At 57.8% G+C, this 57,450-nt stretch carries 52 protein-coding genes and 1 pseudogene (2 of these 53 running past the window's edge); 17 read left to right on the top strand and 36 right to left on the bottom strand.

From position 1 onward, the window contains the following. Together QC816_RS04970 and QC816_RS04965 are read right to left on the bottom strand one after the other, a co-directional pair. On the bottom strand, nucleotides 1–220 hold the start of the coding sequence (locus tag QC816_RS04970) for an ABC transporter ATP-binding protein (protein WP_217808014.1). Its footprint begins 539 nt before the window's first position; the window shows 220 of its 759 coding nt (coding positions 1–220); the start codon lies at nucleotides 218–220; its stop codon lies beyond the left edge, outside the window. Then, nucleotides 217–1,008 carry an ABC transporter ATP-binding protein gene (locus tag QC816_RS04965; protein ID WP_085918762.1) on the bottom strand — a complete coding sequence of 264 codons (792 nt, stop codon included), beginning with the start codon at nucleotides 1,006–1,008 and terminating at the stop codon, nucleotides 217–219. The genes QC816_RS04970 and QC816_RS04965 overlap by 4 nt, the downstream gene beginning before the upstream one ends. A gap of 416 nt (nucleotides 1,009–1,424) precedes the next feature. On the opposite strand from QC816_RS04965, the gene QC816_RS04960 reads away from it, so the two are divergent. The 9 genes from QC816_RS04960 (at nucleotide 1,425) to QC816_RS04920 (ending at nucleotide 11,803) form a co-directional block, all read left to right on the top strand. Further along, the gene (locus QC816_RS04960) at nucleotides 1,425–1,874 is read left to right on the top strand and encodes a MerR family transcriptional regulator (protein ID WP_085918763.1); all 450 of its coding nucleotides are present in this window, start codon (nucleotides 1,425–1,427) and stop codon (nucleotides 1,872–1,874) included. 64 nt (nucleotides 1,875–1,938) lie between these two features. Then, nucleotides 1,939–3,108 carry an isovaleryl-CoA dehydrogenase gene (locus tag QC816_RS04955; RefSeq protein WP_309781254.1) on the top strand — a complete coding sequence of 390 codons (1,170 nt, stop codon included), beginning with the start codon at nucleotides 1,939–1,941 and terminating at the stop codon, nucleotides 3,106–3,108. A 22-nt stretch (nucleotides 3,109–3,130) separates the two neighbouring features. Continuing rightward, nucleotides 3,131–4,738, top strand: coding sequence for a carboxyl transferase domain-containing protein (locus QC816_RS04950; RefSeq protein WP_309781253.1), 1,608 nt, complete (start codon nucleotides 3,131–3,133; stop codon nucleotides 4,736–4,738). 12 nt (nucleotides 4,739–4,750) lie between these two features. Further along, nucleotides 4,751–5,575: an enoyl-CoA hydratase/isomerase family protein gene (locus tag QC816_RS04945; protein ID WP_309781252.1), complete on the top strand. Its 825-nt coding sequence runs from the start codon at nucleotides 4,751–4,753 to the stop codon at nucleotides 5,573–5,575. Then, nucleotides 5,572–7,653, top strand: coding sequence for an acetyl/propionyl/methylcrotonyl-CoA carboxylase subunit alpha (locus QC816_RS04940; RefSeq protein WP_309781250.1), 2,082 nt, complete (start codon nucleotides 5,572–5,574; stop codon nucleotides 7,651–7,653). The genes QC816_RS04945 and QC816_RS04940 overlap by 4 nt, the downstream gene beginning before the upstream one ends. A gap of 11 nt (nucleotides 7,654–7,664) precedes the next feature. Beyond that, on the top strand, nucleotides 7,665–8,573 hold the full coding sequence (locus tag QC816_RS04935) for a hydroxymethylglutaryl-CoA lyase (protein ID WP_309781249.1): 909 nt from the start codon (nucleotides 7,665–7,667) through the stop codon (nucleotides 8,571–8,573). 59 nt (nucleotides 8,574–8,632) lie between these two features. Next, nucleotides 8,633–10,330, top strand: coding sequence for an AMP-binding protein (locus tag QC816_RS04930; RefSeq protein WP_309781248.1), 1,698 nt, complete (start codon nucleotides 8,633–8,635; stop codon nucleotides 10,328–10,330). A gap of 42 nt (nucleotides 10,331–10,372) precedes the next feature. Next, complete coding sequence (locus tag QC816_RS04925) at nucleotides 10,373–11,194, top strand: class I SAM-dependent methyltransferase (protein WP_309781247.1); 822 nt, start codon at nucleotides 10,373–10,375, stop codon at nucleotides 11,192–11,194. A gap of 39 nt (nucleotides 11,195–11,233) precedes the next feature. Then, entirely contained in the window at nucleotides 11,234–11,803 is a 570-nt protein-coding gene (locus QC816_RS04920) for a hypothetical protein (protein ID WP_085918771.1), read from the top strand. Here QC816_RS04920 and QC816_RS04915 read toward each other — a convergent pair. After that, nucleotides 11,800–13,704 carry a monovalent cation:proton antiporter-2 (CPA2) family protein gene (locus tag QC816_RS04915; RefSeq protein ID WP_309781246.1) on the bottom strand — a complete coding sequence of 635 codons (1,905 nt, stop codon included), beginning with the start codon at nucleotides 13,702–13,704 and terminating at the stop codon, nucleotides 11,800–11,802. The two genes, QC816_RS04920 and QC816_RS04915, sit on opposite strands and share 4 nt — an antisense overlap. 110 nt (nucleotides 13,705–13,814) lie before the next feature. Here QC816_RS04915 and QC816_RS04910 point away from each other — a divergent pair, with 110 nt between their 5' ends. The 3 genes from QC816_RS04910 to QC816_RS04900 are packed head-to-tail and all read left to right on the top strand — an operon-like array spanning nucleotide 13,815 to nucleotide 16,194. After that, the gene (locus tag QC816_RS04910) at nucleotides 13,815–14,105 is read left to right on the top strand and encodes a Trp family transcriptional regulator (protein ID WP_309781244.1); all 291 of its coding nucleotides are present in this window, start codon (nucleotides 13,815–13,817) and stop codon (nucleotides 14,103–14,105) included. Nucleotides 14,106–14,107: 2 nt separating this feature from the next. After that, nucleotides 14,108–15,529, top strand: coding sequence for an anthranilate synthase component I family protein (locus QC816_RS04905; protein ID WP_309781242.1), 1,422 nt, complete (start codon nucleotides 14,108–14,110; stop codon nucleotides 15,527–15,529). Next, a complete protein-coding gene (locus tag QC816_RS04900; protein WP_085918775.1) occupies nucleotides 15,526–16,194 on the top strand; it encodes an anthranilate synthase component II in 669 nt (222 codons plus the stop codon). Before QC816_RS04905 ends, QC816_RS04900 begins: the two co-directional genes overlap by 4 nt. Nucleotides 16,195–16,205: 11 nt before the next feature. Here the strand turns inward: QC816_RS04900 and rluF are convergent, their stop codons facing one another. Genes rluF through cysM form a run of 7 tightly spaced genes read right to left on the bottom strand, consistent with a single transcriptional unit; the run spans nucleotide 16,206 to nucleotide 26,019 of the window. Further along, a complete protein-coding gene (rluF, locus tag QC816_RS04895; protein ID WP_309781241.1) occupies nucleotides 16,206–17,222 on the bottom strand; it encodes a 23S rRNA pseudouridine(2604) synthase RluF in 1,017 nt (338 codons plus the stop codon). A 35-nt stretch (nucleotides 17,223–17,257) separates the two neighbouring features. Beyond that, complete coding sequence (locus QC816_RS04890; RefSeq protein WP_085918777.1) at nucleotides 17,258–17,803, bottom strand: DUF924 family protein; 546 nt, start codon at nucleotides 17,801–17,803, stop codon at nucleotides 17,258–17,260. 43 nt (nucleotides 17,804–17,846) lie between these two features. Then, a complete protein-coding gene (ppc, locus tag QC816_RS04885; protein ID WP_085918778.1) occupies nucleotides 17,847–20,495 on the bottom strand; it encodes a phosphoenolpyruvate carboxylase in 2,649 nt (882 codons plus the stop codon). A gap of 47 nt (nucleotides 20,496–20,542) precedes the next feature. Next, complete coding sequence (gene mazG, locus QC816_RS04880; RefSeq protein ID WP_309781239.1) at nucleotides 20,543–21,385, bottom strand: nucleoside triphosphate pyrophosphohydrolase; 843 nt, start codon at nucleotides 21,383–21,385, stop codon at nucleotides 20,543–20,545. Beyond that, entirely contained in the window at nucleotides 21,385–23,661 is a 2,277-nt protein-coding gene (gene relA, locus QC816_RS04875) for a GTP diphosphokinase (RefSeq protein ID WP_309781238.1), read from the bottom strand. The genes mazG and relA overlap by 1 nt, the downstream gene beginning before the upstream one ends. A gap of 60 nt (nucleotides 23,662–23,721) precedes the next feature. Next, on the bottom strand, nucleotides 23,722–25,122 hold the full coding sequence (locus QC816_RS04870) for a TRAM domain-containing protein (protein WP_264823254.1): 1,401 nt from the start codon (nucleotides 25,120–25,122) through the stop codon (nucleotides 23,722–23,724). After that, nucleotides 25,123–26,019: a cysteine synthase CysM gene (gene cysM / locus QC816_RS04865; protein WP_186255542.1), complete on the bottom strand. Its 897-nt coding sequence runs from the start codon at nucleotides 26,017–26,019 to the stop codon at nucleotides 25,123–25,125. Between the two features lie 92 nt (nucleotides 26,020–26,111). On the opposite strand from cysM, the gene QC816_RS04860 reads away from it, so the two are divergent. Beyond that, the gene (locus QC816_RS04860) at nucleotides 26,112–28,808 is read left to right on the top strand and encodes an ATP-binding protein (protein WP_309781237.1); all 2,697 of its coding nucleotides are present in this window, start codon (nucleotides 26,112–26,114) and stop codon (nucleotides 28,806–28,808) included. A gap of 24 nt (nucleotides 28,809–28,832) precedes the next feature. Here the strand turns inward: QC816_RS04860 and acpS are convergent, their stop codons facing one another. From acpS to rpoE, 11 genes are all read right to left on the bottom strand, one after another. Continuing rightward, nucleotides 28,833–29,210, bottom strand: a complete 378-nt coding sequence (gene acpS, locus QC816_RS04855) for a holo-ACP synthase (RefSeq protein ID WP_085918784.1) — start codon at nucleotides 29,208–29,210, stop codon at nucleotides 28,833–28,835. Between the two features lie 3 nt (nucleotides 29,211–29,213). After that, complete coding sequence (gene pdxJ / locus QC816_RS04850; protein ID WP_309781235.1) at nucleotides 29,214–30,038, bottom strand: pyridoxine 5'-phosphate synthase; 825 nt, start codon at nucleotides 30,036–30,038, stop codon at nucleotides 29,214–29,216. Nucleotides 30,039–30,070: 32 nt separating this feature from the next. Beyond that, nucleotides 30,071–30,763, bottom strand: a complete 693-nt coding sequence (gene recO / locus QC816_RS04845; protein WP_085918786.1) for a DNA repair protein RecO — start codon at nucleotides 30,761–30,763, stop codon at nucleotides 30,071–30,073. An 8-nt stretch (nucleotides 30,764–30,771) separates the two neighbouring features. Further along, complete coding sequence (gene era / locus QC816_RS04840) at nucleotides 30,772–31,671, bottom strand: GTPase Era (protein WP_085918787.1); 900 nt, start codon at nucleotides 31,669–31,671, stop codon at nucleotides 30,772–30,774. Beyond that, entirely contained in the window at nucleotides 31,668–32,360 is a 693-nt protein-coding gene (gene rnc, locus QC816_RS04835; protein ID WP_066320021.1) for a ribonuclease III, read from the bottom strand. Before rnc ends, era begins: the two co-directional genes overlap by 4 nt. Before the next feature lie 61 nt (nucleotides 32,361–32,421). Then, a complete protein-coding gene (lepB, locus tag QC816_RS04830) occupies nucleotides 32,422–33,216 on the bottom strand; it encodes a signal peptidase I (RefSeq protein WP_199283440.1) in 795 nt (264 codons plus the stop codon). A 15-nt stretch (nucleotides 33,217–33,231) separates the two neighbouring features. Then, complete coding sequence (gene lepA, locus QC816_RS04825; protein ID WP_085918789.1) at nucleotides 33,232–35,046, bottom strand: translation elongation factor 4; 1,815 nt, start codon at nucleotides 35,044–35,046, stop codon at nucleotides 33,232–33,234. Between the two features lie 186 nt (nucleotides 35,047–35,232). Beyond that, on the bottom strand, nucleotides 35,233–36,657 hold the full coding sequence (locus tag QC816_RS04820; protein WP_309781233.1) for a DegQ family serine endoprotease: 1,425 nt from the start codon (nucleotides 36,655–36,657) through the stop codon (nucleotides 35,233–35,235). Nucleotides 36,658–36,719: 62 nt separating this feature from the next. Beyond that, the gene (locus tag QC816_RS04815) at nucleotides 36,720–37,175 is read right to left on the bottom strand and encodes a SoxR reducing system RseC family protein (RefSeq protein WP_199283442.1); all 456 of its coding nucleotides are present in this window, start codon (nucleotides 37,173–37,175) and stop codon (nucleotides 36,720–36,722) included. A gap of 131 nt (nucleotides 37,176–37,306) precedes the next feature. Next, nucleotides 37,307–38,059, bottom strand: coding sequence for a sigma-E factor negative regulatory protein (locus tag QC816_RS04810; protein ID WP_085918792.1), 753 nt, complete (start codon nucleotides 38,057–38,059; stop codon nucleotides 37,307–37,309). A gap of 191 nt (nucleotides 38,060–38,250) precedes the next feature. Further along, nucleotides 38,251–38,850: an RNA polymerase sigma factor RpoE gene (gene rpoE / locus QC816_RS04805; protein ID WP_309781232.1), complete on the bottom strand. Its 600-nt coding sequence runs from the start codon at nucleotides 38,848–38,850 to the stop codon at nucleotides 38,251–38,253. Between the two features lie 326 nt (nucleotides 38,851–39,176). Here rpoE and QC816_RS04800 point away from each other — a divergent pair, with 326 nt between their 5' ends. Further along, nucleotides 39,177–40,253, top strand: a complete 1,077-nt coding sequence (locus QC816_RS04800) for a 3-deoxy-7-phosphoheptulonate synthase (protein ID WP_085918793.1) — start codon at nucleotides 39,177–39,179, stop codon at nucleotides 40,251–40,253. A gap of 42 nt (nucleotides 40,254–40,295) precedes the next feature. On the opposite strand, the gene dinG is transcribed toward QC816_RS04800, so the two are convergent. Beyond that, complete coding sequence (gene dinG, locus QC816_RS04795; RefSeq protein ID WP_309781229.1) at nucleotides 40,296–42,425, bottom strand: ATP-dependent DNA helicase DinG; 2,130 nt, start codon at nucleotides 42,423–42,425, stop codon at nucleotides 40,296–40,298. Between the two features lie 5 nt (nucleotides 42,426–42,430). After that, nucleotides 42,431–43,705, bottom strand: a complete 1,275-nt coding sequence (gene rhlB, locus QC816_RS04790) for an ATP-dependent RNA helicase RhlB (RefSeq protein WP_085918795.1) — start codon at nucleotides 43,703–43,705, stop codon at nucleotides 42,431–42,433. A 145-nt stretch (nucleotides 43,706–43,850) separates the two neighbouring features. Here rhlB and QC816_RS04785 point away from each other — a divergent pair, with 145 nt between their 5' ends. Continuing rightward, nucleotides 43,851–44,099 carry a hypothetical protein gene (locus QC816_RS04785; RefSeq protein ID WP_085918796.1) on the top strand — a complete coding sequence of 83 codons (249 nt, stop codon included), beginning with the start codon at nucleotides 43,851–43,853 and terminating at the stop codon, nucleotides 44,097–44,099. Then, nucleotides 44,099–44,932 carry an exodeoxyribonuclease III gene (xthA, locus tag QC816_RS04780; RefSeq protein WP_309781227.1) on the top strand — a complete coding sequence of 278 codons (834 nt, stop codon included), beginning with the start codon at nucleotides 44,099–44,101 and terminating at the stop codon, nucleotides 44,930–44,932. Before QC816_RS04785 ends, xthA begins: the two co-directional genes overlap by 1 nt. A 15-nt stretch (nucleotides 44,933–44,947) precedes the next feature. On the opposite strand, the gene QC816_RS04775 is transcribed toward xthA, so the two are convergent. From QC816_RS04775 to QC816_RS04715, 13 genes and pseudogenes are all read right to left on the bottom strand, one after another. Then, the gene (locus QC816_RS04775; protein ID WP_254902913.1) at nucleotides 44,948–46,048 is read right to left on the bottom strand and encodes a tetratricopeptide repeat protein; all 1,101 of its coding nucleotides are present in this window, start codon (nucleotides 46,046–46,048) and stop codon (nucleotides 44,948–44,950) included. Nucleotides 46,049–46,063: 15 nt separating this feature from the next. Further along, nucleotides 46,064–46,828, bottom strand: coding sequence for an energy transducer TonB (locus tag QC816_RS04770; protein ID WP_085918799.1), 765 nt, complete (start codon nucleotides 46,826–46,828; stop codon nucleotides 46,064–46,066). Next, the gene (locus tag QC816_RS04765) at nucleotides 46,825–47,232 is read right to left on the bottom strand and encodes an ExbD/TolR family protein (RefSeq protein WP_085918800.1); all 408 of its coding nucleotides are present in this window, start codon (nucleotides 47,230–47,232) and stop codon (nucleotides 46,825–46,827) included. The genes QC816_RS04770 and QC816_RS04765 overlap by 4 nt, the downstream gene beginning before the upstream one ends. After that, nucleotides 47,225–47,767, bottom strand: a complete 543-nt coding sequence (locus QC816_RS04760; protein ID WP_085918801.1) for a MotA/TolQ/ExbB proton channel family protein — start codon at nucleotides 47,765–47,767, stop codon at nucleotides 47,225–47,227. Before QC816_RS04760 ends, QC816_RS04765 begins: the two co-directional genes overlap by 8 nt. Before the next feature lies 1 nt (nucleotide 47,768). Continuing rightward, nucleotides 47,769–49,130, bottom strand: coding sequence for a MotA/TolQ/ExbB proton channel family protein (locus tag QC816_RS04755; protein ID WP_309781223.1), 1,362 nt, complete (start codon nucleotides 49,128–49,130; stop codon nucleotides 47,769–47,771). Continuing rightward, nucleotides 49,127–49,912 (bottom strand): DUF3450 domain-containing protein, encoded by a 786-nt coding sequence (locus QC816_RS04750; protein WP_309781221.1) that lies wholly within the window; start codon nucleotides 49,910–49,912, stop codon nucleotides 49,127–49,129. The genes QC816_RS04755 and QC816_RS04750 overlap by 4 nt, the downstream gene beginning before the upstream one ends. A gap of 224 nt (nucleotides 49,913–50,136) precedes the next feature. Continuing rightward, a pseudogene (nrdF, locus tag QC816_RS04745) lies at nucleotides 50,137–51,111 on the bottom strand (class 1b ribonucleoside-diphosphate reductase subunit beta); the annotation flags it as partial. A gap of 27 nt (nucleotides 51,112–51,138) precedes the next feature. Further along, a complete protein-coding gene (gene nrdE, locus QC816_RS04740; protein WP_479694315.1) occupies nucleotides 51,139–53,319 on the bottom strand; it encodes a class 1b ribonucleoside-diphosphate reductase subunit alpha in 2,181 nt (726 codons plus the stop codon). Next, nucleotides 53,301–53,735, bottom strand: a complete 435-nt coding sequence (gene nrdI / locus QC816_RS04735) for a class Ib ribonucleoside-diphosphate reductase assembly flavoprotein NrdI (RefSeq protein WP_254902915.1) — start codon at nucleotides 53,733–53,735, stop codon at nucleotides 53,301–53,303. The genes nrdE and nrdI overlap by 19 nt, the downstream gene beginning before the upstream one ends. A 7-nt stretch (nucleotides 53,736–53,742) precedes the next feature. Next, entirely contained in the window at nucleotides 53,743–53,964 is a 222-nt protein-coding gene (gene nrdH, locus QC816_RS04730; protein ID WP_066320999.1) for a glutaredoxin-like protein NrdH, read from the bottom strand. 253 nt (nucleotides 53,965–54,217) lie between these two features. Further along, a complete protein-coding gene (locus QC816_RS04725; RefSeq protein WP_085918820.1) occupies nucleotides 54,218–54,829 on the bottom strand; it encodes a superoxide dismutase in 612 nt (203 codons plus the stop codon). Between the two features lie 214 nt (nucleotides 54,830–55,043). After that, entirely contained in the window at nucleotides 55,044–55,970 is a 927-nt protein-coding gene (locus QC816_RS04720; protein WP_199283446.1) for an electron transfer flavoprotein subunit alpha/FixB family protein, read from the bottom strand. A gap of 71 nt (nucleotides 55,971–56,041) precedes the next feature. After that, nucleotides 56,042–56,791, bottom strand: a complete 750-nt coding sequence (locus QC816_RS04715; RefSeq protein ID WP_309781218.1) for an electron transfer flavoprotein subunit beta/FixA family protein — start codon at nucleotides 56,789–56,791, stop codon at nucleotides 56,042–56,044. Nucleotides 56,792–57,218: 427 nt separating this feature from the next. Between QC816_RS04715 and QC816_RS04710 the strand changes: the two genes are divergently transcribed. Beyond that, nucleotides 57,219–57,450, top strand: the 5' end (the start) of a protein-coding gene (locus QC816_RS04710; protein WP_309781215.1) for an electron transfer flavoprotein-ubiquinone oxidoreductase. 1,433 nt of this gene lie beyond the right edge of the window; the window shows 232 of its 1,665 coding nt (coding positions 1–232); the start codon lies at nucleotides 57,219–57,221; the stop codon falls past the right edge of the window.

Genomic DNA, 57,450 nt, shown 5'->3' with positions numbered 1-57,450 from the left:
CCACCATGTTCATGATGGCTTTCAGGGTAGTGCTTCGCCCGGCGCCGTTGCGGCCCAGCAAGGTCACCAGCTCACCGCGCTTTACGTCGAAATCGATCCCGTGGAGGATATGCGACTCGCCATAAAAGGCATGCAAATCCTGTACGCGCAGCATTTCCAGGCCCTGAACATTATCGCCAGGTGCCTGGTCGATAGGTGCCTGCGCTTCAACGGTATTCATACGGCAGCTCCTTCCTCTTCGGCGGCGTCGCTGCCCATATAGGCTTCGCGCACTAGCGGGTTACGGGACACATTGTCGTAATCGCCCTCGGCCAACACGGCACCACGCGCCAGAACGGTAATACGATCGCACAGGCGGCTCACCACGCTCAGATTATGCTCCACCATCAAAACCGTACGGCCTTTCGATACCCGCTTGATCAACGCCACGATGCGGTCGACGTCTTCCGCGCCCATGCCTTGTGTGGGTTCATCCAGCAGCATCATGGTCGGATCAAGCGCCAGCGTAGTAGCGACTTCCAATGCCCGCTTGCGCCCGTAGGGCATCTCAACGGTTAGCGTATCGGCATACTCGCCAAGCCCCACTTCTTCCAGTAATTCAAGGGCACGCTCATTGAGGTGATCCAGGGATTTCTCTGACTTCCAGAAGTGGAACGAGGTACCCAACTTACGCTGGAGCGCCACCCGCACGTTTTCCAGCGCGGTCATATGGGCAAATACGGCTGAAATCTGGAAGGAGCGCACCATACCCAGTCGCGCGATCTCATTGGATTTCATCGAGGTAATGGCGTTACCCCGATAGAGAATCTCCCCGCGCGTAGGGGGTAGAAACTTGGTCAGCAGATTGAACACCGTGGTTTTGCCAGCGCCATTAGGCCCTATCAAGGCGTGGATATGCCCTTCCTGTACCTGGAGATTGACATCGTCCACCGCTGTAAAACCGCGAAACTCTTTGGTCAGCCCGCGCGTTTCGAGAACGGGCACTTTCCGAACATCGTCTGCACACATGAAGTGGTAAGCCTCTTGTTGTTCTTGTGCTGACTTAGAACCCTCTGACTCACGATGACATGTTGATGCATGCCTCATGTTCCAGTGACTTCTTTACACCAGCCTGTACTTACTAGAAGCAAAATTCGTTAGCTGGCAACATATTCTTACCTTAACGTAAGGTGTAGGTGCAAACTAGCAACCTCTGTCAGGTAATTACAATTACAACTTTGGTCTACGCAAGGGAAAGATACTGACCTTGTTTTGTAAAAAAGACTTCTTATTCAGAAGATTGGCAACGTCTATCAGCAAAACAAAGAAAACAAGATATGCTTTACGTTAACGTAAACTTGTTTTAGCCTCACTGGCAGTGTTCCATAGAAGGTATGCCTTAAGAATGATTCTTGGGAACAATGCCCTTTTGAGAGAACGTCACCATGAGCAAAACCTACTCGATCAGCGAATTGGCCAACGAATTTGATTTGACCACCCGCAGCATCCGTTTCTACGAAGACCAAGAGTTGCTTCACCCCACCCGCCGCGGGCAAACCCGCGTCTACAGCAGTAAGGATCGGGTGCGACTCAAGCTGACCATTCGTGGTAAGCGACTGGGGTTTTCACTCGCCGAGATTCGCGAGCTGTTCGAGCTCTGGGACGAGACCCGCAGCGGCAGTAAAAAACAGCTGAATTTAATGCTCAGCAAGATAGCCGAGCGCCGCTCTGCACTGGACCAGCAGATGAAAGATATCACCATGGTCCAGCTTGAGCTCGAAAGCGCAGAAATTCGCTGCCGTCAGGCGCTGGAGGAACTGAATCAAAAACAACGCGAAGAAGAGCAGACGGAACCCGATACAACATCGCCCTCTTCATCCGCGACTACGCATTGAATAGATAACGGCTCTACATGCCGCCAGCGCGCTTACCAACACAATGAACAACAGGTGATTGACCATGTTTTCACACTACTCAGAACTCAATTTTGGCCTGGATGACGAGCTGAATATGCTGCGCGAGCAGGTCAACGCCTTCGCTGCTAGCGAGATTGCCCCACGCGCTGCCGAAATCGACCAGAGCAATGAATTTCCCAACGACCTATGGAAGAAGTTCGGCGATATGGGCTTATTGGGTATTACCGTTTCTGAAGAAGATGGTGGCAGCGGTATGGGCTATCTCGCCCACTGTATCGCCATGGAAGAGATTTCGCGGGCCAGCGCCTCGGTGGCACTCTCCTACGGCGCCCACTCCAACCTGTGCGTCAATCAGATCAAGATCAACGCCACCGCCGAACAGAAAGCCAAGTACCTGCCCAAACTGATCAGCGGTGACCATGTGGGTGCCCTGGCCATGTCGGAACCCGGCGCCGGTTCCGATGTGGTTTCCATGCAGCTGCGTGCTAAACGCGATGGCGACCACTACATCCTTAACGGCAACAAGATGTGGATCACCAATGGCCCGGACGCGGATGTGCTGGTGGTCTACGCCAAGACCGACCCGGACGCCGGTTCCAAAGGCATCACTGCCTTTATTATCGAAAAAGGCATGCCCGGTTTCTCGACCGCCCAGAAGCTCGACAAGCTGGGCATGCGCGGCTCCAACACCTGCGAACTGGTGTTCCAGGACTGCGCCGTTCCCGTCGAGAATATTCTGGGGGATGAGGGCAAAGGCGTTCGCGTACTGATGAGCGGCCTGGATTACGAGCGCACCGTGCTCGCGGCCGGCCCCATCGGCATCATGCAGGCCGCCATGGATGTGGTGCTGCCCTATATCCACGAGCGCAAGCAGTTCAACCAGTCGATTGGCGAATTCCAACTGGTGCAGGGCAAGGTAGCGGATATGTACACCACCCTGAACGCCTGCCGGGCCTATCTTTATGCCGTGGCGGGTGCCTGCGACCGCGGCAAGACCTCCCGCAAAGACGCTGCCGGGGTGATTCTCTACTGCGCGGAAAAAGCCACCCAGGTAGCGCTTGATGCGATTCAGCTACTCGGCGGCAACGGCTATATCAACGAGTACCCCACTGGCCGCCTGCTGCGCGACGCCAAGCTTTACGAAATTGGCGCGGGCACCAGCGAGATTCGGCGGATGCTGATTGGCCGCGAACTCTTCACGGAAACCCTTTAACGAAAATCAGCAGGGCCGCGCCATGAGTACCATCAATAGCCAAATCAATCCGCGCAGCGATGTGTTCCAAGCCAACGAAGCCGCAATGCTCGGTGAAGTTAGCAAGCTACGTGAGCTTACGGCCGCCATTGCCGAGGGCGGCGGTGCCAAAGCCCGCGAGCGCCATGAAAGCCGCGGCAAACTGTTTGTTCGTGACCGTATCGATCACTTGATCGATGAGGGGTCACCATTTCTAGAATTCTCCGCCCTGGCAGCTCACCATATTTACGACAGTGAGATTCCGGCGGCAGGCGTTGTGACCGGTATTGGCCGGGTTTCCGGCGTCGAGTGCGTCATCGTGGCCAACGACGCCACGGTCAAAGGCGGCACCTATTTTCCGCTGACGGTTAAAAAGCATATTCGCGCCCAGGAGATCGCCCGCAAGCATCGCCTGCCGTGTATTTATCTGGTCGATTCCGGCGGTGCTTTCCTGCCCCTCCAGGATGAAGTCTTCCCTGACCGCGACCATTTCGGTCGCATCTTCTACAACCAGGCGACAATGTCCGCCGAAGGTATCCCCCAAATTGCCGTGGTGATGGGCTCCTGTACCGCAGGCGGCGCTTATGTGCCCGCCATGGCGGATGAGTCGATCATCGTTAAAGAACAGGGCACGATTTTCCTCGGCGGACCGCCCTTGGTAAAAGCCGCCACCGGTGAAAGCATCAGCGCTGAAGATCTGGGCGGCGCGGATGTGCATGCCAAAGTCAGCGGCGTGGCCGACCACTACGCCGAAAACGATGCCCACGCGCTGCAGCTTGCCCGCGCCTGTGTCTCGCGGCTCAACTGGCAGAAACGCGGCCAGCTTGCCATGCAGGCGCCCAAGCCACCCAGGCTCGACCCCACCGAGCTGTATGGCATTGTCGGCACCGACCTTAAAAAGCCCTATGACGTGCGGGAAGTCATTGGCCGCATCGTCGATGACTCCGACTTTGACGAGTTCAAGCGCTACTACGGCGATACGCTGGTCACCGGCTTTGCGCACATCCACGGCTATCCGGTGGGTATCGTGGCCAACAACGGCGTGCTGTTTTCTGAGAGTGCCGTCAAGGGGGCGCACTTTATTGAGCTCTGTGCCCAGCGCAAGATTCCGCTGATCTTCCTGCAGAACATCACCGGCTTTATGGTCGGTTCAAAGTACGAACACGAAGGTATTGCCAAGCACGGCGCCAAGCTGGTCACCGCCGTGGCCTGCGCCAAGGTGCCCAAATACACCGTCCTGATTGGCGGCAGCTTCGGCGCTGGTAACTACGGCATGTGCGGGCGGGCTTATGATCCCAACCTGCTGTTTATGTGGCCCAACGCGCGTATTTCCGTGATGGGGGGTGAACAGGCGGCGGGCGTGCTGGCCCAGGTCAAGCGCGAACAGCACGAGCGCGATGGTCGCGAGTGGAGCAAGGAGGAAGAAGAAGCCTTCAAACAGCCCACGCGCGAACAGTATGAGCATCAGGGCCATCCCTACTACGCCAGCGCCCGCCTTTGGGATGACGGCGTGATTGACCCCCTGCAAACCCGCGATGTGCTGGGACTTTCACTGGCCGCCGCGATGAATGCTGAAGTCGAAGAGACACGCTTTGGCGTGTTCCGGATGTAAGGGGCAATCACCATGGCTTACTCAACACTGATGATTGAAAAGGGCGTGGCGCGCCTGACATTGAACCGCCCAGAGGTGCATAACGCCTTCGACGATAGCCTGATCGCCGAGCTGAATGAACACCTCAACCGGCTACATGTGCTTGCTGAAGCGGGCGAAGTGCGCGCGGTCGTACTGGGCTCAGAAGGCAAGAGCTTTTCGGCAGGTGCTGACTTGAACTGGATGAAGCGCATGGTCGATTACGACCTGAAGGACAACCTTGCTGATTCCCGCAAGCTCGCCACGCTGATGCACGGTTTGGATACGTTGCCCTGCCCCACGCTATGTCGTGTGCAAGGCGCTGCCTTTGGCGGTGCCGTAGGCCTTGCCGCCTGCTGCGATGTGGTGGTTGCCTCCGTGAAAGCCAAGTTCTGCCTCTCGGAAGTCAAGATTGGGCTTTCGCCTGCCGTCATCAGCCCCTACGTGCAGCGTGCATTAGGCGAGCGCCAGATGCGTCGCTATGCGTTAACAGCGGAAGTGATGGATGCCCCAACGGCGCTCGCGCTCGGTTTGGCCCACCAAGTGGTTGAGCTTGATGCGTTGGATGACGCTGTCGATGCCATGCTGGCAACGCTATTGGCTGGCTCACCCCAGGCCCAGCTTGCCACCAAAGCGTTGTTGGCTAGCGTCGTCCAGTCCCCGGATAGCGACGCCACTCGAGAACACACCTGCCAGGTCATCGCCAGATTGCGGGTAAGCCAGGAAGGCCAGGAGGGATTATCCAGCTTCTTTGAAAAGCGCCGCCCCGTTTGGGCCGAATCTAATAACACATCTAACGCTTCGGAGCGTCGCTCATGAGTCACTCATCTACCATCGCAAAAGACGAAAAAGCTGACAACGCCGCTCGCACGACACCTTTTGACACCCTACTGGTCGCCAACCGCGGCGAAATCGCCTGCCGAGTGATGCGCACGGCGCGCCGCATGGGATTAAAAACCGTCGCCGTCTATTCAGACGCCGATGCCAGCGCCCGCCATGTACGTGAAGCCGACGAGGCCGTGCGCTTGGGCCCTGCCGCCGCGCGGGAAAGCTACCTCAATATTGACGCGGTGATTGACGCTGCCAAGCGCACCGGTACCGGTGCGATTCACCCCGGCTACGGCTTTCTTTCCGAGAACGGCAGCTTCGTTAAAGCGCTTGAAGAAGCGGGCATTACCTTTGTGGGGCCGCCCGCCTCGGCCATTGCAGCCATGGGCGATAAATCCGCCGCCAAAGCGCGCATGGCCAATGCCGGCGTTCCGCTGGTGCCTGGCTACCATAGTGATGACCAGGACGACACCCTGCTACGTACCGAGGCTGACAAGATCGGCTACCCGGTCATGCTCAAAGCCAGCGCGGGTGGCGGTGGCAAAGGCATGCGCGTTGTTGAATCGGGCGATGGTTTCCAGGCTGCATTGGATGGCTGTCGCCGTGAATCCAAAGCTGCCTTCGGCGACGACCGCATGCTGATCGAGAAGTACCTGGTGCAGCCACGCCATGTGGAAGTGCAGGTATTCTGCGACCGCCATGGCAACGGGGTTTACCTGTTCGAGCGTGACTGCAGCGTTCAGCGTCGTCATCAAAAGGTGATCGAAGAAGCCCCTGCTCCCGGCATGACGGCGGAACTGCGCAGTGCCATGGGCGATGCCGCAGTGCGTGCCGCAAAAGAGATCGGCTACGTGGGTGCGGGCACCGTGGAGTTCCTTTTAGACGCGGACGGTTCCTTCTACTTCATGGAAATGAACACCCGCCTCCAGGTCGAGCACCCGGTGACCGAAAAGATCACCGGTCAGGATCTGGTCGAGTGGCAACTGCGTGTTGCCATGGGGGAACGGCTCCCGTGTCAACAAGATGAACTAACCATCACTGGCCACAGTTTTGAAGCACGACTTTACGCCGAGGACCCGGACCAGGATTTCATACCCGCCACCGGTCTGCTTACCCGCTTTGCACTGGATCTGGAAGGCGCAGGCTTGAACGCCGACCAGGTTCGCTTGGATAGCGGTGTGGAGAGCGGCGATACAGTGTCGATGCACTATGACCCCATGCTCGCCAAGCTGATTGTGCACGGCCCCGACCGCGATGCGGCGCTGGCGACGCTTAACCGCGCCCTTGCTGCGCTGGACGTTCAAGGGGTGGTTACCAACCGTGCCTTCCTGATGCGCCTGGCGACCCACCCTGGTTTCAAGAACGTGGAGCTGGATACGCGCTTTATCGAGCGCAACGAAGCCACGCTTTTCGCACCGCGCCACCACAGCATTGAGGCCTACGCCAGTGCGGCGCTGATTGGTCTGCACCAACTCGCCCAGGAGTGTGAAAGCGACTCCCCCTGGGATCGCCACGACGGCTTCCGCCTTAACGCACCCCACACTATTCGTATTGCCCTGTGTGACCCGGCAGATATCAAAGCCGCTGACAGCGATGAGTCAGTGGTGATTGTGGAAGGCAAACGCAACGCAGGCGAAGCGTTATGGAACCTGACCATTGGCGATGACACCCTCACCGCCAGCCTGCAGCCGCTGGCCGGCGATGCGGTCGCCGTCACCCTTAACGGCCACCGCCGCCGCCTGCAGGCGCGCCGGGATGGGCATGTCGTGGTGATGGCTGACCCTAACGGAGAAACCCGGCTGTTCTGGCGGCGTATTGATGCCATCGATCATGGTCACCACGAAGCGGAATCCACTCTCACTGCACCGATGAACGGCACCGTCGTTGCCCTGCTGGTGGAGTCCGGTATTGCCGTTGAAAAAGGCATGCCGCTGATGGTCATGGAAGCCATGAAGATGGAGCACACCATGACCGCACCTGCAGACGGCAGCGTGGAGGCCTTCCACTTCCAGGCAGGTGATACCGTCAACCAGGGCGATGTGCTGCTCGACTTTGCAGCCAACGAATAAAGGAGCTCTCAATGGCATTGCCAACCTCCGTCAAGCTGTTTGAAATGGCCCCCAGGGACGGCCTGCAAAACGAGCCCGGGGCCATCGTGCCTGCTGCGACCAAAATCGCCCTGATCGAACGCCTCGCCAACGCGGGTATGACGCATATCGAAGCCGCCAGCTTTGTGTCACCCAAGTGGGTGCCGCAAATGGGCGATGCAACTGAGGTAATGACCGGCATCCATCGTCAGCCAGGCGTGGTCTATTCTGCATTGACGCCCAACCTGAAAGGCCTGGAGAACGCGCTGGAAACGGGCGTTGACGAAGTGGCCGTCTTTGGCGCCGCATCAGAAGCGTTTTCGCAAAAAAATATCAATTGCTCGATTGCCGAATCACTGGCGCGCTTTGAACCGGTACTGAAACGCGCCCGGGAGGCCGGTATTCGAGTTCGCGGCTATGTGTCTTGCGTGTTGGGCTGTCCTTACGAAGGCGAGATAGCGCCTGGCAAGGTAGCCGAGGTAGCCAAGGCACTTTACGACATGGGCTGCTACGAAATTTCACTGGGCGACACCATTGGCGTGGGCACCCCATTGGCTGCCAAGCGAATGATTGAGGCGACACGCCAGCAGGTGCCCGTTGAGTTCCTGGCAGCTCATTTCCACGATACCTACGGCATGGCGCTGGCGAACCTGTACGTGGTAATGGAAGAAGGCATCAGCGTGATCGATGCGGCCACGGCTGGCCTCGGTGGCTGCCCCTACGCCAAGGGCGCCTCCGGTAATGTCGCCACCGAAGACGTACTCTACCTGCTTGAAGGGCTAGACATAGAAACAGGCATCGACCTGCAGGCCGTGATCGATACCGGCTACTGGATTACCGGCGAGTTAGGCCGCAAGCCCAGCTCTAAAGTCGCCCTGGCAAAAGGTCGCGCCAGCTCATAACAAACAACAAACAGTCGCGGCCTTCGCTCGGACAAGACAATAATATTTGGAGAGATACCATGGCATCACCTGCACTCACGCTGCCAAGCTACACCAGCAGCACCGCCGACAAGCCACTGCTGGGCATGACCATTGGCGATAAATTCGACCAGATCGCCGCGCAGTACCCGGATAACGACGCCTTGATTGCATTACACCAGAATATTCACTGGTGCTACCGCGAGCTTCAGGATGAAGTGAATCGCTGTGCCCGTGCCCTGCTGGCTATCGGCGTCAAAAAGGGCGATCGCGTGGGCATCTGGGCGCCTAACTGCAGCGAATGGACCGTCACCCAGTTCGCCACGGCCAAAATTGGCGCCATTCTGGTCAATATTAACCCCTCCTACCGCACCCATGAGCTGGAGTACGCGCTGAATCAATCCGGCGCACGCTTTCTGGTGACGGCGAACCGTTTCAAAACATCTGACTACAGCGCCATGCTGTATGAACTGGCGCCAGAACTGAACACCTGTGCCGAAGGCCAGTTGACGTCACAAAAGCTGCCCGAGCTTGAGTGCGTGATTAATTTAAGTGCCGATAAACACCCCGGTATGTGGCGTTGGGCCGACATGATGGAAGCGTCTCGCCACGTCAGCCAAACCGACGTTGACGACCTGCAGGCCACGCTCCAGTTCGACGACGCGATCAATATTCAGTACACCTCCGGTACCACGGGCTTCCCCAAAGGGGCGACGCTCTCCCACCACAACATTCTCAACAATGGTTTCTTCGTTGCTGAAAGCATGGGCTTTACCAGCGAAGACCGCCTGGTGATCCCGGTGCCGCTTTATCACTGCTTTGGCATGGTGATGGGCAACCTGGGCTGCATGACCCATGGTGCGGCCATGATCTACCCGGATGAAGGCTTTGACCCCGGCACTGTTCTCAAGGCAGTACACGAACAGAAAGCCACCGCACTGTACGGCGTGCCCACCATGTTTATCGCCGAGCTTGACCATCCGGACTTTGCAAGCACCGACCTTTCGTCGCTGCGCACCGGTATCATGGCGGGTTCCATCTGCCCTGCCGAGATCATGAAGCAGGTCATCAGCAAGATGAACATGAAGGGCGTGCAAATCGCCTACGGCATGACCGAAACCAGCCCGGTATCCACCCAGACCGGCGCCGATGACAGCATTGACAAGCGCGTTTCGACCGTCGGACGTACCCAGCCGCACCTGGAAACCAAAATCGTTGACCCCGGCAACGGCGGCATTCTGCCCCGTGGCGAAATCGGCGAGTTGTGTACTCGCGGCTACAGCGTCATGTTGAAGTACTGGAACAACGACAAAGCCACCGCTGAAGCGATTGACGAAGCGGGCTGGATGCATACCGGCGACTTAGCCACCATGGATGAAGAGGGCTATGTCCAGATCGTCGGTCGCATCAAGGACATGGTGATTCGCGGCGGCGAGAATGTTTACCCCAAGGAGATCGAAGAGTTTCTTTACGCCCACCCGGCCATATCAGAAGTGCAGGTGACCGGTGTGCCGGACAAGAAGTATGGGGAAGAGCTGATTGCCTGGGTCAAGCTCAACAGCACCGCCGATGAGGTCACTGGGGAAGAACTGCGCGAGTACTGCAAGGGCAAGATCACCCACTTCAAGATTCCGCGCTACTTCAAATTCGTCGATGAATTCCCGATGACCGTCACCGGCAAGATCCAGAAATTCAAAATGCGCGAGATTTCCATTCAAGAGCTCGGGTTAGACGACTAGCGGCACGCGCTGGCAGCTCTTCGGCTAGCGAAGGAGCATCAAATGGCTTTCCACTCGCCCCTGGTGACGCATTACCATCAAGCACTTCGTGACCGCGAAGTGCTTGAACAAATCCGGGCCCATTACCCTGACGGACCGACGCTGCCCCAGCTTGCTCCCCTGGACCAACTGCATATTGGCGGTATGGCGGCGTCCGCCAGGTTGCTGAACCTGATTGATCCCGTTGCCCCCACACGCGTGCTGGATATAGGCGCTGGTCTGGGCGGGCTAATGCGCCAGGGAGCGGCGCTGGGTTATCACATGGTCGGCCTTGATATTACCCATCGGTTTAACGTTCTCAACCAATCCCTTAGCGCACTGGCAGGCAGCCCGCCGCTTGTCTCGATCACTGCTGACGCCTGTGCATTGCCGTTTGAGTCGGGGTGTTTCAATGCAGTGGTCTTCCAGCACAGCCTGCTCAACATGCCTGACGCGGCCAGGGTGATGGATGAATGTCACCGCGTGCTGAGCGCTAACGGTCAACTGGTGATGCACGAAGTGATCAGCGGTCCCAACGTGGAAGACCTTGTCTACCCCGTACCCTGGGCGGATTCGACAGCGCATTCCCATTTGCTTACCCAGGACGCACTAGTCCATCTGCTCGAATCAAAGGGCTTTCACATTCAACACCTCGATGACTGGAGCGATACAGCCCTGGAATGGCGCCAGCGCCAACGACATAAAGAGCAGATTCCACGGACGGCGGTACTCTCCCCAGCCTGGGTGTTCGGCGACCGCTTTACCCAGATGGGCAAGCACCTGGTCGAAAACCTGGTCAATGGCGCAATTAAATTGGTAGAAATCAAGGCCCGTTGCTACGCTTAAAAGGTCTGCCTTCACTTTACGCTTCTAGGTGTAAGAAAAATGCCAATGAAACGCTTGGCAAGCACCCTCCTCTTTTGCGCCGTGCCATATGCTGGCGCCCATGCTGACGAGCTCGCGCCCGCCACTTCGTATGCCTTGCCGCAAAGTGAGTTAATGCAACTGGACAATGGCGTCATCCTCGAAGGCAGCGACCTGAGCAGTATCGACAGTTACACCAGCGGCTTCCGGTTAACCGCCGGCTTCAGCCCATGGCAGTTGCCCCAGTTGGATATCGGCGCTGAACTGGCCTACCGCGAGAGCGAAGAAGTGCCTATCTCATCAAGTATTAAGCCGTTGATCATGGACACCCTCAGCCTAGGTGGCGCTGTGGTGGCAGGTTTGCGTATGGGAGCATTCAGCATCTACGCCAAATCAGGGCTTACCGAGTGGCGCGGTGAAAGCTACCGGCCAATGCAAGGCATTGATGAAAGCGGCACCGCCCTACTGCAAGGGTTTGGCGCCACTCTCACCGTCGACCGTCTCGTCAGCCGCCTGGAATACGAGCGGGTCGATGACCCCACTCTTGATCATCTCAATATGCTCAGCGCTTCATTGCATCTGCCGTTCTAGCGTTTTTCATCACTATCCTCCGTCGGCACAGGCGGCGTCCAGATCGGTACATCTTCACGCTGAGGCTCTGGCCAATCCTGCTGCATGGCGCTGTTCAGGGCTTCTTCCAGCTTCATGAAAAGCTCGCCGTAGCGAGGGCTGAAGTTGATGCCTTCCTCGATCTCTTTCCAGGCATCGAACAGTTCGTCCTCGTGGGCCTCCTCGTTCTGCACAAATGCCCAGGTCATCTGCTTGGCGCGCATCGGGTGGACCCCCATGGCCGTCAGTGCATGACCGCCCATCTCCAGCGCGGAATGGTAGGTTTCGCTGACGATGTCGTCGGCACCGGCCTCGCGCAATTGATAACCATGGCCACGGTCAAATGCCCGGGCCAGCACCCACACATGGGGGTAATAATGCTTGACGTAGTTGACCATATCAACAGCACGCTTGCGGTCATCAATGGCCACGACCAGCAGGCGCGCCTGTTCGATACCGGCGGTTTCCAGTAGATCTGAGCGACTGGCATCGCCGAAATAGCTTTTGATACGGATTCGCCGCAGGTTCTCGATCTGCTCGAGCTCGTGATCGAGTGCGACGATGGGCATATTGTTGGCGCGCAGCAGGCGGCAAATGATCTGCCCGAAGCGTCCCACGCCCGCGACGATTACCGGCGCCTGCTCGTCGATGGCATCGGGCTGGCGCCCGTCGTTCTTGACCCGGCGATAGCGTGGCAGCACCAAGCGGTCGTAGGCGATGAACAGCAGCGGCGTCAGGAACATCGACAGCGCAATGACCAACGACAGCACCTGGGAAATCTCGACGGGAATCACGCTATTCTGCACGCTGTAGGTCAACAGCACGAACCCGAATTCACCGGCCTGGGCAAGGCTCAGGGTAAACAGCCAACCGTTGCTGCCACGCACTCGAAACAGTAACGCCAAAACGAGCAGAATGGTTGCCTTGACGGCAATCACCACGACGCCAAGTACCAGCACCGTGTCCCACTGCGAGGCCAGTACCTGAAAGTCGATCCCCGCGCCGACGGTGATAAAGAACAGGCCCAGCAGAAGCCCCTTGAACGGATCGATATTGGCTTCGATCTCATGCTTGAATTCGCTGTTGGCCAGTACGATACCGCCCAGAAACGCCCCCAGTGCCGGGGAAAGGTTCACCAGGCTCATGAGGGCAGCGATACCGATGACGAGCATCAGCGCCGTCGCCGTGAACACTTCACGCAAGCCGGAGCTCACCACGTAACGAAATAGTTTCGGTACCAGGTAGTAACCCCCGGCAATCACGCTGCCGATCGCCGCGACCACCACCAGGGCGTACGCCCAGCCCGGCAAGTGCGCCACCAGGCTTATGCCCGCATGACTGGCGCGATCATCACCTGCCCCCATCAACGCTGGCAGCGCCAGCAGGGGAATCAGCGCCAGCATCGGAATGACCGCGATGTCCTGGAACAGCAACACGGAGAAGGCGCTGCGGCCTCCCTCGGTTTTTTCCAGGCCCTTTTCACTCAGGGTTTGCAGCACAATCGCTGTCGAGGACAATGCGAAAAGCAAGCCGATAGCGAGCGAGGTTTGCCACGTAAGCCCCAGCCACCAGGCAATGGCTGTGCCTGCCACCGTGGTCAAGCCTACCTGCAGTCCGCCAAGACCGACCAGGCGTACGCGCATGGCCCAGAGCCCTTTCGGATCAAGCTCCAGACCGACCAAAAACAGCATCATCACCACACCAAATTCGGCAAAGTGCTGAATCGTGGTCGTTTCCTGCCCCACCAGACCCAGTATCGGGCCAATGACCACACCGGCCATCAGGTAGCCCAGTACCGAGCCAAGCCCATAGCGTTTTGCAAGGGGAACAGCAATCACCGCCGCCACAAGATAAATAAACGCCTGGATAAAGTACGCGGTCATCGAGACTCCTTGAATTTTTTAAAGTAGCTTGACTTCACTGAAGCAAACAGTATCGTACTAGTACGCTAGTACATTATCTATTACCCGGTGGCACACGATGTCTTCAAACCATGCTTTCAAACGATGATTACCAGGCGGAGCTGGTTCGCCACTTGCTTGCCATCGACTCTCCAGAGGCAATGGATGAAGCGCTTGCCAGCCTGCTGACCCCTGCAGAGTATCAAGAAATCAGCAAGCGCCTACAGATTTTTAAGCTGCTACGCGAGGGTGTGCCACACCGCAAAATTGCCGAAACACTGGGTGTGGGAATCGCTACGGTGTCACGGGGCTCCCGCGCCTTGGCCACGTTGCCCTCTTCAACATCGCCGCTTTCTTCGCTACCCACTTCACGGAATGATTGATCATGACCACTGCTGATACGCATGCATCGACAGGGCCTGAGCCGTTTACGCTGCCGCGCAAGCCGCACTATGTGACGCTGGCGGCGGACTGCGACTTTTTTGCCCTGTTTCAAAAAATCGAGCGGCAGTTTACTAACTGCTACATGCTGGAGTCGCTGGGCGAAGATAGCCACATGGCGCGCCACTCGATCATCGGCTTTGACCCAGAATACACGCTCTATGCCAATGGCAAGACGCTGACGATCGAAGACCGCGACGGCCATGCCAACCACTATCCGAGCGATAACCCATATGAACTGCTGCGCAGCCTCATCCCGCAGAATATTATTTCGCGTAAATACGCCGGCGGATTAAGCGGTTACCTCGGTTACGACGCGATGCAGTACTTCGAGCCATCGCTGACGTTAAAAGCCAGCGATGATTTCGATACGTTCCGGTTCGGGCTCTATAAAGATGGACTGATTCTCGACAAGATGACCGGTGAGGTTATCTATTTTTACTACGACAATAGCCGCTACGAGTTCCTGCAGACGCTGATTGACGCCGAGGACGCGCCGCCCGGCCCGCTGCATATCACGGCCCTGGGCGATACCATGAGCCAGGCGGAGCACGCCGAGGCCGTGGCCAAGGTGAAACAGGACATCATCGACGGCAAGGTCTTCCAGTGCGAGGTCGGCTTTAAAAAGCGCTTCCGGATTCAGGGCGATACCCTGGCGCTGTATGACCAGCTCCGCACCATTAATCCCTCGCCGCAGATGTACTACGTCAAGTTTGGCGATCAGAAGCTGATTGGCGCCAGCCCCGAGCTTCTATTCCGGCTGCGCCAGGGCGAAATGGAGACGTTCCCGCTGGCGGGCACAACAACTCGTGGTCAAACGCCTCAAGAGGATACCCAGCTTGCCCGGGCTCTGCTCAATGACCCCAAAGAGATCGCCGAGCACAATATGATCGTCGATCTGCACCGCAATGATATTGGCCGGGTGGCACAGTTTGGCACGGTAAAGGTGCGCAGCCTGATGGATATCAAGCGTTTCAGCCACGTTCAGCATATCTCAAGCGAAATTGTCGGCATTATCGCCGAAGGTGACGACATGTTCAGTGCCCTGGCCAGCAACTTCCCGGCGGGCACCCTCACCGGCGCGCCCAAGATCGAAGCCATGAAAATCATCGACGATCTGGAGACCGATGGGCGCGGCCCCTACGGCGGCGCCGTGGGCCAGTTCTCGTTCAACGGCGACTGCACCTTTGCGATTCCCATCCGTACCGTTTTCGTGAACGGCGAGCGCGCCTATGTGCAAACCTGCGGCGGTAACGTCTTTGACAGTAATGCTGCGGATGAATACGAAGAGATTCGCCGCAAGTTTGCCGGCACCCGCAAAGCCCTTGCCCCCTTTATGGAGACGGACATGGAGAGCCAAGCATGAAGGTACTGATCATCGATAATTACGACTCCTTCACCTATAACCTTTACCAGTTCATCGGTGAGATTCTGACCACGGAAAAAAATCGCGGTAAGGTGCCCCATTTCGAGATACTCGTTAAGCGCAACAACCAGATCGACTTCAAAGCGATTGAAGCCATGGCGCCGGACCGCATTATTATCTCCCCCGGCCCCGGTTCACCGGATGACCCGCGTTACTTTGGCGTCTGTGCCGAGGTGATAGAAAAGCTTGGCAAGACCACCCCGCTGTTGGGAGTTTGTCTGGGTATGCAGGGCATTGTGCACGTGTTCGGCGGCCAGGTGGTCAAGGCGCCGCTACCCATGCACGGCAAGATCAGTCCCATCAACCACAACAACCATTCGGTATTTAACGGCGTGCCCGACCAGCTTGAAGTGATGCGCTATCACTCACTGATTGCCGATGCGACCACCCTGCCCGAGTGCCTGGAAGTGACCGCCACGGTTGGCGCCCTGGCGGCGGACAACTTTGAACAGCGTAGCCGCTGGCAGGCGGTCGGCGAGTTTGAGTTGATGGGCGTTAAACACCGGGACTATCCCATCCACGGCATTCAGTTCCATCCGGAATCGTTTGCAACCGAGGGCGGCAAGGAGCTGATTGGCAATTTCCTGTTTGCCTATGCAGCCTGACGCCATCGCCACTACTTTCGGCGGGGGGCCGGCTTTCCTTTAACCGGCTTTTTTTTCACAGGCTTGCCCTGTCCGGCTGCTTTCCGGCCGGAAGGAACCCCACTCGACTTGCCTTTAAGCGCTGGTTTGCCGCCAGCGCTTTTGGCCTTGGGCCGCCCCGACCCGCTGGCAGTGCGTTTTCCCGCCCTTTTGCTCGGCGTTTTGTCACCGGATTTACCGCCACGCTTGCCCGGCGTACCCGCCGCATTTTTCCGGGATTTGTTCTGACCGCCCGAACGCTTTGGAGCAGACGGCGGCGCGGGCTTGGCCTCTGAACTGGCGGTTAACGCCTCAAGCGTCGCGATCTCTTTCGGGGTCAAGTCGCGCCAGTCACCCAGCGCCAGGCCCTTTAGCGACACATTCATGATGCGCGTGCGAATGAGCTGGGTGACGTCATAGCCGAAATAGTCACACATGCGGCGAATCTGGCGGTTCAGCCCTTGCACCAGCGTTATCGTGAACTCGAAGGTGGATACCTTCTCCACTTGGCATTTTTTAGTGACCTGGCCAAGGATGGGCACCCCGTTCTGCATCCCTTGAATAAAGTCATCGGTAATCGGCTTGTTAACCGTTACCCGGTATTCCTTTTCATGGTGATTGTTGGCACGCAGAATCTTGTTCACCAGGTCGCCATTATTGGTGAGCAGGATCAGTCCCTGGGAGTCTTTATCCAGCCGGCCAATGGGAAAAATGCGCGTGCCGTGTTTTACAAAATCGACAATGTTGTCTTTTTCGCTCGGCTCCGTGGTACAGACAATACCCACCGGTTTATTGAGCGCGATGAGGACGAGATCTTCCTCTTCCTGGGGCTCGATATCCTGGCCGTTCACCTTGACCCGATCGCCTGCCACCACCTGATCACCGGTGGTCGCCCGGCGACCGTTAATCCAGACGTTGCCCTGCTCCACAAAACGGTCGGCTTCCCGCCGTGAGCACAGGCCGCTCTCGCTGATATATTTATTGATACGGGTAGATTTTCGTAACGTCATAGAACGCCATGTGGCTGAAAGAGATAAATAAACGGTTAAAAAGACGACCCGGGCTGCTTCAGAAACGCCAGTTCCTCGTCGGTAGACTCCCGCCCCAGAAGCGCATTGCGGTGCGGGTAGCGCCCAAAGCGATCAATAATCGCTTTGTGGCGCACTTCAAAGTCGAGGTTTTTCTCCAACCCAGGCTGGTTAAACAGCTCCATCGCCCGCTCGTGAATTGTCGCAGACTCGCTATGCATATAGGGCATATATAGAAACGCCCGCTGCTCACTGGATAACTCAGCATCGGCGCCAGCGGCCACCGCTTCCTGAGCCAGCGCCAGCGCCAAGGTATCGGTGGCAAAGGCACTGGCGTCGTCGCGATAGATATTGCGCGAGAACTGATCCAGCACGATGATCTCCGCGAGCCGCCCTTGGGGCGTTTTCCGCCAGGCGTAACACTCGCACTGCGCTGCCTGGGCATGCAGAGTGCCAAACCGCTCCCGGATCACCTGATCCATCTCGGGGTCTTTTTTAAACCACTGCGCAGGCGTCAAGGCCTCAAACCAGAAATCGAGTACCGCTTGAGCATCTGATGACATTGACGTCTCCTGATGGTGACAAAAACGCTGATGGTGATAAAAACTAGCCCGTATTACGTAGACCAGCCGCAATCCCCGCCATGGTAACCATCAGTGCTCTTGAAAGATCAGCGCTGATAGCCCCGTCGGCGTCACGATTACGCTGCAAGAGCTCCGCCTGCAAGCCGTGGAGCGGATCGATATAGGGGTTACGCACATCAATCGCCTGACGAATCAGCGGCGTATTTTCCAGCAGTTCCTCCTGCTGCAGAATATCCAGCACGGACTCTTCCAGCCGTGCGAACCGCTCACGCAACTGTTTACCCAATGCCTTCAACGAAGGCTCGTCCACCAGGCGATGCTCGTAGTAGGCAGCAATCGCCACGTCGGCTTTGGCCAACAACATTTCCAGCATATCGAGGTAGGTGCCGAAGAACGGCCACTCGTTGCGCATTTCCTGTAGCACTTCGCGCCCGCCCGGCTGCGCCAGCCGGTGCGAGAACGCCTCGCCACTACCCAGCCATGCGGGCAGCATCAGACGTATCTGCGTCCAGGCAAAAATCCACGGAATCGCGCGGAGTGTCTCCACCCCACCATCCTGGCGGCGTTTAGTTGGCCGCGAGCCCAACGGCAGCCTACCCAGTGCGCCTTCCGGTGTTACCGAACGGAAGTAAGGTACAAAGTCCGGGTCTTCACGCACAACGCCAACATAGGCGGCGTGGGCAACGCTGGAAAGCTGGTCCATCTCTTCGCGCCAGTGCGGTTCGGGTGCCCTCGGCGGCAGCAGCGTGGCCTCCAACACCGCACAGGCATAAATTTCCATCGAACGCAGGGCAATATCGGGCTGACCAAACTTGAAGCGAATCATCTCGCCCTGTTCAGTCACCCGTAGGCTGCCGTTCACCGAGCCAGGCGGCTGGGAAAGAATCGCCGCGTGGGCGGGGCCGCCGCCACGGCCAACGGTGCCACCGCGGCCATGAAACAGGGTGAGGTCGACACCATGGCGCTCACACACATTGACCAACGACTCCTGAGCGCGGTACTGGGCCCAGGCGGCGGCCAGCTGCCCGGCGTCCTTCGCAGAATCCGAGTAGCCAATCATCACCTCCTGGCCCTTGCGCATCAGCTTGCGATAGCCCGGCAGCGCCAGCAGTTGGTCGATCACGTCGCCTGCGTGATCCAGGTCGTTCAGGGTTTCGAACAGCGGTGCAATCGGCAGGGTCACGTTGCCGCCGGCCTCTTTCATCAACAGCGCTACGGTAAGCACGTCTGACGGTTCAGCCGCCATGGAGATGATGTAGGTCCCCAGCGCTTCACTGTGCTCCTGGGCGACCACCTTGAAGGTATCGAGCACCTCGCGGGATTCTGCCGAACACTCCCAGCGGCGCGGGATCAGCGGCCGCCGCGATTCAAGTTCGGCCAGTAAAAATTCCTGGCGCTGGGCTTCATCCCACTCGCGGTAGTGACCCAGGTTCAGCGCGTCGGTCAGCTCTTCCATTACCTGGGCATGACGGCTAGCTTCCTGACGCAGGTCGAGCTTGGTCAGCGTGACGCCGAAGACCGCCACCCGGCGCAGGGTGTCCAGCAGCGCTCCGTTGGCGATGGTGTCCAGGCCCACATCGCACAGAGAACGGTAGCAGGCCAGCAAGGGCGCATACAGCTGGTCGCGGGTTTCGATAATCGGCCCGCCGTCATAGTTATGCCCCTCCAGCTCGGCCTTGGCCCAGTCGCGAGTGGACTCCATTTTCGCCAGCAGGCGCTTCAGTACTTCGCGGTAAGGCTCTGCCACGTCGCCCGCTTCGGCTTTAAGGGCGCTATTGGCCTTCCACATGGAGAGCTCGGTCTTGAGTTGCTCAAGGTCACGCAGGTAGAGGTCTGCTGCCATCCAACGCCCCAAAAGAAGCACTTCTTTGGTGACCTTGGCCGTGACGTTCGGGTTGCCATCCCGGTCACCTCCCATCCAGGAGGCATAGCGAATGGGCGCGGCGTCCAGCGGCAAGCGTTCGCCAGCGGTATCGAGCAGCAGGTTGTCCAGATCACGATGAAAGTCAGGCACCGCCTGCCACAGCGAATTTTCAATCACGGCAAAGCCCCACTTGGCCTCATCGACGGGCGTGGGTCGTTCATGGCGAATCTCGTCGGTATGCCAGGCTTGACTGATCAGTTCCTCCAGCCGCCCCTGTGCGCGGGCACCACGCTCAGGGTAGTCATCAGAACCTTCAATGGCCGTCAGGCAGTCGTCGATGGCATCGTACTTTTGAATCAGCGTGCGGCGAATGACTTCGGTAGGGTGCGCGGTGAGCACCAGTTCAACCCGCATATTGGCAAGGCTCTCGACCAGCTTGCGCGGCGAGTTGCCTGCCTGCTCGGCGCGCTTGAGCAGCTCGCCCAGCACCGGCTGCGAGCCTGGCTTGTAGTCTTCAACACGGCGGAATCGCGCCCGGTAGTGCTGCTCGGCGATATTGGCGAGATTGAGGAACTGGTTGAAAGCACGGGTGACGGGCAGCAAATCCTGCTCAGGTAGCTGACGCAGGTATTCAATCAAATCACGTTGCTGTAGCGAATCACCCTGCCGCCCCTGCTTGGCATGGGCACGAATGGTTTCGATTTTATCGACAAATGATTGGCCTAGGTCGTCGGCAATGGTACGCCCCAGGCTGTCGCCCAGAATACGCACGTTATCGCGTAGCGATTCGTGTAGATCATGGCTCATGGCGTGGCCTCCTTGCAGGGGTCGCGTATAAACGGTTGATAACGACGTTATTGGGTGTCTTCGGCTTTGGCTGCCTGCCAGTGGGCTTCCATCTCGTCCAGCGTGGCCTCGGCGAGTGGCCGCTTGGCAGCGCTGAGTTCGCCCTCTACGTAGCGAAAGCGCCGCTCGAATTTGGCATTGGTCGCGCGCAGGCACTGTTCCGGGTTGGCCCCTAGCGTGCGTGCTAAATTAGTGACGGCAAACAGCAGATCACCGACTTCTTCATGGGCGTGCTGCTGGTCGCCTGCGGCAAGGGCCTCTTCCACTTCATCAAGCTCTTCGCGGATCTTGGCCAGAACGCCATGGTAATCCGGCCAGTCAAAGCCCACCCTTGCCGCGCGTTTGGAAAGCTTGGCCGCACGGCTAAGTGCGGGCAGGGCTCGGGGCACGTCATCAAGCACCGAGGCAGGTACGCCTGCCCTGTCAGCACGCGCCTTTTCGTCACGTTCTGCGGCTTTCAGCGATTCCCAGCGGCTATTCACCTGCTGTGTCTGTACGTCCCTGGCACTGACCCCCGGTGGTCGACGTGAGTTCAAGGTGCCGTCGGGGAAGACATGCGGGTGGCGACGCAACATCTTGTCGGTGAGCGTATCGATAATGTCATGGAAATCGAAGCGCTGCTCTTCCGCCCCGAACTGGGCGTAGTAAACCACCTGAAACAACAGATCGCCCAGCTCGCCGGGCAATTCATCAAAAGCGCGGCGTTCGATGGCATCGGCCACTTCGTAGGCTTCTTCAAGAGTGTGCGGCACGATGCTGTCCCAATCCTGCTTGATATCCCAGGGGCAGCCCTGCTCATGGTCTCGAAGCACCTGCATCAGGGTGAGCAAATCATCCAGCGAGTAACGCATCAGCCCCTTCCCCCCCGCGTTGTCTTGTCCGGGTCGGTGTCGCGCAGGCGACGCACCTCGGTCACATTGGGCAATTGCTGAATACGAGAGAAAAGACGCCCCAGCGCTTCCAGACCATCGACTTCCAGGGTAATGCGAAGCCGGGCAATACCTTCGTCAGTGTCGGTCAGCGTATTCACCGCCAGCACGTTGACTTTTTCGTTGCCCAGCAGACCGGTGACATCGCGCAGCAGGCCTGAACGGTCCCAGGCCTGGATCTCGATAGTTACCGGATACCGCGTCTCGGCGCGCTCACCCCACTCCACCTCAATAATGCGCTGGGGTTCGTCCAGGCGCAATTGCAGGATGTTGCTGCAATCCTGGCGATGTACCGTCACGCCGCGACCCTGGGTAATGAAACCGACGATGGGTTCGCCGGGAACCGGGCGACAGCAGTTCGCCATGCTGGTTTTCAGGTTGCCGACCCCCAGCACGGTAATATCGCTTTTGGTCGCCTTGCTGGACTGACGCTTGGGCTTGGCCAGCAGTCGGTCGAGCTGGTCCTGGTCATCGGTTTCACCAAACAGCTGCTGGGCCTGGTGAAGAACCTGTCCAATGCGCAAGTCGCCCGCTCCCAAGGCGGCGTACATGTCATCCGGCGTTTGGTAATTAACCGCTTTGGCCAGCTTGGAAAGATCGAGCCCATCGACATCTAGGCGGCGCATTTCACGATCAAAAAGCACGCGACCTTCGTCCAGGTTTTGATCGCGGGCCTGGTACTTGAACCAGGCCTGGATCTTCGCCCGGGCCCGGGAGGTGCGCACATAGCCAAGACTCGGGTTGAGCCAGTCCCGGCTTGGCCCGCCTTTTGTCGCTGTAAGAATTTCGACCTGCTGACCGGATTTCAGCTTGTAGGTAAGCGGCACGATACGGCCATTGACCTTGGCCCCGCGGCAACGGTGTCCAATTTCAGTGTGCACGCGATAGGCGAAATCGATAGGCGTGGCGATCCGTGGCAAATCGATCACGTGGCCATCGGGGGTAAACACGTAGATGCGGTCCGGGGCGACATCACTTGAAAGCCCTTCGCGCAGGTCGCCAAAACCGCCAACCTCGTCCTGCCACTCGAGCACCTGGCGCAGCCAGGCGATTTTTTCCTCGTAGCTGCGGCTCTTGGCGTTGGTGTCGTGGCCCTTGTAGCGCCAGTGGGCACAGACCCCTAGCTCGGCTTCGTCGTGCATCGCAAAGGTGCGAATCTGAATTTCCAGAACCTTGTTTTCCGGTCCCATCACAGCCGTGTGCAGCGACTGGTAGCCGTTTTTCTTGGGGTTGGCAATGTAGTCGTCAAACTCGTTGGGTACGTGATGCCAACGGGAATGAACAATCCCCAATACCGTGTAGCAATCGGCCACTTCAGGCACCAGGATACGTACGGCGCGTACGTCGTGAACCTGGGAAAAATCGATCCGCTTGCGCTTCATTTTGCGCCAGATCGAATAGATGTGCTTGGCGCGCCCATCGACATCGTAATGGTGGATGTTCTGAGCTTCCATCAAGCCTTTCAAGGTCTCTACGACATCATTGATATAGCGGTCCCGGTCAAGGCGTTTTTCCGCCAGTAGCTTGGCAATCGCTTTGTATTCATCTTCGTGGAGATAACGAAACGAGAGGTCTTCCAGCTCCCACTTGAGCTGGCCAATACCCAGGCGGTGCGCCAACGGTGCATAGATATCGGCCACTTCCCGGGCGACCTGTTGGCACTTTTCACGGGGCGCATCTTTGACCTGGCGCAGGGCACAGGTACGCTCGGCAATTTTGATCAGCGCCACGCGCACGTCACTGACCATATTGACCAGCATCTTGCGCAGGTTTTCCTGCTGGTTGTGCTGGCCCATGCCATGGTTGGGGGCCAGCGGGTAGCTGATCGCGGCCATCTGCAAGACACCATCGATGAGGTTGGCCACCTCATCGCCGAAGCGCTTGGTGACTCCCTCCAAACTCAACAGGCCTTCTCGCACCGCACGATAGAGAACGGCTGCTTCCAACGTTGACTGGTCGAGCTTGAGTTCCCCCAGGATGTCGGCCATCTCCAGGCCCATACGAAAGCTGGAACCCGGCGTCAGCCACACACGGTGTGACCTGGGCGCCTCGAGCTCCAGGGTTTGAGCAAGCTCACAGGCCTCGCGTAAACGCGCTGGTTCCGGAAGACGCACGTCTTCTTGCAGGCGAGATAACCATTTCTGCAAGTCCACCGTTCCGCTGTCAGTTAGCGGCTGGTCTTCACGCACTTTTACCATGACGATTCTCATCCATTCGAGGCAGCCGTTTGCGACACCGCTGCCGAGGCTAACGACGTTTTAGGCACACTTAGTGTGTTCAAACAGCATCAGCGTTTCCATATGTGCAGTGTGCATGAACATGTCGGCCACTGCGACGCGGTTGATGCGGTAACCTGCATGCACAAGATGTGCCGCATCACGGGCAAGCGTGGCGGGATCACAGGAAATATACATTATCCTGGCAACCGGATTGCGCGCCAGTGCTTGGCAAATGACCTCGGCCCCACTACGTGGCGGGTCAAGCACCAGTGCCTCCAGACCTTCGGCCTTGAGCAGGGAGGCGACGGTATCCGGGTCGCTGAGATCGGCCTGTTGGCCCGTCACATCAAGTCGATTTCGATGGGCATTATCCGCCAGCCGCTCGACCATGGCAGGACTGCCTTCCACGGCATGTACACATGCTCCGGCCGCTGCCATTGGCAGGCTGAAGTTACCGATACCGGCGAACAGGTCCATCGTTCGTTGGCCGGGCGAAAGCGCCAGCCAATGCATGGCAGTATTGACCATCTGCTGATTCACGGCGGCGTTGACTTGTAAAAAGTCACCAGGCGCAAAATGAAGGGTCAATGGCGTCGCATCCGGCCTATCGAGGGTCTCTTCCAGTACCGGCGCTGCACCATACCAATGCAGTCTCGGGCTCTCACGCCCTAACCAGGTGCCTAAAGCGACTTGGTGGTGATCAGCAAACGCCTGCCAGCGCTCGGCGTCCGATGGATTGGCTTTCAATTGACGAACCAGAACGACCCGTTGGCTGGCGGTCGCCAGCAGTTCGATATGCCCAACCTGACGCGGGGCATCCAGCGTTGCCAGCAGATCGCGCAAGGGAGCAATCAGCGCTTGCAACCCATCGACCAGCACCACACAGCGTTCGATGTCGATCAGTCTGTGAGAATGGGCCGCTCGAAAGCCCAGCCGTGGATGGCCGTCAGCATCGACCTTAACGCCCAGGCGCGCCCGCCGACGGTAGCCCTGAACATCGTCGTGCAACGATTCGATCTCACCCAGTTCGATTCCCTGGCGGGCCATTAAATCGCGAACCACCTCCCTTTTATGCTCGCGCTGCGCCGCCACCGTCATGTGCTGAAGATCGCAGCCGCCGCAATGGCTGAAATGCGGGCACGGCGGCGCAACACGCTGCGCCGAGGGGGTCAGCAGATTTTTGACGTGCGCTTCGTCGTAGCGCTTGCGGGTCTGGTGAACCGCCACGTCAACGTACTCGCCGGGTAGCGCCTGGTCGATAAAAACCGTTTTGCCCTCGGCGTTGTGAGCCACCCCCCGGCCGTCATGCGCCAGGCGCTCTATCACCAGCGTGTTTGACTCTTGCGGAGACTGGCTCGAGGGTTTCGCCGTGGGTTGGCGTGCCAGCCCGGAATGCCCCGACGCGGGACGCGGCGGTCGCCGTTTTCCCAGCATGGCCATCTATACCTCCGGGGCAAACAAGCCCGTGGAAAGATAGCGATCTCCGCGATCGCAGACGATAAACACGATCACGGCATTTTCCACCTGCTCGGCAATACGCAGCGCGCCCGCCAGGCTCCCGCCGGAGGAGACGCCCGCAAAAATACCCTCTTCACGCGCCAGACGCCGCATGTGCTCCTCGGCTTCGTGCTGGGCAATATCCAGCGTGGCATCCACTCGTGGCGCTTCAAAGATGGCTGGCAGATATTCCTGCGGCCAGCGCCGGATCCCCGGAATGCTCGCCCCATCTGCTGGCTGCAGGCCAACAATCTGGATGGCAGGATTCTGCTCTTTCAGATAACGCGATACCCCCATGATGGTACCGGTTGTCCCCATGGAGCTGACAAAATGGGTGACTTCGCCGCCCGTCTGCCTCCAGACTTCAGGGCCTGTCGTCCGATAGTGGGCCAGTGGATTGTCCGGATTGGCGAACTGGTTGAGCGGCTTGCCCTCCCCCCGAGCGATCATGCCGTCGGCAATATCCCGGGCTTCTTCCATGCCGCCTTCCTTACTTGCCGACACCAGCTCAGCGCCGAATGCTGCCATGGCCTGCTTACGCTCCTCGGATGCGCTCTCGGGCATTATCAGCACCATGCGGTAACCCTTAATGGCAGCGGCCATCGCCAGGGCAATCCCGGTATTGCCCGATGTGGCCTCGATCAGCGTGTCGCCGGGCGTAATATCGCCGCGCGCTTCTGCCTCGCTGAGCATCGACAACGCGGGCCGGTCTTTCACCGACCCTGCCGGATTGTTACCTTCCAGTTTCGCCAGGAGGGTATTGTTACGCCCCGCGCTGATACGCTTCAGACGCACCAACGGCGTGTTGCCAACCACCTCTTCTAACGTGGGATAATCCATCGCATCAATTCCTTATCGTGATCGTTACCTACATTATATCGGTGCTAACGTACACTGGACAGGTAACCCTCTTGAATCAGCAGGCTGCTTTCATGTCTTTGAACACGCGACTTCTTTTTGCGCTGCTTGGCCTTCCGCTTGTGGTCTATGCCTGCATGGCGATACTGCTCATCATCCAAAACGACCAAAAAGCCCACGCGCTGTTAGAGGAGCGTATTGTAAGCGCCAGTCACGCCATTGCCCCCGACATGGCAGAGGCGTTACTGGAAACAGATATTGATCAGTTGGACACCCACGTTGCCGACTTCCTGGCACAGCCGAGCATCAGTTCAGTCACCATCTTCGATAATCAAAAAAACCGTCTCATGGTGCGCGGGCGCACCAACTCAGCATCACCGCTCTCGTCATATCCCGATACCACACAACTGGTCACCACTGATGATGGATGGCGCTTGCAAGCTCCTCTGGAGGCGTCGACGACAGGCAACGAATCTCCCTCACGAGCGGGGTGGCTCGAAGCCACGATTGACACCTATTCACTAAACCTTGCTCGCTATCAGATGATTGCCAGTTTAAGCCTGGGCGGCATGCTTCTCGGGCTTTGCCTGTTCCTGATTGCCTTTGCGATCAGCCGCTATGTCACGCGGCCCATTGAAGAGGCAAACCATGCACTTTATCGCCTGACGCGGGGCGATTATGAGCAAACGGCGATGTCACATGACGCCGTCGAGCTTAACCGGTTAGCCCAACAGATCAATGCCCTTGCCCGTCATCTCCAAAGCGCCAAACATGACATGCAAACGCAAATCGAACAGGCGACCAGCGAACTCCAGGAATCCATGGAGACCATCGAAGAACAGAATATCAAGCTCGACTTGGCCCATCGCAGCGCGGTGCGGGCCAATACGGTGAAGTCGGAGTTTCTCGCCAACATGAGTCACGAGATCCGTACACCACTGAACGGGATCATCGGATTTTGTCGGCTACTGGGCCGTTCATCCCTGGATGCCCGCCAGCGCGATTGGCTACAGCACGTGCATAGGGCCTGCGATAACCTGCTCATGCTGGTCAACGATGTGCTCGACTTTTCCAAGCTGGAAGCCAACCGGCTAACCCTGGAAGAAGCCGATATCGACATCGTGACGCTGGTTGATGAGGTTCTCGGCCTGCATGCCCCCGAAGCCCAGCGTAAACACCTTCATCTGGTGGCCATGGTGTACGACGATGTGCCTACACCGCTCAGCGGCGACCCGCTCAGACTGCACCAGGTGCTCAATAACCTGCTCAGCAATGCCCTCAAGTTTACCCATCAGGGCGATGTGGTCGTCAGGGTCATGCTGGAGCACTATGCGGGCAAACATGTCGTGCTGAATATCAGCGTCAGCGATACAGGCATCGGCCTGAGCGAAGAACACCAGCAACAGTTATTCAGCGCCTTTTCTCAAGCCGAGCCCAGCCACCCCCGGCAGTTTGGCGGCAGCGGGCTCGGCTTGACCATCTGCCGTCAGCTCATTCACCGTATGGGGGGCGAGATCAGCGTCGAGAGCGAACTGAATAAAGGCTCGACGTTCTCTTTTACCCTGCCCCTCCAGGCCACCCACGCCGACGAGCGCAGCCCAGAGCTGCGCCTTGACGGTCCGATCATCCGCGTTCACGAACCACACACCACCACGCGCCATGTGCTGGATCATCTACTGGAACGCTGGGGAGCAATGCCGGTCGCGCTTTCCAGCAACGCGGCCAGCGATTTGTTGCTCATCAGTCTTGACCAGGATGATTTACAACCCAAGGCGCTTAGCCAGTGGCAGGACATCATCCGTGCCGCCGAGTGTCCCGTACTGGTGCTGGTCAACGGGTCAAGCTTTGAACTGCCAAAACTCGATTTTCCGTTCAAAGGCGAGCTGCTTTGCAAGCCATTTACCCGTTCGCAACTGGCTGTCTCGCTGACGCATCTATTGGTGTCGGTCAGCGAAGTCCCCTCCCTCCAAAACGCTCCTCTTCCGGCGTTACCTGCCGCGGACGAGGGGTATCGATTATTGGTTGTCGACGACAATACATCCAACCGACAACTGCTCAGTGCGTTATTGGAGGCACCCGGTCGGCACATTACCTTGGCGGAAAGCGGTCATGAAGCGATCAAGATTGGTCGGGAGCAGACGTTTGACATGGTGTTCATGGATATCCGCATGCCTGAGATGGATGGTGTCCAAGCCACCCAGACGCTGCGACGCATCAGCAATGCCTGGAGCCGCTGTCCGATCATTGCGGTGACCGCGCACGCGTTGAATAGTGAGCGTCAGCACTGGCTGGCCGAAGGGCTGGACGACGTGATTATCAAGCCGATAGACGAACATGACTTGAACCAATTGCTCAACCGGTTCCTGGGCATTGACGCACCGGATTCAGCGCCCCTGCCGACTAAAAAGCTGCCCAGCGAAACCTCGACATCTGCCACGTTACCGGTAATCGACCTGACGCTGGGTACACGCCTGGCCGGCGGCAAGGATGACATTGCACGGGCCCAGATCAAGCGCCTGATCGACAATTTGCCCGCCACGCGGCAAGCCATGGATGCCGCTCATCAGCAGCGCGACATTGAAGCGCTGCTGGACAGCGTCCACGACCTGAACGGTGCCAGCCGCTACTGCGGGACCCCCGAGTTAGCACTGATTGTCGAGACCCTGGAAACCCGGCTGCGCACCAGCGGGCTGGACCATGCGGACACCCTCATCAACGATCTTTACCGGGCCATGGACAAGCTCATTGCCCAGCGCGGAACGCTTGGCTAGGACGACCTAGCTTTCCAGGACCACTTAGCTTTCCAGGACTACAAACGCAATGGCATAGTCATCTTCATCGCTTAACGTGATATGCAGAGCGGCCACCCCGGCGGCTGACGCTTTCTCTGCGGCAGCCCCCTGGAGGTTAAAGTAGGGTTTGCCCAGGGCATCATTGAGCACCTGAATATCGCGCCACTGCAACCCATGCCGCAATCCCAGGCCCAGCGCTTTGACAAAAGCCTCTTTGGCCGCAAACCGCTTGGCCAGAAAGGCGACGGGATGCGCTTTCTGCTGCCACATGACGTGTTCTTCAGGGCCCAGGATACGCAGTGCGAAGCGCGGTCCATGACGCTTTAAGGCCCGCTCAAAACGCTCTATCCGCGCTATATCTGAGCCGATACCGACGATCACGGATCAGTGCCCACAGCAGCCATCATGGACATGACCGTGCTGCTCCTCATGTTCATGGTCATGAGCATCCAGCGCCGCCATCAGACCGGCTTCCTGACCCGCGATTATCAACCGTTTCATCTCTGCAACGGCGTCTTTCAGACCAACAAAGAGAGCGCGTGCAATAATCGCGTGGCCGATATTCAACTCATTGATGCCCGGCAATGCGGCGATGGCCTCAGCGTTATGGTAATGCAGCCCGTGGCCGGCATTGACCACCAGCCCAATTGATACCGCGTGCGTGGCGGCAGCGGTTAACCGCTGGTACTCGGCCGTGGCTGTCTCACTGCCCGGGCGCGCCTCGGCATACGCCCCGGTGTGCAATTCAACGACCGGCGCGCCCGTGCGCTGCGCCGCATCGATCTGGTCAGCGTCCGGATCAATGAATAACGACACCTCGCAACCGGCTGCCGCAAGTCGCTGGCAGGCACTGGCAACAGCGTCGAAACCACCCGCCACATCGAGACCGCCTTCAGTGGTCAATTCTTCGCGCTTCTCGGGCACCAGGCATACATGGGCGGGGCGAATCTCCTCGGCAAGGGCCAGCATTTCCTCGGTCAGCGCCATTTCCAGGTTCATGCGCGTATTGAGCACCTCGGCGAGCAGCTTCACGTCGCGCGGTTGGATATGGCGGCGATCTTCACGCAGGTGCACGGTAATGCCGTCGGCGCCCGCCTCTTCGGCTAACAGCGCCGCCTGCACAGGATCCGGATAGCGGGTGCCGCGTGCCTGACGCAACGTGGCAATGTGATCGATGTTGACACCTAACAGTATCCGGGGGGGATGCATAAATGGCCTCCAGTTTTATAAAGGGTGACTACCTAACGTTGGCGACGCTGGGCGAGATCGCGCATCAACTCCCGGGAGCGTAATGCGGTGGTCCCCAGATGCGGTGCCAGGGCGGCACGCATGACGGCTTTCAACGCATTGGAAAGTGTCGGTTCCTGCCAGTCATGGTGATCAATATAGCGCAGGGTTCGACCGTCCAGCCCTTTGGCGGCCGGGATGAACGCCCGGCTGGCCGCATCGAATCGGTAGTGGGCATGTGGATCGAGTGCGCCACCGTCGGGGGTGCAGAAGCGTGGCGTGGCGTCCAGGACCTCCAGGAGCGACCATTCGTAACGGCGCAGCGCCAGCGCACGGGCGGCTGGCACCGGCAGCGCCTCCAGCAAGGCCGTGTAAAAGGCGAAGACATTGCCTGCGGGCAGTTCCAGCGGCAACAGGCGAGTCGCAATCTCGTTGGCATAAAACCCACAAAGCAGGCCCTCGCCCGCCAACAGCGCTGTCGCTCCCCGTGATTCCATCAGGTTCAGCCGCTTGAGCTCACGTTCGCCTCGCCAGGTTACTAGAAGAGGAGTAAAAGGCTGAAGCCGCTGGCGCGATTTTGACGTGGGTCGCTGACCGCCCTGGGCGACCGCTCGGATACGCCCATGGTGGAGTGTCAACAGATCCACCAGCGCACTGGTTTCGCGGTATGGCCTTCGGTGAAGCAGGAAGGCCGGCTCCGCCGACATTGCCATGCTCAATCGAGATCGTAGCCCAGGCTCTTCAGCGCGCGCTCATCGTCTGACCAGCCACGTTTAACCTTCACCCACAGATTCAGCATGACTTTGGTACCCAGCGCACGCTCCATATCCAGGCGCGCCTCACGGCCAATGCTCTTGATGCGCTCGCCATTTTCACCGATCAAAATGACTTTCTGCCCCTGGCGTTCCACCAGAATCAGCGCACTGATGTGGGTCACGCGCTCAGTTTCGCGAAACTCTTCTATTTCCACGGTCATCTGATAGGGCAACTCGTCACCCAACTGGCGCATGACTTTTTCCCGCACCAGCTCAGCCGCCATGAACCGCAGGCTACGATCGGTAATCTGGTCTTCGGGGAAATAGTGAATGCTTTCGGGAAGATGCTTGGCAACCTCTTCCTCGAGGGTATCTACCTGGGTACCATGCTTGGCGGAAATGGGCACAATGGCGGCAAACTCACGGCGCGCTCCCACCTCGGAAAGCCAGGGGAGCAGGTCGCTTTTGTCATTGAGACGGTCCACCTTGTTAACCGCCAGGATGATGGGCGCATCGACGTGTTCAAGGCGCTTAAGCACCGCTTGGTCCTCATCGGTCCAACGAGTGCGGTCAATAATGAACACGACACAGTCAACGTCACGCAGGGCCTGGGTCGCCGCCTGGTTCATGAACCGGTTAATCGCTTTATTGCGATCTTTGGACATGATGTGCATGCCCGGTGTATCGACGTAAATAAACTGGGCGTCGCCTTCCGTCTTGATCCCCATCACCTGGTGGCGTGTGGTCTGCGGCCGCCGGGAGGTAATCGAAATCTTCTGCCCCAGAATACGATTCATCAAAGTGGATTTGCCGACATTGGGGCGGCCGACAATCGCAACGAATCCACAGGACTGGCTCATGCATTGTCTCCAGGACGTTTTTCAAGGTGGGCGAGCGCTTCTTCAGCGGCTTGCTGTTCTGCGTGGCGACGGCTGGGGCCTTTGCCCGTTGTGTGTTCGCTCAGCAGATCAATGTAACATTCCACAGTGAACATCTGGGCGTGAGCCTCCCCCTTGACGCTAACCACTTCGTAGCGGGGTAGCGCCGCCTGGCGAGACTGAAGAAATTCTTGCAGCCGTGTTTTAGGGTCTTTCTGGGTGTCCTGCAGCGATATACCCGCCAGCCGTTCGGCGTACCATGACAGGACACGCTCGCGAACGGCATCCATGCCTGCATCCAGGTAGATGGCACCGATCACCGCTTCTACCGCATCCGCCAGAATCGATTCCCGGCGATGCCCGCCGCTTTTCATTTCGCCTGAGCCTAACCGTAAGCATTCACCAAACGTCATTTCCCTGGCCAGCTCTGCCAGCGTTTGTCCTTTAACCAGACGCGCCCTCAGGCGCGATAGCTGACCTTCACGGGCCTGCGGAAAACGCTCATAAAGGGCTTCCGCAATCACGAAATTGACGATGGAATCGCCCAGAAACTCCAGGCGTTCATTATTGCGGCCGCCGTAACTGCGGTGGGTCATGGCCAGCTCTATCAGCGTAATATCGCCGAAGGTATGGCCAATACGTCGGCAAAAAGCGGTTAACGAAGTACTCACGGGGCCCCTACGTCATTGACGTCGACTAAAAATAAATGGTTATACATGACGATTGTTTTCATTACTCAATACGGCGCACGTCGGTAAAGCTTGGCAGACCACCATCCCAGTGCATCCAGACAGCAAAGGCGCGCCCGACAATATTGTCTTCAGGCACAAACCCCCAGTAACGGCTGTCGTTGGAGTGGTCGCGGTTGTCGCCCATGGTGAAATAGTGGCCTTCGGGCACCTCCACCTCACGCATCTGCGGCCCGGGATCACGGGGGTTGTTATAGATATAATGCTCCACGTCACCTAAACGCTCTTCAAATAACGGCTGCTGAGTCGCGCTCTCTTCCATCAGCTCCTTGGGCACCGGCTCGCCATTGATGTACAGCTGTTTGCCTTCATAGCGAATCTGGTCACCAGGCAGACCTACCACGCGTTTGATGAAGTTGACCGAGGGCTCTTCAGGGAAGCGAAACACCATGACATCGCCACGTTCAGGATCATCGACTTCAAGGAACCGCGTATTGACGACCGGTAGGCGCAGGCCATAAGCGAACTTGTTGACCAGAATAAAGTCGCCCACCTCAAGGGTCGGACGCATCGACCCGGAAGGGATTTGAAACGGCTCAACGATAAAGCTGCGTACCACCAGCACGACCAGCAATACCGGGAAGAATGAGCGCGAATAATCGACTAGCCATGGCTCTTTAAGCAGCTTTTCCCGGGTGGCCGGGTCCAACCCCTCTTGGGTATTGGCGTCGGCGCGCTCGACACGCTCCCGACGCTTGGGACGCAGCCAAACCACATCAAGCAAATAGATAACGCCAGAAAGCGCAACGGCAAGTACCAGCAGTAATGCAAAATCCATGGGTGGACGTCTTCCTTAGTCGTTAACCTTGAGTACAGCAAGGAAGGCTTCCTGGGGGATCTCCACCCGACCGACCTGCTTCATACGTTTCTTACCAGCTTTCTGTTTTTCCAGCAGTTTTTTCTTACGGCTAACATCACCGCCGTAACATTTTGCCGTCACGTTTTTACGCAGCGCTTTGACAGTGGAGCGCGCCACGACCTGCCCTCCGATAGCGGCCTGAATCGCCACGTCATACATTTGCCGGGGGATCAACTCTTTCATTTTCTCCACCAGCAGTCGACCCCGCGAGTGGGCGTGATCGCGGTGAATAATCACCGCGAGGGCATCTACTTTATCACCGTTAATCAGCACGTCCAGGCGGGCCAGTTGGGCCGCTTCAAAACGCTCAAAATTATATTCAAGCGACGCGTAACCCCGTGAAATAGACTTCAATCGATCAAAAAAGTCCATCACGACTTCAGACATCGGTAATTCGTAGGTCAACTGGATTTGGTTGCCGAGAAACTGCATGTCCAGCTGGGTGCCGCGACGGAGTTCACATTCGGAAATCACATTCCCGACAAACTCCTGGGGTACCAGAATACTTGCTCGCACAACGGGCTCGCGCATTTGCTCAACGTCGGCCATGTCGGGCAGCTTGGAGGGGTTCGATACGTAAAGGAGATCGCCATTTTTCATGGAAAGCTCGTAGACCACCGTGGGAGCGGTCGTCAGCAGGTCCAGATCGTATTCACGTTCCAGGCGCTCTTGAATGATCTCCATGTGGAGCGTGCCAAGAAAACCTACCCGGAAACCAAAGCCCAACGCATCCGAATTTTCAGGTTCGTATTCGAGCGAGGCATCGTTAAGTGCCAGCTTTTCCAACGCATCGCGAAAATCTTCATAATCATCGGAATTGACGGTGAAGATCCCGGCATACACCTGCGGTTTGACCTTTTTAAAGCCTGGCAGCCTGGGCACATCCGGTGTTTTGGTATGCGTGATGGTATCACCCACAGGGGCACCGTGAATGTCTTTAATACCCGCCACGATAAAGCCCACTTCGCCAGCACGCAGAATATCGGTCTGTTTGCGCAGCGGCGTAAAAATACCCACTTCAGTGGTATTCCAATCCCTATTTGTGGAATTGATTCGGATCTTGTCGCCTTTGCGCAGCGTACCGTCAAACAGGCGAACCAACGACACAACCCCAAGGTAGTTATCAAACCACGAGTCGATAATCAACGCTTGCAAGGGGGCGTCAGGGTCGCCTTTGGGGGGCGGTATATCGCGTACCAGACGTTCTAACAGCTCATCGATGCCAATCCCGCTTTTAGCGGACACCTGACAGGCATCGGTCGCATCAATGCCGATGATTTCCTCGACTTCCTGAGCCACCCTGTCAGGGTCGGCCTGGGGCAAGTCGATTTTATTCAGCACCGGCAATACTTCCAGGCCCTGTTCAACGGCGGTGTAGCAGTTGGCAACCGACTGGGCTTCAACCCCCTGAGCGGCATCGACAACCAGCAGCGCGCCCTCGCAGGCGTAAAGCGAGCGGGACACTTCATAAGAAAAGTCGACGTGCCCGGGCGTGTCGATAAAATTGAGCTGGTAGACCTGCCCGTCGGACGCGGTGTAGTCCAGCGTTACCGACTGAGCCTTGATGGTAATGCCACGCTCGCGTTCGATATCCATCGAGTCAAGCACTTGTTCTTTCAATTCGCGCTCGGTTAAACCACCACAGGTTTGAATCAACCGGTCTGATAGGGTGGATTTGCCGTGATCAATGTGCGCGATGATCGAGAAGTTTCTAATGTGCTTGATTTTGCTAACTGTTTCTTGGGTCATTGGCCGTTTTTATCCGGTATATGTACGCAACCATGTACGGTTAACAGTCTTGCTGTGGTATACGCAGTAGAAATTTGACGCCATTGTACCGTTACGACGGTCCCGGTGCTATGTGCAAAAAAAAGAGCAAAAAAAACGACAGCCCGTTAAGTGAAAACGGACTGCCGTTATAGAGAGGTTAATCAGTTACTCAAAGCGCAGCGCCACAAAGAGCGAGCGCCCCTCGCGATAGAGGCGTAGCGGAATCGCTCGATCAGTGGGCAACTCCTCCACGATGCGACGCAGCTCTTCAGGCGACGTTAAGCTGCGATGGTCCAGGCTCACCAGCACATCACCTGCACGCAGCCCTGCACGTGCTGCCACGCTATCGGGCTCTACTTCACGCACGATGACACCGCCTTCCAGGTTAAGTTGCTCACGGGTTTCCTGGTCAATTTCGGCCACCGACACCCCAAGGCGTACCTGACTATCGCTGGACGACGATGGTACAGACGCTTGTTCAACGTTCGGCCAGGTCCCCAGCTCGACTGACTCACTGCGCTCTTCTCCATCACGCATCAACAGCAAGTCCACTTCGTTGCCCGGCGCGACACGCCCGATCAGACGCGGCAGACTGCTCGAACTGTCCACGGTTTCGCCGTTGACTTCAAGGATCACATCACCTGCTTTAAGCCCGCCTTTCGCCGCCGGCCCTTCAGGGTCAAGATCAGCGATTAGCGCGCCTTCGGCTTCTTCCATGCCGAATGACTCGGCCAGGTCACGGGATACGGGCTGTATCATCACCCCTAACCAGCCACGGTTAACGTACCCATCTTCGCGAAGCTGATCGGCCACATCCATCGCGACATTGATCGGGATGGCGAAGGAAACGCCCATGAACCCGCCGCTACGCGTGAAAATCTGTGAATTGATACCAATAACTTCGCCATCGAGATTGAACAGCGGACCACCGGAGTTACCCGGGTTGATCGCCACATCGGTTTGAATGAACGGCACGTAGGCATCCCGCGGAAGCGTGCGATTGATCGCACTGATAATGCCAGCGGTCACCGAATGATCGAATCCGAATGGAGAACCTATCGCCGCCACCCACTCACCGACGCGAAGCTCGTCGGAATCGCCGAGTTCTAGCGTGGGCAAATCACTTGCCTCCACCTTCAAAAGCGCCACATCAGTTTGCGGATCACTGCCAATAAGCTCGGCGTTCAATTCACGACGGTCGTTCAAACGCACCAGAATTTCATCGGCATCCTGCACCACGTGGGCGTTGGTCATCACATAGCCGTCTTCACTGATAATGAAGCCAGAGCCCAGTGATTGGCGTTCTTCTGTTCGCCCACGACCGCTACCTGGAGGTGACGGGAAACGATCACTAAAATTATCGCCGAAGAAGTGGCGAAATATCTCGGGTATCTCCTGCCCGCCAAAATTGTCAAATGAGGGGCCGCCGCGCTGCACTGTGCGACTAGTGGAAATATTGACCACACCGGGGGCAGCGTCTTCAACGAGATCGGTAAAGTCAGGCAGATCCTGGGCGTGGGCGTTTTGCCCCAAAGCGAGCAACACGACTAAGCATACCCACAATGTGGAGGAAAACATTAAGCGCTTCATGCAAGAACTCCTACTAAAAACACTATCATGCCAAGTTAATACAGCTCACAGCGAGCCATCCATCACGGTGCGTCGATCAATCGTGGGCGAAATAACTCCGCTCGCTGACCTAACGCATATTTAAGACCCACCATGCCACACATCAAGACACCAAAAAAAAGCCCCGGGGCAAGCCAGGTCGAATCACTCACCACACTCCCCAGGCCGGCGACCACCAATCCGGCCAGAAGCGGAAACCCGTAGACCAACCACGTCAACCGAGTCACTGAGGTTTTTTCTATCGCCACCGTTACCTCGCTGTTCAGTGGCGGAACGGGGTCTCCTTCCCAACATGCTGGTACGTCTATTTCCAACTGCCACGAGCGGGGACGCGAGAGAAGCCCCAGCCCACAACCCTGCCCTTTCGCGCATTGAGTGCAGCCAGACGATGCCGTCGCTTCAACGATAATCCCCTTGTCGTGGTAGCCCACTACCCGCGCCTTGCGCTCAATAAACGTCTTGCTCGGTAATATCGGCATCACTTCCCTCTCCACAAGTCGCCGAGGAGTGATCGCCCAATCGGCACCCACAAAAAATGGACGTTGAAATAGAGAGAAGCTCTTTTCAACGTCCATTTATCACTTTCCATGTTGGCCGCTCGTTTTGTTGATCAGCGTTGGCCCAAGGGCTCTGTCACTCCTGCGGACCGCATCAACGTCGACCCTTGATCGGCTTGATATCCTGCTGCGCCTTGGGTCTGTTGCTCAAGATAAGACTGCAGCATGCGCAGTTGTTCAATGTCGATATTCGTCCCTTGCTGGGCTGAGACAGCCTGCTGGGAACTAGGCCCCACGAAGCCACCTTCACTGACATTCATCAGGCCGCTGCCCGAGGCTTGCGCGTTCATACGAAAAGGGGTCTGCTCGAACATGGGCATTTCGTTTTGCCCAGCGCCCGCTGCCTGGCCACCGGAGACAGCCGGTGTGGCGGCAAGATTGACCGGCTGCACCTGGTTAGAGGCAGGCGTCGTAGTGGTTGCTACCCCTTCATTACCACCCTGCTCGACAGTTCCGGCATTGTTGCCGAAAAACTGAACGCCGGTAATCACCATCAGCGAAACTGCCGCTGCCACGCCGGCACCACGTGCGAAAGACACGCTTCCAGCACTACGGCTTACCATCGAGTCGTCTTCCGACGCGGGTGTGGGTTCACTCTGCAAATGAGCCATTACGCCAGCGGAAAGATCAACACTCACATCCACGTCCCGTTCGCGCCGCATCATGCTGCGTGCCAAATGATAGCGTCGCCACGTATCGGCGGCATCATCATCGTTCGGTAGTGCCTTCAACACTCGGCGCAGTTCAAGCTCATCACTTTCGCTATCCATCAATGCCGAAAGTGATTCCCGTGTGTTTTGACTCATACTTCACACCCTCACACTGTTGAGAAGAAGCGCTGATGCCATCGTAATAGGTTGCTTTTACGCTGATTCACCGGCTGCTTCGCTGTCGCTTCCCATTGGGGAATGTAATGGCTTTGACGATGATGACACCAAACAGTTCACGGTGATCAGTCATTTTTCGCCATTCACGTTTAATCTACCCACATTGACCATTAATCATCGCGACTGTTCCGTGCCGTGGACATCAGGGGGCGAATATGTTCGTCAACGGCCTCGCGAGCACGAAAAATGCGCGAACGCACCGTACCCACCGGACACTGCATCACCTGTGCAATATCTTCATACGCCAGCCCGTCAAGTTCACGCAGCGTAATCGCGGTGCGCAAATCATCCGGCAGCTTTTCGATCGCCTCATAAACGGCGGCTTCCAGCTGGTCACGTGCAATCGACGCTTCGGGAGACTCGGCATCAGCCAGGCGACCGCTTTGGTCGACGATTTCGGCATCGGATATATCCAGATCGCTGCCGGGTGGACGCCGCCCGCGGGATACCAGGTGATTTTTGGCAGTATTGATCGCAATGCGATACATCCAGGTATAAAAGGCACTTTCCGAGCGAAACTTTCCCAGCGCTCGATAGGCCTTGATAAAAGCCTCTTGAGCGACGTCGTGAACTTCGGCATGGTCATGGACATAGCGCCCAATCAGGCCAATAATTTTATGCTGGTATTTCTTTACCAGCAGATCAAATGCACGTGTATCGCCTTTTTGGGCACGTTCTACAAGCTGTTGATCAGTTTCATGAGTGCCCATTCACACGCTCCCCCCACCCGGACGGTGACCGCCGAGCGCAACTCTTCCTTTAAACCCGATACATTGGGTGTTGACAGCAAGCAACATAACGTTCCTTGGGCATTGGTTAATCATTCGAATGACATGAATTGGCACTGTAACGTGATCGCCTTTTGATAGCTAAGTGTTACGCGTTCTGCACGGCGCATCAAGCGTTTACCCCTTGAACAAAACCCAGCGGCTGACTTCAATTTACCTCGCCAAGTTCCGCAACAATTGATTTTTACTGCGCTGACAAGCGATAGTAGGCGGCATGAATCGACCATCACGCATGCACAGGTAGCACAATGTCAGATCAGCAGGTCAATAATCTTAACGTCCTTGCCCAGGATGTACTTACCACCCCCGAAACCCTCAAGCAGGATGTGCCGCTTACCGACGCTGCCGAGCGCACCGTGATCGAGGGTCGCCATACCATCCAGCGTATTCTGGAAGGCAGCGATCCACGCTTGCTGATGGTAGTGGGCCCTTGCTCTATTCACGATGTCGATGCCGCTCTGGATTATGCCAAGCGCCTTCGTAAACTGGCGGATGAGGTCAGCGACAGTCTGTATATCGTGATGCGGGTGTATTTTGAAAAGCCCCGCACGACCGTCGGCTGGAAAGGCCTGATCAACGACCCGCACATCAACGACTCGTTTGAAATCGACGAAGGCCTGCATATCGCCCGCAAGCTGCTGGTCGACCTTGCCGAGATCGGCTTGCCACTGGCTACCGAAGCTCTCGACCCGATCTCCCCCCAGTATCTGCAGGACTGCATCAGCTGGTCAGCTATCGGCGCACGCACCACCGAATCGCAAACCCACCGCGAGATGGCCTCGGGCTTGTCTTCACCTGTCGGTTTCAAGAACGGCACCGATGGCAGCCTGGATGTGGCGATCAATGCGCTGCAATCCGTTGCCAGCCCACACAATTTTCTGGGTATCAACCAGTCGGGGCAAGTCGCCATCATCCGCACCCGCGGTAACGGCTATGGCCACGTGGTACTGCGCGGCGGCAACGGCAAGCCCAACTACGATAGCGTGAGCGTTGCCCTGGCCGAGAAAGAGCTGAAAAAAGCCAACCTTTCCGCCAATATCATGATCGACTGCTCCCACGCCAACTCGAACAAGGACGCGGCACTTCAGCCCCTGGTTCTCGAAAACGTGACCAATCAGATATTGGAGGGCAATACGTCCATCATCGGTTTGATGGTGGAATCCAATATTGGCTGGGGCAATCAAAAAGTTCCGGCCGATCTGAAAGACCTTCAATACGGCGTTTCGATTACCGATGCCTGTATCGACTGGCAGACGACCGTTGACGCCTTTACCCAGATGAACGACAAGCTGGCACCGGTTCTGACCAAGCGCCGCCCGTCGTAACCCTACCTGTCGCCCACCGCGTTGAGTGCGGTGGGCGTCATGTCACGAAGCGATTTCACGCCTGAAGGGTGGTAGCGCATCCAGCAACGCCTGACCGTAGCGTCGCGTGATGACGCGCTTATCCAGCAGGGTGATCGTGCCTTTATCGCTTTCCTTGCGGATCAGCCGACCGCAGGCTTGTACCAGCTTGATCGATGCATCCGGCACGCTAATGCGCATGAACGGGTTGCCGCCCTGGCTTTCAATCCATTCGGCAAGCGTCGCCCCCACGGGATCATCCGGCACCGCAAAGGGTAACCGTGTGATGACCACATGGGTCAGGTAATCACCGGGTAGGTCGATACCCTCGGCAAAGCTGGCCAGACCAAAAATAATACTGCCCTTGCCGCTATCCACCGCCGTGCGATGACGCTCAATCAGTTCCCGCTTGGGCAATGCATCCTGAGCCAGTACGCGCTCCCTGACGGCCTCACTCAGCGCTTTCTCGACCCCTCTCAGCTGCGCCCTGGATGAGAACAGCACCAGCGCCGCCTCGCGATCCGCCAGTTGGGTCACAAAGTCGACGATCGCCTTTTCGTGGGCGTCACGGTCACTCGGGTCCGTCGCTTCCTTGGGCACACTCAGCACGGCATTGGCGTAATCAAACGGACTGGGCAGTGCCTGATAGCGGTAGCGATTGGCAAGCCCTGCCCGTTCCTGGAGCCGCTCGAAGCGACCCAGCGCCGTCAAGGTTGCCGAGGTGACAACAGCGCCATGACAGCGCCCCCAAAGGTGCTTGGCCAATGTGTGTGCGGCGGATACCGGGCTTGCCGAAAATTCGATTTCCGGCTCGCCAGCCACCCGGCTCAAGGTGATCCAGCGAGCGCTCGGCGGCGCATTGGCCGCGTCACGGTCGCTGAACGCTTGCCACAGTGAGTGGGCATCTAGCGCCCGTCCGTGAAGCAGCGCCACCAGTGGCAGCCAGGTTTCCGCCTGTTCGCGGTCCAGGCCTGTCTGCTTGTCTGGATCGAGGCTTTCGCGCAGTACATCGCTGATGCTTTCAAGGCTGCGCGACAAGGTAGCAAACAGGGTCAACAACTGCTCGGCCTGCTCGCGCAGCGCATCAGGAATCTCGCCTTTCTCAAACCGCGACTGCAGCGTGCTTTCTTCGTCCGACAGACCATTCGCGCGCCCGGCGAGCTGGTGGCCTGTGCTGAACACATCGCCCAACGCCGGTTCCAGCGTATGAATAAGTTCGGGCAAACCGGCAAGCAACCGGGCAACCGTCGGCTGGACAGCAAGCCCTTGATTCAGATCCGTCAAGCTGCTCTTGAGGGTTTTCAGCCAGCGCAGGCAACCATTGACGGCAAAGCGGTGGGCAAAATGCGACAGCGCCTTGTCAGGCAGATGGTGGCCTTCATCAAACACGAAAATACAGTCGGCGGGATCCGGCAGGATAGCCCCGCCACCCAGCGCCAAGTCCGCCAACACCAGATCGTGGTTGGCCACGATGACATCGGCGTTTTCCAGTTCCCGGCGGGAGCGAAAAAACGCGCAGGCACCAAAATGGCCGCAGCGGCGTCCGGTACACTGGCGATGATCGACGGTCAATCGACGCCAGTGGGCATCGTCAATCGCATGCGGCCAGTTATCACGATCGCCCTCCCACTCACCCTGCCCGTAGGCCTCGGCCATATCGCTGGCAATCACGCCAAGGTCACTGCTCTGCGCATGTTGCGACTGCTCGAACAGCGAAAGCGTGGGGTTTGGCTCCGCGCCTTCCAGCGCCTGATCCAGTCGCGCGACGCAGACATAACGCCCACGCCCCTTGGCCAACGCATAACGAAACGCCAGACCGCTGTGGCTGGCCAGGGATGGCAGGTCGTGGTTGAGCACCTGCTCCTGGAGCGCCACGGTGGCGGTGGAGATGATCAACCGCTTGCCACGTGCCTTGGCGATGGGCAGCGCGGCTATCAGGTAGGCCAGGGTTTTGCCCGTTCCAGTACCCGCCTCCAGCACACAAACGTGGTTATCACTTTTGCGCTTGCCTTCGTCGTCGCTCTCGATGCCACCCAGCGTGCGGGCAATTTCAGCGATCATCAGCCGCTGCCCGTAGCGCGGGGTCAAATCAAGGTTTTCCACCACGCGACGGTAGGCGTCCTGAATCTCGCTTTTAAGGGCAGTATCCAGCATGCGGCTTAGAGCATACCTTCCGGCGGATGTTCGCAGGGCAGCTTGTCGTTGATATAGCGCTCGATCTCAGGCAGAGAAAAAGCATCTTCTTCACCGACAAAACTGATGGAGACGCCTTTTGCGCCTGCCCGGCCGGTCCGCCCGATACGGTGAACGTAATCTTCCGGGTCTTCCGGCAGCGTGTAGTTGATCACGTGACTGACGTCTTCGATATGAATGCCGCGCCCTGCCACATCGGTGGCCACCAGCACCTGGATTTCGCCTTCGCGGAAGCTTTCCAGGGTCTTGATACGTTGGTTTTGCGGCACATCGCCCGACAGCATGGCGGCACTGACACCGGCTTTCTTGAGCAGACTGTCGAGTTGGCGCACCAGGTCACGGCGATTGCCGAACACCATCACCCGCTCGAAGCTTTCCTGCTCCAAGAGCTTGACCAGCAGACGCTGCTTGTCATCGTCAGAGACCAGATAGACCCGCTGGTCGATGTCGGCCTGATTCTCGACGGTCACTTCGATCTCAACGTGGGCTGGGTTCAGCGTCCATTGACTGGCCAGATTGAGAATATCGTCGGTGAAGGTGGCCGAGAACAGAAAGGTCTGGCGCTCTTCTTTCTTGGGCGTGTAGCGAATGATTCGCTTCACATCGGGAATGAAGCCCATCGACAGCATGCGGTCGGCCTCATCCAGCACCAGCACCTCGACCTCGGAAAGATCGATATCGCGCTTCTCGTGAAAATCGAGCAGACGGCCAGGCGTGGCGACAAGAAGGTCGATCTTTTTGCCAAGGCTGTCGCGTTGCTTCTGATAATCCATCCCGCCCACAACACTTGCCACATTCAGCTTGGTAAAGCGGGCAAGGGCCTTGGCGTCTTTCTCGATCTGCAGTGCCAGTTCACGGGTGGGGGCGATAATCAGCGCACGCGGCGCGCCGGGCTTCTGCCCATCCGGTGTTGGCTCCTCGAGAAAATAGGCCAGCGCCGACATCAAGAAGGCAGCGGTTTTTCCGGTACCGGTCTGTGCCTTGCCGACAATATCGCCGCCGAGCAGCGTATGGCGCAGTGCCTCTGCCTGAATGGGCGTGCAGTACTCAAACCCTTGAGCATGAATCGCGCGCATTAACGGCAGCGGCAGATCGAAGTCATGAAAGCGCCATTTGCCGGCCACGGCAGGCACCTGAAACTGACGGAGATCCCAATTCGACTGACGACGACGCGGCTTCCGACGACGACGTTTAGGTTTGCGATTCTGGGCCGATGCTGTGGTCTGTTCCGACTCGCTCATAGGCTATCTATCTGTCCATTGCTGTGGATATTAGTCATCTTGACGCGCGCATTGTAACAGGGCTTGGCGATAAGAGCGCGCCCTGCTGTCGAAGGAGGTTGCTAGGCTGTTAGAATAGGCCCATTACCGAACCAAGGAGCGCGATATGACGCGTAAGAAAAAGACCCGTTCGCTGGCGGATAAAGTAACCATCAAAACCGGTCGGCGTAAAGATTATAAAAAGTGGCGTCATGATAACCCTGACCAGGTGACATCATCACGCCGTTTTGTGGCAAAAAAACAGCAGCAACGCAAACTTCAGGCAGTGCGCAAGCTGGCCCGCCAGCAGAGTGGGCAACATATCGCCATTCACCCTGACAAGGATACGGATAACCCGCCGGGAGATCGTTCGTGATGCGCCTTGTTTCTTTCAACATCAATGGCATTCGCGCGCGACTTCATCAACTGCAGGCATTGATCGATTCGCAAAAGCCCGACGTGATCGGCCTTCAAGAAACTAAGGTGCAGGATAGCGAGTTCCCGCTTGCCGATGTAGAGGCCATGGGCTATCACGTTTTCTACTATGGCCAAAAAGGTCACTACGGCGTTGCAATGCTGTGCCGTCACAAGCCACAAGCCGTCTTTTACGGCTTCCCTGACGACGAGGAAGACGCTCAGCGGCGGATGATCGGCGTCAAACTCCTCGCCGACGACGGCCAGCCCGTCACCGTGTGGAACGGCTATTTCCCCCAGGGGGAAAATATCGACCACCCCACCAAGTTCCCGTACAAGACCCGCTTTTACCAACAGCTGGCGCGCCTGCTTGATGAGCAGCACCAACCCGAGGAGCGCGTGGCGGTAATGGGGGACTTTAACATTTCGCCCGAGGACCAGGATATCGGCATCGGCGAAGCCAATCGCAAACGCTGGCTGCGCGAAGGCAAAACCAGCTTTCAGCCCATCGAGCGTGAATGGCTGGAAGGCATCAAGGGGTGGGGCTTGAGCGACAGCTACCGGCTTTGCCACCCAACCGATGCTGAGTGGTTCAGCTGGTTTGATTATCGCTCCAAGGGGTTTGATCGTGAACCCAAGCGCGGGCTGCGCATCGACTATATTCTGGTTACCCAACCGCTGGCCGAGCGTATCAGCGACGCAGGGATCGACTATGCGCTGCGCGGTATGCAGCGGCCCTCCGATCACGCGCCAACCTGGAGCGATTTTTCGCTTACCCTGGCACCGGCGGAATAACCGCGGCGGCCAGCTTTATAGTGAATGGGGCGGCGACTGCTCAAGCGTCGCCAGCCACTCACCCGCTTGGTCATCGCCCAGCGACTGGGCACGCGACAGCGCCTTCTCGGCACGTTCATCCTGCCCCCAGGCAAAAGCGAGCTGACCATACTGACGCCAGTCGCTGCCCTCTTTGCTCAGTGTCGCTAACGCCTGCCAGGCATCAAGCGCCTGAGTCCTATCGCGGGCTTGATGCCATGCGTTCGCCAACAGGCGGAGCGAGGTCTCATCCCGTACGATGTCGCCCGATTCAAGCCATGTCTCAAGATACTCGGCGGCCCGGGCGGGCGTTCCCCCCGCCATGTGCAGGTTTATCAATTGCCAGCGGTCACCGTCTTCATCCAGCCTGCCCAGCTTCCAGGCGGTATCCCACAGCGCCGCGGCGATACCCGGCTGACCGGACTGCTGAGCGAGCCCGGCGGCTTCGCGCCAGTGAGCCCCATCACTGCCTTCATCAAGCCCGCCCAGCAACAGGTCAAGCGCCTGATCGGTTTGCTGGGTGCGCTGATAGACAACCAGCGCCAACCTGCGCTGGGTAGCATCAGGCTCAGCGGTTTGGTTCAGGCTACGTTCAAGCCATTCCCCCGCTTCCTGCCAACGCTGGTCGTCGGCGAGCCAACGGGTCAGTTTCCAGTAATCCTCGGCAGGGGCAGCGGCGTCCTGGGACTCGAGCCACTCGGCAAGTAAGTCGCTGGCCTGCGTCGTTTGCCCCGCCGCGTGGCGCAACGACACTTCTTCGCGCAGCCAGCGGGCCACCTGGGCTTGCTCGCCCGCGGCCAGTTCACGCGCTTGCGCCAATCGATTGGCGGCATCACCCGGCTGGCCCTGGTGCGCCAGTGCGTTAGCGGCAAGCTGCTGATACAGCGCGCTGGCCCAGCGGTCAGCCGCGTTACCCGTTTGCAGGCGGGTTGCTTGCTGGGTGGCCCGGGAGACCACGCTGGCGTATTGCGCTTCGCGTAGTTGCGTTTGCAAGCGGTTCAGGTCGCCAATGATATCGCCGGGAAGCGCCGGGCTGGCGTTGGCAAACGATGCCCACAAGCCGATTAAACAGATGCACCCCCATACACGCATGGTCATACCTCAATAAAGTCGTTAGCGCAGCTGAAACTCGATCCGCTGGGTCGCGTTGCGCAACCGATCGCTAGGCTCGAACTGCCACTGCGCAATCGCGTCGCGGGCCGCATCGTCAAACACCCGGCGTGGCTGGGCATCCGTAATGCGAATCGAAGAGCCATCAACGCTGCCGTCGCGACGAATGGTAAACGATACCTCAACAAACCCCTCCATGCCGCGACGCTGAGCGCGAGCAGGGTACGTCGGATTGACCCGGCTGGTCGGCGCGGCCTGACCGACATTGACCGGTTCATCCGACACTTCCTGCGGCGCTTCTGGCGCTGCCTCGCGCTCGGCATCGGAAGGCTCGGTTTCACTTGGCTGAGCAACGGGGTCGGGCTGCGGCGTTGGTTCAGGGGCCGGTTCCGGTTCTGGAGGCGGCTCGGGTTCCGGCTCGGGCGTCGCCTCGGTCAATTCCGGCAATTCACTCTCCATCTCCACCGGCTCGTCGGGCGGCTCGGGTAGATCAATCTCCGGCAAGGCAATGGTACTGTCGGACACCGGGGGCGGCTCGGGGGTCGGCATCGGCTGCGGCAGAGGCAGAGGCGTGGGTGCCTGTTCGGTTTCCGGGGGAGGCGCCTCTTCCTGCGGGGCGACGTCGGGTGCCTCCACCATGTTCATCGAGACCGTCTGCTCTGGTGGTTCCACCTGTTCATCCGGCGGCGCGACCAGCAATGCCAACAGCCAAAACAGCCCAATCGCCAAGATCCCACCACTCACCATGGATAATGCCTGGCGTATCATTGGCCGCTCCGGTTAGCCGCCACCGCCACCTGGTCCACGCCGGCCTGTTCAAGACGGTCCATCACTTCAATCAGCAGCCCGGTCGTCGACTCGCGATCCGCCTGGATGACGACCGAGCCATCCTCGCTGATCATCCCGGCGACTTCTTCGCCCACCCGGTGGGCGTCGATCGCGCGACCATCCACCCATACCGCCCCTTCGGGCGAAAGCGCAACCAATACCTGGGCATCGGGCCTGGGGCTTGCGTCACTCGACTCCGGTCGGTTGATTTCAATCCCGCTTTCCTTGATAAAACTGGTTGTGACGATAAAGAAAATCAGCATGATGAACACCACGTCCAGCATCGGCGTGAGGTTCACCTCGGTATTTTCGTCAGCGCTGCCCATCGAACGTCGTCTACGCATCATTTTCCTCCACTGCCCGCGCCATCCGGTCGTGCAACCGCTGATCCTCGCGCCGAATGATGTGTTCCAGGCGACTGATGAATAAAAGCCCGACCACGGCAATTGCCATGCCGGTCAACGTTGGCAACGTTGCCCTTGCCACGCCATCGGCCATTGCCCGGGCCTGGTGTGTATCACTCAGCGATAGACTGTCGAAGACGCCGATCATGCCCGTCACGGTACCCAGCAAGCCAAACAGCGGGCATAACGCCACCAGCAGCTTCAACCAGGGCAGCGGACGGCGCAGACGGATCACAAGGTCCTCCGTCCAGACGTTGCGCAGCGTGCGAGCACTCCAGCTATGATGGTCATCTCGCCTGGCCCAGCGATTGACAAGCTGGCGGCGCGCTCGCCGCCAGGTCATGCGGTAGAACCAGAAGCGCTCAATGGCCATGCCAAATACCAGCAACGCCACAACGGCCAGTACGACCAGCACCAAGCCACCCGCACTCATGAGCCGTTCGACGGGTTCGAGCCAAAGGGGAACGGTCACCATATCATCTCACCGACGCGTCTTGGGAAGGCTGCTGCGCTTCCAGATGGTCGGCCAGCGCGGCACTTGCCCGACCTTCAATGACATGAGTGAGGTGGCGACTGCGGCTTGACAGCGCCGTCTGCGCGAACAGCAGCGGCACGGCGGTAATCAGGCCAAGGACGGTCGTCACCAGCGCCTGGCTGATCCCACCCGCCATTAGCTGTGGGTCGCCGGTGCCAAACACCGTGATCGCCTGGAAGGTCACGATCATGCCGGTGACCGTGCCCAACAGCCCCAGCAAGGGCGCGATGGCCGCCAGCAGCTTGACAATCGGCTGCCCCCGTTCCAGACGGGGCAGCTCGGCGAGCACTGCCTCATCCAGGCGTGCTTCCAGTGCTTCCGGCGTCTGATGCTTATCCATTCCTTCAAAGCGCAGCAGCACACGCCCAAGCGGATTATGATCCGTGAGTTGATCGGGGCTTTTGAGCTGGCGGTTCACCCGCTGGCTGGTAGCCAGCAGATACAGGTATTGCAGCAAAGCGACCAGTAGACCGACGCCCCCCAAGGCAACGACCACATAGCCGACGTACCCGCCTTGATGGAACCGCTCCATCAGAGTAGGACGCTGCGCCAGGGCATCGATCACGCTACCTCGGGTTGGGTCCATGGCCATCACGCGCGTATCGCCCTGATGATAAGCGGCCAGATAATCAGCTATTTCCGCTGGAGTACGTGGCAGCACCGTCAGATGCCCATCATCGTCCTGGCGCAGTAAATCGGTGCTGGTAAACGCTGCAAAATCCCCCAGCCGCACGACGGCCTGAGGCGCAATTTCGCCATTGGCATCGGCCACGGGACGTTCAAGCCGCTCCGCATTGCCGGTGTTGCGCGTCAACGTGGCGAGCCTGTCGACCACGTCTTCCAGCACCTCCTGCTCGAGTACGTTGACGTCACTCAGCCGTGGCGGCAACGCTTCTTCGTTCAGGGTCAGCCAGCTATCCTCGCCCAGTGCGTTACGCACCTCGTTACTATGCTGGTTGAGCGCATCCAGCAGATTGCTCAGCGCTTCGCCCTGCTCTGACTGACGCGCCGCCAGGCGCTCCGCCTCGGCCGACTGAGCGGCGTCCTGTGCCTGCAAGGCATCGTGACGCGACTGGGCGGCTTGCTGGCGATCCCGCGCCTGCTCCAGCGCCTCCTCAAGCGCCGCCTGGTCGTCCAGCAGCTTGATCAAGCGCTGCTGGTCACGAATTTCAGCGGCCTCGCGGGCCTCACGCAGCGAAGTTGTATCCTGCGACTGCGCGTTCGCCAACGGGCTCAAGCTGGTCAGCCCCATCAGCAGCGCTACCATCACATAACGATGGCACTTCTTGAGATCGCGTATCATGGCTGCTCTCCCTGATCGGCCGAGACGGTGATGGAGAGCGGCAGCGTCAGGATATCCGGCGCCCGCTGGTCTTCCGCTATCCGCAGCCCGTCACGCACCGCCTGAAGGTGTTCGGCACTCAACGACTGCCACTCGCCGGCCTCGGCATTCCATACGCCGCCCTCGCGGCCATCGGGTGTCAGGTAATAAAAACCGATACGCCCGATGCGCAGGAAATCCACTTCCAGTTGCTGATCATCGGCCGAGCGCAAACGCCCACGCCAGGTATCCATTTCACGGCCGTAATCCAGCTCCGTGCGCCAGATATCGAGCATGCTTTCAATCTGCTCGGCGGGCTCCGCACCCTCGTCGTTTTTCAAGGTTTCGATGCGGGCCAGCCGCTGCTCTTTAAGAAACGGCAGATCGCGTTCGATCCACTGGGCGAGCTGGGCTTGCATGTTCTGCTCAATGTCCGGCAGCGCGGCGCGCGTATCGGCCAGGGTATCCAGCGCGGAAGCTAGGCGGGCCTGCCGCTCGGCTTCCTCGGCCAAGCGGCCCGCTAACGAGGCGTTCTGGGATTCAAGCTGGCGAGTATCGCGCTCAAGCTCGCGCAGCTCTTGCAGCGCGGCCCGGGTCTGTTCATCGGCGCTATCTATCTGCTGTTGAAGCTCGGCTTGAAGCTGCTGGGCATCAATACCTTGACTGGCCTGCTCGAGCGTCTCGTCACTTGCCATTAGCGAACTGCTGGCCAGCATGCACGCTAGCCAGCAGCCCTGCATGGCAAAGAAAGGCTTATTCAGCACATCGACTCTCCGTCACTGATCACTGGCAGTCACCCTGCCGCTATAGAGAACACATCAAATATAAGAACGAGTTGCGTTTCATATCGAGTGCCCATAGCCTACCCACTTATAAAATAAATGACAATATTTATCATTAGCGTTCAGCTAACTTTAGCCTGCTACAAAACAAAAAAGGGAGCCGCTGGGGCTCCCGATCTTTATTAGACTGTGTGCTCAATGATTGTCTAGAAAGCCCAATCATCGTCTTCGGTGGCGACGGCCTTACCAATCACATAGGACGACCCTGAGCCGGAAAAGAAGTCGTGGTTCTCATCGGCATTCGGCGATAGCGCCGCCATGATCGTGGGGTCCACATCCGTTTCACTGCTGGGGAAAAGCGGCTCGAAGCCGAGGTTCATCAGCGCCTTGTTGGCGTTGTAGTGAAGGAACTTTTTGACATCTTCGGTCAGGCCAACCTCGTCGTACAGCGACTCGGTGTAGCGGACTTCGTTGTCGTACAGCTCAAGCAGCAGCTCGTACGCGTAGTCCTTGACTTCCTGTTGGCGCTCCGGCGTTGCCTCGGCCAAATCCTGCTGGAACTTGTAGCCGATGTAATAGCCGTGCACCGCTTCGTCGCGGATGATCAGGCGGATCAGGTCCGCCGTGTTGGTCAATTTGGCGTGGCTCGACCAGTACATCGGCAGGTAGAAGCCGGAGTAGAACAGGAACGACTCCAGGAAAACACTGGCCACCTTGCGCATCAGCGGATCGTCTGAGCGATAGCGGCCGAGAATCAGCTCCGACTTGGCCTGCAGCGTCGGATTTTCTTCACTCCAGCGAAAGGCATCGTCGACATCCCGGGTGGTGCACAGCGTCGAGAAAATCGAGCTGTAGGAGCGCGCATGAACCGATTCCATAAAGGCGATATTGGTGTAGACCGCCTCTTCGTGGGGCGTGCGCGCGTCTTCCATGAGTACCGGTGCGCCGACACTGCTCTGTATGGTATCCAGCAGCGTCAAGCCGGTGAACACGCGAATGGTCAGCTGTTTCTCTTTATCCGTCAGCGTATTCCACGACTGGATATCGTTGGACAGCGGGACTTTTTCCGGCAGCCAGAAGTTACTGGTCAAACGGTTCCACACTTCGAGATCTTTATCGTCTTGCAGACGGTTCCAGTTAATCGCATCGACCCGCGATAAACGTTGCATCATGTTCATATCGTCAGTCTCTTGAAAGTCGTCGGACGCTTAAAGCGTGCAGGATACGCAGCCTTCAACCTCTGTACCTTCCAGCGCACTCTGGCGCAGGCGGATGTAATAGAGGGTCTTGATGCCCTTCCGCCAGGCGTAAATCTGCGCCTTGTTGATATCACGCGTGGTGGCGGTATCCGGGAAGAACAGGGTCAGCGACAGGCCCTGGTCGACGTGCTTGGACGCCTCGGCGTAGGTGTCGATAATCTTTTCAGGACCAATCTCGTAGGCGTCCTGGAAGTAATCAAAGTTGGCTTCGTTGAGGAACGGTGCCGGGTAGTAAACCCGCCCCAGCTTGCCTTCCTTGCGGATCTCGATCTTGGCCGCGACCGGGTGAATGCTCGACGTCGAGTGATTAATGTAGGAAATCGAGCCCGTGGGCGGAACGGCCTGCAGGTTGCGGTTATACAGCCCGTGCGCCATGACGCTGGCTTTCAGCTCTTGCCAGTCCTGCTGGGTCGGCAAGGCGATACCGCTGCGCTCGAAAAGCCCACGCACTTTTTCGGTCCGCGGCTCCCAGACGTGTTCGGTGTACTGATCGAAGAACTCACCCGACGCGTAGGTAGAGTCGGCAAAACCGGCGAAGGTATCGCCGTGCTCGATTGCCAGACGATTTGACGCCCGCAGCGCGTGAAAGGCGATGCAGTAGAAATACAGATTGGTAAAGTCCAGGCCTTCATCCGAGCCGTAATAGATATGCTCGCGGGCCAGGAAGCCATGCAGGTTCATCTGCCCAAGACCGATCGCCCGGGACTTGGCATTACCTTCCGCGATGGAGGGAACGCTGCTCAGGTTGCTCATTTCCGACACGGCCGTCAGACCGCGAATGGCCACCTCGACGCTGGTGCCGATATCGCCCGAGTCCATCACCTTGGCGATGTTCATCGACCCCAGGTTGCAGGAGATATCCTGGCCGATATGCCGATAGCCGAGATCTTCGTCATAATCCGTCGGCGTGTTCACCTGAAGGATTTCCGAGCACAGGTTGCTCATGTTGATCCGGCCCGCGATGGGGTTGGCGCGGTTTACCGTATCTTCGAACATGATGTACGGGTAGCCGGACTCGAACTGCAGTTCGGCCAGGGTCTGGAAAAATGCCCGTGCGTTGATCTTCTGCTTGCGGATACGCGCGTCCGCCACCATTTCGTGATACTTCTCGGTCACGCTGATATCACCGAAGGGCACGCCGTAGACCCGCTCTACGTCATAGGGCGAGAACAGGTACATATCTTCGTTGCGCTTGGCGAGTTCGAAGGTGATATCGGGAATCGTCACCCCTAGCGAGAGCGTTTTAATGCGGATTTTTTCATCGGCATTTTCACGCTTGGTATCCAGGAAGCGCAGGATATCGGGATGGTGAGCGTTCAGGTACACAGCACCGGCCCCCTGACGCGCGCCGAGCTGGTTGGCGTAGGAAAACGCATCCTCCAGCAGCTTCATGATCGGGATAATCCCCGACGACTGGTTTTCAATGCGCTTGATGGGGGCGCCTGACTCACGAATATTGCTGAGCAGGAAGGCAACGCCACCGCCACGCTTGGAAAGCTGCAGCGCCGAATTGATCGAGCGGCCGATCGACTCCATGTTGTCTTCGATGCGCAGCAAAAAGCACGACACCAGTTCACCGCGCTGCTGCTTACCGCAGTTCAGGAAGGTGGGGGTCGCCGGCTGGAAACGGCCGCTGATAATTTCATCGACCAGCGACTTGGCCAGGGTTTCATCCCCACGCGCCAGGGCAAGCGCGACCATGCAAACGCGGTCTTCGTAGCGTTCAAGGTAACGCTTGCCATCAAAGGTCTTCAGCGTATAGCTGGTGTAATACTTGAAGGCGCCAAGGAAGCTTGGAAAACGAAACTTGTAGGCATACGCCTGCTCGAACAGTGCCTTGACGAAAGAAAAGTCATACTGCGCCAGCGTGCCCGCTTCGTAGTACTGCTCTTCCACCAGATAATCGAGCTTCTCTTCGAGGGAATGGAAGAACACGGTGTTCTGATTGACATGCTGCAAGAAGTACTGACGCGCGGCTTCGCGGTCTTTATCCAACTGCAGTTCGCCGTTGGCGCCGTAAAGATTCAGCATGGCGTTCAGCGCATGGTAATCCATGGTGCGACCGTCGCTTGCCGCCGCAGGCCTTTGCGTTTCAGTGACGTTTTTTGAGGCTAGCGTTGTCGTTTCCAAAACTCTTCTACTCCTTCACGGACCTTGGCGACGTCTTCGTCGGTGCCAAACAGTTCGAATCGATAAAGCAACGGTACCTGGCATTTTTCCGCAATGATGCGGCCCGCCAAGCCATACGCGTCGCCAAAGTTGGTGTTACCCGCGGCAATCACCCCGCGTATCAGGTGGCGATTGTGCTCGTCATTCAGGAACCGGATCACTTGACCCGGCACCGCGCCCTTCGCCTGGCCGCCACCATAGGTGGGCGTTACCAAAATGTAAGGCTGATCCACCTGGGGTACCGGCGCTTCCCGATTAAGCGGCAAGCGCTGTGCAACCAAACCTGTTTTTTCAATGAAACGGTGGGTATTACCTGATTTGGTGGAAAAGTACACCAGATTGCCGACCATGGAGGGCGTGCGTCCATCTGTCAGCATGGGTAACTTACGCCAGGGCTTGGATGCGGTCTGGACGGAAGCCTGACCAATGGTCTTCACCGGCAACGACGACCGGCAACTGACGATAGCCCAGCGCTTCAACTTCTTCCTGGGCACCCGATTCGGCGGTGATGTCGATCACGGTATAAGGAAGTCCCTGCTTGTCCAGCGCGCGATAGGTAGCGGTGCACTGAACACAGGCTGGCTTGCTATAAATTTGAATTTCCATGGTCATTTCCCTTTTCATAGCGGCATTTTTCGGGTAGGGCATATCTTGTGCCCGCCCCCTATAGAAGCTACAACGCATACTATATATAGACCATCAGAAAATCAATTCAAGCATATGTGGTATTTTTCATCCACAGGATATTGACAGCTATTGCCCATTACTATTCACGACAGCAAAAAAAACCGCCTCCGATTAAGGAGGCGGTTTTTAAGCAGACACCATCAGATGGCGTCATACGTAGCGCGGCTAGGGGTTAGGCGGTGGCCGCTTGGTAGCGACGTTCGACGTCTTCCCAGTTCACTACGTTAAAGAAAGCGGCGACATAGTCAGGGCGCTTGTTCTGGTACTTGAGGTAGTACGCATGCTCCCAGACATCCAGGCCTAACACCGGCGTATTGCCGTGCATCAGCGGGCTGTCCTGGTTCAGTGTGTTTTCAACGACCAGTTTTTTCTCGGGCGTGACGGATAGCCAGGCCCAGCCACTACCGAAACGACCAAGCGCTGCTTTTTTGAACGCTTCCTGGAAAGCCTCAAAACCGCCTAACTCGGCATCGATAGCCTTGGCCACGCCGCCTTGTGGCTGACCGCCGCCATTGGGTGACATCATTTGCCAGAACATGGAGTGGTTGGCGTGACCACCGCCGTTATTGATGACGGGCTGACGCTTGTCTTCCGGAACACGGTCCAGGTTGGACACAAGCTCTTCCACCGGCACGTCCTCAAGCCCGGTGCCTTCCAGCGCAGCATTCAGGTTGGTGACATAGGTGTTGTGGTGACGAGAATGGTGGATCTCCATGGTCATCGCATCAATGTGCGGTTCTAGCGCATCGTACGCGTAGGGTAACTCTGGAAGTGTATGTGCCATATTGATCATCTCCTTTCAGTGGCTTTCTTTGCGTTCAGCAATATCCGGTTTCAATAACTAGGTATGGTCACCTCATTGCTTTTTCAACCGCAAGGGGGCTGATTTCGCTTTTGCCCCAGCATTTTAGTCAACTAATGAGAGTTTATCTAACCCAGCTCATATAAAAAAGCCGACTTCACATGAAGTCGGCTTTTAATTTCGAGATTTCAGATGGTTACAGCTTACCTTCCAGCTCTGGGAGGATCTCGAACAGATCGCCCACCAGGCCATAATCGGCAACCTGGAAGATCGGCGCTTCGTCGTCCTTGTTGATCGCGACAATCACCTTGGAGTCTTTCATGCCCGCCAGGTGCTGGATGGCACCGGAAATCCCCACCGCGATATACAGCTCCGGGGCAACGATTTTACCGGTCTGACCGACCTGCATGTCGTTGGGAACAAAGCCGGCATCAACCGCGGCGCGGGAGGCACCAATCGCCGCCCCAAGCTTGTCGGCAATGCCATCGAGCAGCTTGAAGTTCTCACCGTTGCCCATGCCGCGACCACCGGAGATGACCACCTTGGCGCCACCCAGCTCCGGGCGGTCCGACTCGGCCAGTTCCTGCTTGACGAAACTGGACTGGGCGTTGTCAACCACGGTATCAACGGCTTCAATGGTGGCGCTGCCACCATCGCCCACGGCATCAAAGCCGGTGGTACGCACGGTGATGACTTTCAGCGCGTCGTCGCTTTTGACCGTCGCAATGGCGTTGCCGGCGTAAATCGGGCGCTTGAAGGTATCGGCGCTATCCACGGCAAGCACATCGGAAAGCTGGCTGACATCTTTCAAGGCCGCCAGACGCGGCAGTACGTTCTTGCCAGTGGTGGAGGCGCTGGCCAGCACGTGGGTATAGCCATCGGCCAGTTCGACCAGCAGCGCGCCCATGGGCTCGGCGAGCTGGTGGGCGTAAACGGCGTTATCCGCAACGCGTACTTTACTCACGCCATCAAGTTTGGCCGCCGCCTCGGCCGCAGCCTGAACGCCTTCACCGGCCACCAGAACGTCGATATCGCCGCCAATGGCTTTAGCCGCGGCCACGACGTGGGCCGTGGCGCCCGCCAGTTGGCCTTCATGCAGGTCGGCAAGTACCAAAATGCTCATAAAATCAGCTCCTTTCAAAGCGCTTGTCTCGAAGAACTTGTCTCAAAGTACGGAGTGTAAAGAACCGACCTTTAAAGAACCTTGGCTTCGTTTTTCAGTTTGTCGATCAACTCGTCTACCGAGGCCACTTTGATACCGCCCTTGCGCTCCGCCGGCGATTCGACTTTCAAAAGGCTCACCTTGGACGCCACCTCGACACCCAGATCGGCGGGGGTCTTCACGTCCATGGGCTTTTTCTTGGCTTTCATGATATCCGGCAGCTTGGCGTAGCGCGGCTCGTTGAGGCGCAGGTCGGTCGTGACGATCGCTGGCAGCGTCAATGCAATCGTCTGCAGGCCGCCATCGATTTCCCGAGTCACGTGAACCTTGTCACCGTCGACGGCCACCTCTGACGCAAAGGTGCCCTGGGGCAGGTTGGTCAACGCGGCAAGCATCTGGCCGGTCTGGTTATTGTCGGTGTCGATGGCCTGCTTGCCGAGAATCACCATACCCGGTTGCTCTTCATCGACCACCTTGGCCAGCAGCTTCGCCACGGCCAGTGATTCGGCGCGCTCGTCAGTTTCGATATGAATGGCGCGATCCGCGCCCAACGCCAGCGCGGTGCGCAGCTGCTCCTGGGCGGCCTTGGGACCCACCGTCACGGCGACCACTTCCGTCGCGACGCCCTTCTCTTTCAGACGCACGGCTTCTTCCACGGCAATTTCGCAGAACGGGTTCATGGCCATTTTGACGTTGGTAAGATCGACGTCAGAATGATCTGCTTTGACACGAATTTTGACGTTGTAGTCGATGACGCGTTTCACCGCGACAAGTACTTTCATAGGTTCCTCGCTTGGCTTGTGGTGAAGCCGTTAACCCTGGATGGCACCCACCTGGCAGGCACCTTGAGAAGCTTCGGATATCACATTGCGGCCCGGAAAGGCTGACCGCATCAAATTCATTCGAGCGTTTGATAGGCGTGCAAGTAAAAAACCTTTTTAATTTGCCATAGCCTACCTGCCTGCAACAATAGGGGTTGCTTACGGCCTTGGTCGAATCCCCATCAATAAATGGGCCGCCATTCACAATCGCTAAAATGTTAAATCGCCATTTAGCATCGTAGGCGTGACCTTACACAGGTATTATGCCTATTATGAAGGATAACCATAAGCAAACGACCGTTTAAAATTAAGGCCATGTTTTTATAAGCTAGTTCCCAATCGCTAGTCATTGTAAACAATGGCCCTTATGAGAGTAAGGAGACACCAGGTGGATAACGTTGAACGCGATGTGATGGACTTTGACGTGGTCATCGTCGGGGCTGGCCCATCCGGCCTGGCGGCAGCCTGCCGTCTAATGCAGCAGGCCAACGACGCGGAGCAGGAGTTGACCGTCTGCGTGGTTGAAAAAGGCTCGGAAGTCGGCGCGCATATTCTGTCCGGCGCCGTGTTTGAACCCCGCGCCCTCAACGAGCTGTTTCCCGACTGGCAAGAACGCGGGG

Source organism: Vreelandella janggokensis (genome assembly GCF_031451615.1).
In the GTDB taxonomy this organism is placed as follows: Bacteria; Pseudomonadota; Gammaproteobacteria; order Pseudomonadales; family Halomonadaceae; genus Vreelandella; species Vreelandella janggokensis.
The sequence above is the reverse complement of the archived record's forward strand: the minus strand, read 5'-3'. Positions and strand labels throughout refer to the sequence as shown.

What these genes read in the sequence shown, in the direction of transcription:
- QC816_RS04935 (WP_309781249.1), top strand. Translation starts at nt 7,665, where the DNA reads ATGGCATTGCCAACCTCCGTCAAGCTGTTTGAAATGGCCCCCAGGGAC.
- QC816_RS04925 (WP_309781247.1), top strand. Translation starts at nt 10,373, where the DNA reads ATGGCTTTCCACTCGCCCCTGGTGACGCATTACCATCAAGCACTTCGT.
- QC816_RS04770 (WP_085918799.1), bottom strand. Translation starts at nt 46,828, where the DNA reads ATGATACGCCAGGCATTATCCATGGTGAGTGGTGGGATCTTGGCGATT.
- QC816_RS04960 (WP_085918763.1), top strand. Translation starts at nt 1,425, where the DNA reads ATGAGCAAAACCTACTCGATCAGCGAATTGGCCAACGAATTTGATTTG.
- nrdH (WP_066320999.1), bottom strand. Translation starts at nt 53,964, where the DNA reads ATGGAAATTCAAATTTATAGCAAGCCAGCCTGTGTTCAGTGCACCGCT.
- relA (WP_309781238.1), bottom strand. Translation starts at nt 23,661, where the DNA reads ATGGTAAAAGTGCGTGAAGACCAGCCGCTAACTGACAGCGGAACGGTG.
- nrdI (WP_254902915.1), bottom strand. Translation starts at nt 53,735, where the DNA reads ATGCTGACAGATGGACGCACGCCCTCCATGGTCGGCAATCTGGTGTAC.
- QC816_RS04950 (WP_309781253.1), top strand. Translation starts at nt 3,131, where the DNA reads ATGAGTACCATCAATAGCCAAATCAATCCGCGCAGCGATGTGTTCCAA.
- QC816_RS04725 (WP_085918820.1), bottom strand. Translation starts at nt 54,829, where the DNA reads ATGGCACATACACTTCCAGAGTTACCCTACGCGTACGATGCGCTAGAA.
- QC816_RS04765 (WP_085918800.1), bottom strand. Translation starts at nt 47,232, where the DNA reads ATGCGTAGACGACGTTCGATGGGCAGCGCTGACGAAAATACCGAGGTG.
- QC816_RS04920 (WP_085918771.1), top strand. Translation starts at nt 11,234, where the DNA reads ATGCCAATGAAACGCTTGGCAAGCACCCTCCTCTTTTGCGCCGTGCCA.
- QC816_RS04785 (WP_085918796.1), top strand. Translation starts at nt 43,851, where the DNA reads ATGACGCGTAAGAAAAAGACCCGTTCGCTGGCGGATAAAGTAACCATC.
- dinG (WP_309781229.1), bottom strand. Translation starts at nt 42,425, where the DNA reads ATGCTGGATACTGCCCTTAAAAGCGAGATTCAGGACGCCTACCGTCGC.
- QC816_RS04910 (WP_309781244.1), top strand. Translation starts at nt 13,815, where the DNA reads ATGCTTTCAAACGATGATTACCAGGCGGAGCTGGTTCGCCACTTGCTT.
- QC816_RS04915 (WP_309781246.1), bottom strand. Translation starts at nt 13,704, where the DNA reads ATGACCGCGTACTTTATCCAGGCGTTTATTTATCTTGTGGCGGCGGTG.
- QC816_RS04800 (WP_085918793.1), top strand. Translation starts at nt 39,177, where the DNA reads ATGTCAGATCAGCAGGTCAATAATCTTAACGTCCTTGCCCAGGATGTA.
- QC816_RS04860 (WP_309781237.1), top strand. Translation starts at nt 26,112, where the DNA reads ATGTCTTTGAACACGCGACTTCTTTTTGCGCTGCTTGGCCTTCCGCTT.
- cysM (WP_186255542.1), bottom strand. Translation starts at nt 26,019, where the DNA reads ATGGATTATCCCACGTTAGAAGAGGTGGTTGGCAACACGCCGTTGGTG.
- QC816_RS04900 (WP_085918775.1), top strand. Translation starts at nt 15,526, where the DNA reads ATGAAGGTACTGATCATCGATAATTACGACTCCTTCACCTATAACCTT.
- ppc (WP_085918778.1), bottom strand. Translation starts at nt 20,495, where the DNA reads ATGAGCCATGATCTACACGAATCGCTACGCGATAACGTGCGTATTCTG.
- QC816_RS04955 (WP_309781254.1), top strand. Translation starts at nt 1,939, where the DNA reads ATGTTTTCACACTACTCAGAACTCAATTTTGGCCTGGATGACGAGCTG.
- QC816_RS04775 (WP_254902913.1), bottom strand. Translation starts at nt 46,048, where the DNA reads ATGACCATGCGTGTATGGGGGTGCATCTGTTTAATCGGCTTGTGGGCA.
- QC816_RS04905 (WP_309781242.1), top strand. Translation starts at nt 14,108, where the DNA reads ATGACCACTGCTGATACGCATGCATCGACAGGGCCTGAGCCGTTTACG.
- QC816_RS04930 (WP_309781248.1), top strand. Translation starts at nt 8,633, where the DNA reads ATGGCATCACCTGCACTCACGCTGCCAAGCTACACCAGCAGCACCGCC.
- QC816_RS04870 (WP_264823254.1), bottom strand. Translation starts at nt 25,122, where the DNA reads ATGGCCATGCTGGGAAAACGGCGACCGCCGCGTCCCGCGTCGGGGCAT.
- lepB (WP_199283440.1), bottom strand. Translation starts at nt 33,216, where the DNA reads ATGGATTTTGCATTACTGCTGGTACTTGCCGTTGCGCTTTCTGGCGTT.
- rpoE (WP_309781232.1), bottom strand. Translation starts at nt 38,850, where the DNA reads ATGGGCACTCATGAAACTGATCAACAGCTTGTAGAACGTGCCCAAAAA.
- rluF (WP_309781241.1), bottom strand. Translation starts at nt 17,222, where the DNA reads ATGACGTTACGAAAATCTACCCGTATCAATAAATATATCAGCGAGAGC.
- QC816_RS04715 (WP_309781218.1), bottom strand. Translation starts at nt 56,791, where the DNA reads ATGAAAGTACTTGTCGCGGTGAAACGCGTCATCGACTACAACGTCAAA.
- pdxJ (WP_309781235.1), bottom strand. Translation starts at nt 30,038, where the DNA reads ATGCATCCCCCCCGGATACTGTTAGGTGTCAACATCGATCACATTGCC.
- QC816_RS04720 (WP_199283446.1), bottom strand. Translation starts at nt 55,970, where the DNA reads ATGAGCATTTTGGTACTTGCCGACCTGCATGAAGGCCAACTGGCGGGC.
- QC816_RS04810 (WP_085918792.1), bottom strand. Translation starts at nt 38,059, where the DNA reads ATGAGTCAAAACACACGGGAATCACTTTCGGCATTGATGGATAGCGAA.
- QC816_RS04940 (WP_309781250.1), top strand. Translation starts at nt 5,572, where the DNA reads ATGAGTCACTCATCTACCATCGCAAAAGACGAAAAAGCTGACAACGCC.
- QC816_RS04760 (WP_085918801.1), bottom strand. Translation starts at nt 47,767, where the DNA reads ATGGTGACCGTTCCCCTTTGGCTCGAACCCGTCGAACGGCTCATGAGT.
- QC816_RS04755 (WP_309781223.1), bottom strand. Translation starts at nt 49,130, where the DNA reads ATGATACGCGATCTCAAGAAGTGCCATCGTTATGTGATGGTAGCGCTG.
- xthA (WP_309781227.1), top strand. Translation starts at nt 44,099, where the DNA reads ATGCGCCTTGTTTCTTTCAACATCAATGGCATTCGCGCGCGACTTCAT.
- lepA (WP_085918789.1), bottom strand. Translation starts at nt 35,046, where the DNA reads ATGACCCAAGAAACAGTTAGCAAAATCAAGCACATTAGAAACTTCTCG.
- recO (WP_085918786.1), bottom strand. Translation starts at nt 30,763, where the DNA reads ATGTCGGCGGAGCCGGCCTTCCTGCTTCACCGAAGGCCATACCGCGAA.
- QC816_RS04820 (WP_309781233.1), bottom strand. Translation starts at nt 36,657, where the DNA reads ATGAAGCGCTTAATGTTTTCCTCCACATTGTGGGTATGCTTAGTCGTG.
- QC816_RS04945 (WP_309781252.1), top strand. Translation starts at nt 4,751, where the DNA reads ATGGCTTACTCAACACTGATGATTGAAAAGGGCGTGGCGCGCCTGACA.
- mazG (WP_309781239.1), bottom strand. Translation starts at nt 21,385, where the DNA reads ATGCGTTACTCGCTGGATGATTTGCTCACCCTGATGCAGGTGCTTCGA.
- era (WP_085918787.1), bottom strand. Translation starts at nt 31,671, where the DNA reads ATGAGCCAGTCCTGTGGATTCGTTGCGATTGTCGGCCGCCCCAATGTC.
- QC816_RS04815 (WP_199283442.1), bottom strand. Translation starts at nt 37,175, where the DNA reads ATGCCGATATTACCGAGCAAGACGTTTATTGAGCGCAAGGCGCGGGTA.
- QC816_RS04965 (WP_085918762.1), bottom strand. Translation starts at nt 1,008, where the DNA reads ATGTGTGCAGACGATGTTCGGAAAGTGCCCGTTCTCGAAACGCGCGGG.
- rhlB (WP_085918795.1), bottom strand. Translation starts at nt 43,705, where the DNA reads ATGAGCGAGTCGGAACAGACCACAGCATCGGCCCAGAATCGCAAACCT.
- QC816_RS04890 (WP_085918777.1), bottom strand. Translation starts at nt 17,803, where the DNA reads ATGTCATCAGATGCTCAAGCGGTACTCGATTTCTGGTTTGAGGCCTTG.